This is a genomic window from Burkholderia sp. MSh2 (assembly GCF_000731655.1).
Lineage (GTDB): Bacteria > Pseudomonadota > Gammaproteobacteria > Burkholderiales > Burkholderiaceae > Burkholderia > Burkholderia paludis.
Map to the genome: position 1 here is coordinate 55,786 of NZ_JPGM01000036.1, position 48,022 is coordinate 103,807.

The 48,022-nt window shown below is 69.1% G+C and carries 35 protein-coding genes (1 of these 35 cut by a window edge); 13 read left to right on the forward strand and 22 right to left on the reverse strand.

What is annotated here, in order from left to right:
- From GQ57_RS23080 to GQ57_RS23100, 5 genes are all read right to left on the reverse strand, one after another.
- A protein-coding gene (locus tag GQ57_RS23080; RefSeq protein WP_034199111.1) for an ABC transporter substrate-binding protein crosses the window boundary here: on the reverse strand, positions 1–837 show its 5' portion. The gene continues 753 nt to the left of window position 1, outside the view; 837 of the gene's 1,590 nt are visible here — the first part of the coding sequence; the start codon lies at positions 835–837; the stop codon falls past the left edge of the window.
- A 132-nt stretch (positions 838–969) separates the two neighbouring features.
- The gene (locus GQ57_RS23085; RefSeq protein ID WP_031400492.1) at positions 970–1,308 is read right to left on the reverse strand and encodes a sugar ABC transporter ATPase; all 339 of its coding nucleotides are present in this window, start codon (positions 1,306–1,308) and stop codon (positions 970–972) included.
- Between the two features lie 243 nt (positions 1,309–1,551).
- A complete protein-coding gene (locus tag GQ57_RS23090; RefSeq protein ID WP_031400493.1) occupies positions 1,552–1,881 on the reverse strand; it encodes a hypothetical protein in 330 nt (109 codons plus the stop codon).
- 169 nt (positions 1,882–2,050) lie between these two features.
- The gene (locus GQ57_RS23095; protein ID WP_031400494.1) at positions 2,051–3,610 is read right to left on the reverse strand and encodes a DHA2 family efflux MFS transporter permease subunit; all 1,560 of its coding nucleotides are present in this window, start codon (positions 3,608–3,610) and stop codon (positions 2,051–2,053) included.
- A 379-nt stretch (positions 3,611–3,989) separates the two neighbouring features.
- Positions 3,990–4,892 carry a LysR family transcriptional regulator gene (locus GQ57_RS23100; RefSeq protein ID WP_031400495.1) on the reverse strand — a complete coding sequence of 301 codons (903 nt, stop codon included), beginning with the start codon at positions 4,890–4,892 and terminating at the stop codon, positions 3,990–3,992.
- Between the two features lie 145 nt (positions 4,893–5,037).
- On the opposite strand from GQ57_RS23100, the gene GQ57_RS23105 reads away from it, so the two are divergent.
- Complete coding sequence (locus tag GQ57_RS23105) at positions 5,038–7,095, forward strand: FUSC family protein (protein WP_034199112.1); 2,058 nt, start codon at positions 5,038–5,040, stop codon at positions 7,093–7,095.
- A gap of 22 nt (positions 7,096–7,117) precedes the next feature.
- On the opposite strand, the gene GQ57_RS23110 is transcribed toward GQ57_RS23105, so the two are convergent.
- A complete protein-coding gene (locus GQ57_RS23110) occupies positions 7,118–8,038 on the reverse strand; it encodes a bestrophin family protein (RefSeq protein ID WP_031400497.1) in 921 nt (306 codons plus the stop codon).
- A 12-nt stretch (positions 8,039–8,050) separates the two neighbouring features.
- Positions 8,051–10,375: an FdhF/YdeP family oxidoreductase gene (locus GQ57_RS23115; RefSeq protein ID WP_031400498.1), complete on the reverse strand. Its 2,325-nt coding sequence runs from the start codon at positions 10,373–10,375 to the stop codon at positions 8,051–8,053.
- A gap of 155 nt (positions 10,376–10,530) precedes the next feature.
- Here GQ57_RS23115 and GQ57_RS23120 point away from each other — a divergent pair, with 155 nt between their 5' ends.
- Positions 10,531–11,952, forward strand: a complete 1,422-nt coding sequence (locus tag GQ57_RS23120) for an aminotransferase-like domain-containing protein (protein WP_034199113.1) — start codon at positions 10,531–10,533, stop codon at positions 11,950–11,952.
- 58 nt (positions 11,953–12,010) lie between these two features.
- Here the strand turns inward: GQ57_RS23120 and GQ57_RS23125 are convergent, their stop codons facing one another.
- On the reverse strand, positions 12,011–13,252 hold the full coding sequence (locus tag GQ57_RS23125; RefSeq protein WP_031400500.1) for a mechanosensitive ion channel family protein: 1,242 nt from the start codon (positions 13,250–13,252) through the stop codon (positions 12,011–12,013).
- A gap of 492 nt (positions 13,253–13,744) precedes the next feature.
- Between GQ57_RS23125 and GQ57_RS23130 the strand changes: the two genes are divergently transcribed.
- Positions 13,745–15,463, forward strand: coding sequence for a SulP family inorganic anion transporter (locus tag GQ57_RS23130; RefSeq protein WP_031400501.1), 1,719 nt, complete (start codon positions 13,745–13,747; stop codon positions 15,461–15,463).
- A 12-nt stretch (positions 15,464–15,475) separates the two neighbouring features.
- Here the strand turns inward: GQ57_RS23130 and GQ57_RS23135 are convergent, their stop codons facing one another.
- Positions 15,476–16,351, reverse strand: coding sequence for a LysR substrate-binding domain-containing protein (locus GQ57_RS23135; RefSeq protein WP_031400502.1), 876 nt, complete (start codon positions 16,349–16,351; stop codon positions 15,476–15,478).
- A 95-nt stretch (positions 16,352–16,446) separates the two neighbouring features.
- On the opposite strand from GQ57_RS23135, the gene GQ57_RS23140 reads away from it, so the two are divergent.
- A complete protein-coding gene (locus GQ57_RS23140; protein ID WP_031400503.1) occupies positions 16,447–17,046 on the forward strand; it encodes a LysE family translocator in 600 nt (199 codons plus the stop codon).
- 36 nt (positions 17,047–17,082) lie between these two features.
- Here GQ57_RS23140 and GQ57_RS23145 read toward each other — a convergent pair whose 3' ends face one another.
- The 5 genes from GQ57_RS23145 to GQ57_RS23165 form a co-directional block, all read right to left on the reverse strand.
- The gene (locus GQ57_RS23145) at positions 17,083–18,537 is read right to left on the reverse strand and encodes a DHA2 family efflux MFS transporter permease subunit (protein ID WP_034199114.1); all 1,455 of its coding nucleotides are present in this window, start codon (positions 18,535–18,537) and stop codon (positions 17,083–17,085) included.
- On the reverse strand, positions 18,534–19,097 hold the full coding sequence (locus GQ57_RS23150) for an isochorismatase family protein (protein WP_034199115.1): 564 nt from the start codon (positions 19,095–19,097) through the stop codon (positions 18,534–18,536). Before GQ57_RS23150 ends, GQ57_RS23145 begins: the two co-directional genes overlap by 4 nt.
- Before the next feature lie 67 nt (positions 19,098–19,164).
- Complete coding sequence (locus GQ57_RS23155; protein WP_081896746.1) at positions 19,165–19,620, reverse strand: MarR family winged helix-turn-helix transcriptional regulator; 456 nt, start codon at positions 19,618–19,620, stop codon at positions 19,165–19,167.
- Positions 19,621–19,692: 72 nt separating this feature from the next.
- Positions 19,693–19,926 (reverse strand): DUF7661 family protein, encoded by a 234-nt coding sequence (locus GQ57_RS23160; protein WP_034199116.1) that lies wholly within the window; start codon positions 19,924–19,926, stop codon positions 19,693–19,695.
- 40 nt (positions 19,927–19,966) lie between these two features.
- On the reverse strand, positions 19,967–21,061 hold the full coding sequence (locus tag GQ57_RS23165; RefSeq protein WP_034199117.1) for a serine hydrolase: 1,095 nt from the start codon (positions 21,059–21,061) through the stop codon (positions 19,967–19,969).
- Between the two features lie 511 nt (positions 21,062–21,572).
- On the opposite strand from GQ57_RS23165, the gene GQ57_RS23170 reads away from it, so the two are divergent.
- Positions 21,573–23,021: a DKNYY domain-containing protein gene (locus tag GQ57_RS23170; RefSeq protein WP_152603328.1), complete on the forward strand. Its 1,449-nt coding sequence runs from the start codon at positions 21,573–21,575 to the stop codon at positions 23,019–23,021.
- A gap of 485 nt (positions 23,022–23,506) precedes the next feature.
- Here the strand turns inward: GQ57_RS23170 and GQ57_RS23180 are convergent, their stop codons facing one another.
- Complete coding sequence (locus GQ57_RS23180) at positions 23,507–23,857, reverse strand: hypothetical protein (RefSeq protein ID WP_052001438.1); 351 nt, start codon at positions 23,855–23,857, stop codon at positions 23,507–23,509.
- 51 nt (positions 23,858–23,908) lie between these two features.
- Here GQ57_RS23180 and GQ57_RS23185 point away from each other — a divergent pair, with 51 nt between their 5' ends.
- The gene (locus GQ57_RS23185; RefSeq protein WP_031400512.1) at positions 23,909–24,784 is read left to right on the forward strand and encodes a LysR family transcriptional regulator; all 876 of its coding nucleotides are present in this window, start codon (positions 23,909–23,911) and stop codon (positions 24,782–24,784) included.
- 71 nt (positions 24,785–24,855) lie between these two features.
- A complete protein-coding gene (locus GQ57_RS23190; protein WP_031400513.1) occupies positions 24,856–25,140 on the forward strand; it encodes a hypothetical protein in 285 nt (94 codons plus the stop codon).
- A 70-nt stretch (positions 25,141–25,210) separates the two neighbouring features.
- On the opposite strand, the gene GQ57_RS23195 is transcribed toward GQ57_RS23190, so the two are convergent.
- The 4 genes from GQ57_RS23195 to GQ57_RS23205 all read right to left on the reverse strand — a co-directional run bounded on the left by GQ57_RS23195 (position 25,211) and on the right by GQ57_RS23205 (position 31,173).
- Positions 25,211–25,954, reverse strand: coding sequence for a transporter (locus tag GQ57_RS23195; protein WP_034199119.1), 744 nt, complete (start codon positions 25,952–25,954; stop codon positions 25,211–25,213).
- An 87-nt stretch (positions 25,955–26,041) separates the two neighbouring features.
- Positions 26,042–28,804: a magnesium-translocating P-type ATPase gene (mgtA, locus tag GQ57_RS23200; protein WP_031400515.1), complete on the reverse strand. Its 2,763-nt coding sequence runs from the start codon at positions 28,802–28,804 to the stop codon at positions 26,042–26,044.
- 47 nt (positions 28,805–28,851) lie between these two features.
- A complete protein-coding gene (locus GQ57_RS43105) occupies positions 28,852–29,220 on the reverse strand; it encodes a hypothetical protein (protein WP_160257549.1) in 369 nt (122 codons plus the stop codon).
- A 294-nt stretch (positions 29,221–29,514) separates the two neighbouring features.
- Positions 29,515–31,173: a S8 family peptidase gene (locus tag GQ57_RS23205; protein ID WP_034199120.1), complete on the reverse strand. Its 1,659-nt coding sequence runs from the start codon at positions 31,171–31,173 to the stop codon at positions 29,515–29,517.
- A 423-nt stretch (positions 31,174–31,596) separates the two neighbouring features.
- Here GQ57_RS23205 and GQ57_RS23210 point away from each other — a divergent pair, with 423 nt between their 5' ends.
- The 3 genes from GQ57_RS23210 to GQ57_RS23220 all read left to right on the forward strand — a co-directional run bounded on the left by GQ57_RS23210 (position 31,597) and on the right by GQ57_RS23220 (position 34,734).
- Positions 31,597–32,493, forward strand: a complete 897-nt coding sequence (locus GQ57_RS23210; protein WP_052001439.1) for a glutamate/aspartate ABC transporter substrate-binding protein — start codon at positions 31,597–31,599, stop codon at positions 32,491–32,493.
- A 451-nt stretch (positions 32,494–32,944) separates the two neighbouring features.
- On the forward strand, positions 32,945–34,192 hold the full coding sequence (locus GQ57_RS23215; protein WP_034199121.1) for a multidrug effflux MFS transporter: 1,248 nt from the start codon (positions 32,945–32,947) through the stop codon (positions 34,190–34,192).
- 20 nt (positions 34,193–34,212) lie between these two features.
- Positions 34,213–34,734 (forward strand): GNAT family N-acetyltransferase, encoded by a 522-nt coding sequence (locus tag GQ57_RS23220; protein ID WP_034199134.1) that lies wholly within the window; start codon positions 34,213–34,215, stop codon positions 34,732–34,734.
- A gap of 39 nt (positions 34,735–34,773) precedes the next feature.
- On the opposite strand, the gene GQ57_RS23225 is transcribed toward GQ57_RS23220, so the two are convergent.
- From GQ57_RS23225 to GQ57_RS23235, 3 genes are all read right to left on the reverse strand, one after another.
- Positions 34,774–35,469, reverse strand: a complete 696-nt coding sequence (locus tag GQ57_RS23225) for a hypothetical protein (protein WP_034199122.1) — start codon at positions 35,467–35,469, stop codon at positions 34,774–34,776.
- A 326-nt stretch (positions 35,470–35,795) separates the two neighbouring features.
- Positions 35,796–38,033 carry a penicillin-binding protein 1C gene (pbpC, locus tag GQ57_RS23230; RefSeq protein WP_034199123.1) on the reverse strand — a complete coding sequence of 746 codons (2,238 nt, stop codon included), beginning with the start codon at positions 38,031–38,033 and terminating at the stop codon, positions 35,796–35,798.
- 10 nt (positions 38,034–38,043) lie between these two features.
- Positions 38,044–44,085: an alpha-2-macroglobulin family protein gene (locus GQ57_RS23235; protein ID WP_034199124.1), complete on the reverse strand. Its 6,042-nt coding sequence runs from the start codon at positions 44,083–44,085 to the stop codon at positions 38,044–38,046.
- Positions 44,086–44,392: 307 nt separating this feature from the next.
- Between GQ57_RS23235 and GQ57_RS23240 the strand changes: the two genes are divergently transcribed.
- Genes GQ57_RS23240 through GQ57_RS23250 form a run of 3 tightly spaced genes read left to right on the forward strand, consistent with a single transcriptional unit; the run spans position 44,393 to position 47,798 of the window.
- Entirely contained in the window at positions 44,393–44,899 is a 507-nt protein-coding gene (locus GQ57_RS23240; protein WP_031400523.1) for a sugar dehydrogenase complex small subunit, read from the forward strand.
- Positions 44,899–46,518 carry a GMC family oxidoreductase gene (locus GQ57_RS23245; protein WP_031400524.1) on the forward strand — a complete coding sequence of 540 codons (1,620 nt, stop codon included), beginning with the start codon at positions 44,899–44,901 and terminating at the stop codon, positions 46,516–46,518. The genes GQ57_RS23240 and GQ57_RS23245 overlap by 1 nt, the downstream gene beginning before the upstream one ends.
- A 2-nt stretch (positions 46,519–46,520) precedes the next feature.
- The gene (locus tag GQ57_RS23250; RefSeq protein ID WP_031400525.1) at positions 46,521–47,798 is read left to right on the forward strand and encodes a c-type cytochrome; all 1,278 of its coding nucleotides are present in this window, start codon (positions 46,521–46,523) and stop codon (positions 47,796–47,798) included.
- Positions 47,799–48,022: the final 224 nt, after the last annotated feature.

The window sequence follows — 48,022 nt, forward strand, 5'->3', positions numbered from 1 at the left end:
CGCGACCTTGATCTTGCCGGCCTTCGACAGCGCGGCGAGGCTGTCGGGGCTCAGGTTGCGCGCGGCGTCGGCGTCGCCGTTCTCCAGCAGCAGCCGTTGCGCGGACGCTTCGGGCACGTGGCGCAGCACGACGCGCTTCATCGGGTACGGCGTGCGGTATTTGTCGAAACGCTGCAGCACGATGGTCTCGTTGGGCGTCCACTTGACGAGCTGGTACGGGCCCGAGCCCGCGTCGTTGGTCCGCAGCCAGCCGCTGCCGAGATCGTTGCCCTGCTGGTGCGACAGCAGCAGCTTCCGGTCGAAGACCGACGCCGGGCAGGCGCTCAGCACGTTGAGCACGAAGCTCGGCGCGTACTTGCGGTCGGTTTCGAGCACGACGGTTTGCGGGTCGGGCGCGCGCACCTTCTGCGCCACGTTCGCTTTCGTGAGGCCGAGGTCGGCAAGCACGCCGGCCGGCCCCTTGTCGAGCAGGATGGTGCGCTGCAGCGACCACGCGACGTCGTCGGCCGTGACCGGGTTGCCGGAATGGAACGTGAGGCCGGGGCGCAGCTTGAACGTGTAGGTCACGCCGTCGGCGCCGACCGTCCACGATTGCGCGATCTGCCCGTCGAAGCGCGTCGGGTCCTTCAGGTCGACGCGCACGAGCCGTTCGTAGGTGTTCGCGACGTACTCGGACGGCACCAGTTCGTAGATCCCGCTCGGGTCGAGGGTCGTGAATTCGCCGAGTTGCGTGGCGACCACGAAAATGCCGGGCGGCGTCGCGGCGTGCGCCGGCAGCGCCGGAACCAGCGCGACGAGCGCGGCGCTGACGAACAGTCGGGACAGCAGGTGCTTCATGCAGGCTCCATCGGAAAGGAATCGTGGTGCGATTCTCTCATCGACGGGGGCCGGATGAAAATATCCGGCGTGCGCGCGGCGGTGCGCGGGAAGGCCGGGCGGGCGCCCGGCATCGGCGGGTTGCGGAGCGGATCAGATCGCGCAGCGCGCGATCGCGAAGCGCATCGCTTCCTCGGCCGGCTCGTTGCCCGAGCCGCGCACGACCTTGATGACCGAACCGTTGCCCGACGGCGTCAGCGTGACGAAGTACGAGTTCGAGCCGACGGCGATGTCGGTCACGCCGTTGTGCTGCGATTGCTCGGTGCCCGACAGGCGGCCGTCGAGGCACTCGGCGATCGCGTAGGCCGGACGTTGCGACGATACGAAGATCATCGGCGCGTCGCCGGTGGAGGCGGATGACGGATCGGACGAGGGCGCGGAACCGCAGGCGGCGAGCAGGGCGGCGGGAAGGAGCAGCAGGAATCGTTTCATGGTCGGTCGTCGGGTGTCCCGTATCGAGGCCGGGGCGCGGGGGAGGCGAAGCGCGAGGCTTCGCGACGAAACCGCCGGGTATCGGGCTGTTTTTGACGGTCGATACGCCGGGCGGCTGACGTCGGAGTATACCCGCAGCGTTTGACGCAGTCGGGGCGTTGAAACGATTCGATACAACAGGCGCCCGCCGCCGCGCGGCGGCAGCGGGCGTTCAGGGCAATGGCGACTGGGCGCGGGCCGGCGTTACTGGCCGATCTTGTTGCTGACCGCGTTTTCCTGCTGGTTCAGCACGTGCTGTTCGCTCTTGGTGATGTGGCCGTGATCCTGCGCGGCCATGTCCCGCTCTTCCTGGCGGATCTTGCGGTCGTCGCGATGCAGGCGCGCGGCCTGGGCGTGCGACATCTCGCCGTCCTTCACGTCCTGATGGATGCGGCGATTCTGGTTGGCGAGACGCTGGTTGACCTCTTCGCGGCGCGGGTGCGCCTGTTGCCACGGCGTCTCGGCGAACGCGGTGCCGGTCAGCACCGACATCAGGGTGGCGGCAATCGCGAAGTGGCGGGTAAGGGCTCGCATGGTGTGTTCTCCTGTCGTTGCGCGCCGCGGATCGTGGGCGCTTGACCAAAAAACGCGGAGCGGACACCGGCTGTTGACGTTTCTGCCCGTATCGATTGCAAGTCTTTGTTACGTCTGCGGATTGCGGCGCGGGCCCGGCGCGCGCGGCGCGGGGCCCGGCCGCCGCGGATCAGTGCGCGCCGGCCGCCGCCGCATCGGCATCGCCGCCGCCCGAGCGCTTCGGCTTCGTGATCCAGATGAGCGGAATGATCGCGATGAAGATCAGCGCCGACACGTAGAAGATGTCGTTCAGCCCCATGACGGCCGCCTGCGAATCGACCGACGAGTTGAACAGCGCGAGTGCCGAATCGGGGCTGAGGTGCAGCAGCGACCGCGTCGTGTCGACCTGCTGCGTGAAGACCGGGTTGGTGACGCTCGCCTGCTCGGTGAGCCGCACGTGATGCAGGATCGTGCGGTCGTTCCATGCGTTGCTGATCAGCGAGGTGCCCACCGCGCCGCAGAACGTCCGGCCGAAATTCGACAGGCCGGCGGCGGCCGGGATCTTTTCCGGCGGCAGCCCGGACAGGATGATCGACGTCAGCGGCACGAAGAACATCGCCATCGGAATGCCCTGCAGCAGCGTCGGCAATATGAGGTCCCAGCGCGACACGTCGGTGTAGAAGGTCGTGCGCATCATGAACACGACCGCGAAGCCGACGAACGCGAGCGTCGCGATGTAGCGCGGGTCGGTGCGCGGCAGCAGGCGACCCATGACCGGCGTGAGCAGGACCGCGAACAGCCCGAGCGGCGCGGTGGCGAGCCCCGAATCGACCGCGCGGTAGCCGAGATAGCCCTGCATCCACTGGGGCAGCAGCACGAGCGTGCCGAAGAACATCCCGTATGCGACCGAGATCGCGATCGTGCCGCCCGCGAAATTGCGCTGCGTGAAGAGTCGCAGGTCGACGATCGGGTTGGCCTCGTGAAGCTCCCACACGAGGAAGAACGCGAAGCCGATCAGCGCGACGATGCCCAGCGCGATCACGACGGGCGAATTGAACCAGTCGAGATCCTTGCCCTTGTCGAGCATGATCTGCAGCGACGCGACCCACAGCACGAGCAGCAGCAGGCCGACCTTGTCGATCGGCAGGCGGCGCGTGGCCGATTCGCGGTCGCGGAACACGATCCAGGTGACGGCGGCCGCGAAGAAGCCGACCGGGATGTTGATGTAGAAGATCCACGACCAGTTGTAGTCGTAGGTGATCCAGCCGCCGAGCGACGGCCCCGCGATCGGGCCGACGAGCGCCGTCATCGACCATAGCGCCAGCGCGCTCGACGATTTCTGTCGCGGCCATGCGCCGAGCAGCAGCGCCTGCGACAGCGGCGCGAGCGGCCCGGCGACCGCGCCCTGCAGGATCCGCGCGGCGAGCAGCGTCGGCAGGTTCGGCGCGATCCCGCACAGCCACGACGCGATCACGAACAGCAGGATCGACGTGACGAACAGGCGCACCTGGCCGAAGCGCTGCGTGAGCCAGCCCGTCAACGGAATCGACACCGCGTTCGCGGCCGCGAAGATCGTGATGACCCACGTGCCTTCGTCGACCGACACGCCGAGGTCGCCCGAGATCGTCGGGATCGCGACGTTCGCGATCGACGAGTCGAGCACGTTCATGAACATCGCGAGCGACACGGCGATCGTGCCGATCGCCAGGCGGCCGCCCGACAGCGGGGCGGGAGATGACGGAGAGGACATGGGTTTCCTGCTTGACGGATGGGGCCCGCGGCGGCTGGCGCGGGGTGCCGGTCCGCGCGCGCGAAAGCGGCGCACGCACGGACCGGCGTGCTGGACGGATGCACGCCGCGCACGGCGCGGCCCCGCATGCTGGGCCGACGCGCGCGACGTGCTGCTCGATCGGATGTGCAAAGCCCATCGCGGGCTTCGCGGGACGGCGTGCTGCCGGTCAGGAGGGCGGGACGCGCGTGACGCGCCTGCGGGCAGCGGTCAGGCGGCTGCCGTCGGGAGTGGAGTCGTTTGGCATCGCGACAGCCTAATGGCGCGGCGAGCCGCCATCAACACGGGCGCGCTCATTAATCGATTTCGCCGTTCGCAATAATCGACGGGGTCATGCCGGTCACGGCGCGGTGCGCCAGGTGGTGAACACTTCCGCGAGGAAGTCGACGAACGCGCGCACCTTGCTGTCGAGCGTCGCGCGCCGCGGGTACAGCGCGTGCAGCTCGACGTCGTCGGACCGGTGCCAGTCGGGCAGCACGATTTCGAGCTCGTTCCGTTCGAGGCGGCGGGCCGTGTAGTGCGTCGAGATCAGCGCGATGCCGCCGCCGCCGGCGGCCTGGCGCAGCACCGTCACCGATTCGTTGGTGATCAGCACGGGCCGCACCGGCACGTCGGCCACCTCGCCGGCCGTGTTGGTGAGCCGCAGCGTCTGGCTGGGCGCGTCGCGGCCGACGAGCAGCAGGTCGTGTCGCGCGAGATCCTGCGGCGTGGCGGGCCGGCCGGCGCGGTCGAGATAGGCGGGGCTCGCGGCGAGCTTCGCCTGCGACCAGCCGAGCGAGCGCGCGATGTAGCTGGAGTCGGTCAGCACGCCCGCGCGCAGCGCCACGTCGAAGCCGTGCTCGACGAGATCGAGCGGGCTGTTGTCGTAGATCAGCACGAGCAGGACCAGCGGGTAGCGCCGGCGAAACTCGGCGAGCGCCGGCTCCAGCTCGAACAGGCCGATCGAGTAGGGCACCAGCACGCGCAGCGTTCCCTCGGGCGCGACGCGCAGCGCGCGGGCCTGACGGTCCGCGTCGAGCAGGATCTCCTCGGCGCGCAGGCAGCGCTCGTAGTAGTCGCGCCCGGCCTCGGTGACGGACACGCGGCGCGTGGTGCGGTACAGCAGCTGGACGCCGAGATCGTCCTCGATCTGCCTGACCTTGCGGCTCACACGGCTGAGCGGCATGTCGAGTTGCGTGGCGGCGGCGGTGAAGCTGCCGCGTTCCACCACGCGCAGGAATATCCGGATGCTTTCGAAGTCCATACAGGTCGCTTCAGGGTTCGGTCTGCGCGCATCTTACCGTCGCTGCGCGGATCGCCGCGCGCGGCGGCGATTATCCCGCCCGGTGCAATAACGCATCCTGCCCGCGCACCTTAGCGGCGGCGGCGCGCGCCCGTATCCTCGCACGATGAAATTCGCCTTTCCCCCTTTGCCGCCGCTCGCGGCCGTGCGTACCGCGCTGCGCGACGCGCGGCCCGCGCTGCCGCCCGGCGCCGTCGGCTTCGCGTTGCGCAATACGGCCGCCTCGCTGCTCGCGCTCTACATCGCCTTCCGGATGAACCTCGACGACCCGGTATGGGCCGCCTCGACCGTATGGATCGTCGCGCAGGGCAGCCGCGGGATGGGCCTGTCGAAAAGCCAGTACCGGATCCTCGGCACCGTGATCGGCGCGGCCGTCGCGCTCGTGCTGACCGGCCTGTTCGCGCAGACGCCCGAGCTGTTCCTGCTCGCGCTCGCGGTGTGGATCGGCCTGTGCGCGGGCGTCGCGACCTTCCTGCGGAATTTCCGCGCGTATGCGGCGGTGCTGTCCGGCTACACGGCGGCGATCGTCGCGATGGACGCCGTGTCCGCGCCGCTGCACGCGTTCGACATCGCGACCGCGCGGTGCCTGTACGTGGTGGTGGGCATCCTGTGCGGCGCGACGTTCGAGACGGTGTTCGCGCCGGGCTCGCCGGTGGCGGACATGCGCACGCGGCTCGCGCGCTATGTCGATCGCGCGGTTGCCGTCACGGCGGGCGCGCTGCGGCGCGAGCCGAACGGCGGGGCCGTGCACCGGCTGTTCGCGGATGCGCTCGAACTCGACACGGCGGCCGAATATGCGGCCGCCGGCGCGCCGCCGGTGCGCAACGCGATCGGCCACCTGCGTGCGGCGGCGCTGGGCGTGCTGACCGCGCAGGCCGCGGGGCAGGCGATTCGCGAACACGCCGCGCGCGGCGGCGACGCTCCGGATCCGCTGGTGGACGAGGTGGCGCGCGCGCTCGACCGCGTCGCCGGGTTGCCCGATTCGGGTGACGCGGACGATGCGGACGACCGGGCGCGCGAGATGGCCGCGTTGCGCGCGCGGGTGGACGACGCGTTGCGCGCGACTTCCGCGGATCCGGCCGGCTCCGCTCCGTCGCGCCTGCTGACGCTCGACGCGCTGGCAGCGCTGCTCGCGGGCTTCGAGCGCGCGTTCGCGAGCCGGGCGCGACTCGACCGGCCGGAGCCGCCGCCGTTGCGCGTGCGCTATGCGTTTCACCGCGATCCGGTGCTCGCGTGGCACAACGGCCTCCGCGCGTTCCTCGCGGTGCTGGCCGCGTCGGCGATCTGGATCGTCACCGCGTGGCCGTCGGGCGGCGGCTTCGTTGCGATCGTGGCCGTGGTCTGCGCGCTGTTCTCGACCCGGCCGAACTCGGTGCGCGCCGCCGTCGGCTTCCTGAAAGGCACGGCATGCGCCGCCGCCGCGGGCGTGATCTGCAATTTCGCGCTGCTGCCCGCCGTGTCGGGGTTCGAGATGCTGGCCTACATCCTCGGCGTGTTCCTGATCGGCGCGGGCATCGCGATTCGCCATCCGCGCACGGCGGCGATGGGCAGCGCGTTTTCGATCTTCTTCTGGAATTTCACGTCGCCGAACAATGTGGCGCGCATCGGCGATGCCGCGTTTCTCAACTCGGCGCTCGCCACGCTGCTCGGCATCGCCTTCGGCGCGCTCGTGTACGCGCTCGTGTTCCCCGGCGATCCCGGCACGAGCCGGCGGCGCCTGCATCGCGCGGTGCGGCGCGATCTGGCCGGCATGGCGCGCGACCCGGGCGCGTGGTCCGCGAGCACGTGGCTGAGCTGCACGGCGGATCGCCTCGCGCGCGCGCTCGGCTTCGCGGGCAGCCTGCCGCAGACGCTGATCGAGCACGACCTGCGCGACCTGCTGGCGATCTGGGGGCTCGGCGACAGCCTGCTGTCGCTCGCCGGCCTGGCGACGCGCGAGCCGGCGGTGCGCCGGGCCGCCGCCGTGGTGCGCGGGCGGATCGCGCGGGCGGAATTCGCGCGGCTCGACCGGACCTGCGACGCGGCGGCCCGCGTGCTGCGGCGGCGCGCCGCCGCGCGTGACGGCGGCGACGCGCACGCGTTGTGGCGCGGCGCCATGCTGCTGCAGCGGATCGCGGATGCGGCCGCCGTGCATGGCGGTTTCCTGCGCGGGCACGGCGACTGAACGAGTCGGCGCGGCGCGCGCGTCAGCTGAGGCGGTAGGCCTTGCCGGGCGTCACTTCCGCCGGCAGCGGCTCGCGGTTCAGTTCGAGCAGCGAGCGCTCGATCTGCCGCGTGATCGCATCGAGCGCGAGATGGTTCGGCCCGTCGCCGAACGGTTCGGCGATCGCGTGCGCGATCGCGTCCAGCGCGATCAGCGTATAGGCGACGAACACGCTGACGAACGGCGTCGCCGCGCCGATCGAATCGACGAGACCGAACGGCAGCAGCACGCAGTACGCATAGATGGTCCGGTGCAGCAGCACGTCGTACGAGAACGGGATCGGCGTCGACGCGATGCGCTCGCAGCCGCTCACCATCGCGACGAGGTCGTCGAGGCGCGCGTCGAGCATCCACAGCCGCGTGTCGGCGAGATGGCCCGCGTCGGCGCGCGCGGCGAAGGCCTCGCGCAGCCCGTGCACGATCGCGACCGGGCGGAACCGGGATGCGACGATGCGCGCGTAGGCGCCGTCGTCGAGCAGGCCGCGCAGGTCGGCGGCCGGATCGGTGCCGCGCAGCTGATGCTTGAGCGCATAGACGAACGCGACGACCGTGCGCACGAATGCGCGTCGCGCACCGTCGTCCGGGCCGATCGCGCCGTAGGAGAGCGCCTGCGACACCAGCGTGCGCGACGCGGTCAGCACGCCGCCCCAGAGCTGCCGCGCCTCGCGGTAGCGGTCGTAGCTCGCGTTGTTGCGAAACCCCGCGAAGATCGCGAGCGTCAGCCCGATCAGCGTGAACGGCGTCGGGTTCAGCGGCACCTTCTCGCCGAGCACGCGGCCGCCGCCCCATACTGCGACGATGCTGATCGCGAGCGTCAGCACGAGCTGCGGCAGGATGGTCGGCAGCACCGAGCCGTTCCAGACGAGCAGCATCCGCAGCCAGTGCTCGCGCGGCCGAACGATCATCGTCGGGCTCCGTCAGGCGGCGATCGATGCCGGCGCGGCGGCGCGATGCAGCAGCACGGGCACCGATTTCGAGGTCGGCGTGTTGCACACGTCGCCGACGCTGTCGAGCGGCACGAGCGGGTTGGTTTCCGGGTAGTAGGCGCCGATGCAGCCGCGCGGAATGTCGTACTCGACGAGCAGGAAGCCGTCCGCGCGCCGCTCGATGCCGTCGTGCCACACGGTTTCCATGTCGACCCATTCGCCAGCCTTCAGGCCGAGCATCGCGAGATCGTCGCGGTTGATGAACACCACGCGGCGCTGGCCGAACACGCCGCGATAGCGGTCGTCGAGCCCGTAGACGGTCGTGTTGTACTGGTCGTGCGAGCGCGTCGTCATCAGCGTCATCAGCCGTTCGCCGTGCTGCGCGCGGGCGAGCTGGATCGGCGTGTCGGTCGGCAGCGCGTGCGCGAAGAAGTTGGCCTTGCCGGTCGGCGTGAGCCATTCGCGGTCGCGCGACGCCACGCGCAGGTGGAAGCCGCCGGGCTTCGCGATGCGCGCGTTGTAGTCGTAGAAGCCGTCGAAGGTCGCCTCGATCGCGTCGCGGATCTTCGCGTAGTCGTCCTTGTACGCGAGCCAGTCGATCTTGCCGCTGCCGAACAGCGCGTGGCCGATGTGCGCGACGATCGCGGGCTCCGACATCAGGTTCGGCGACGCCGGCTTGTTCATCCCGTACGACACGTGGACCATGCTCATCGAATCCTCGACCGTCACGCCTTGCGCGACGTTGTCCTGCAGGTCGATCTCGGTGCGGCCGAGCGTCGGCAGGATCAGCGCGTCGCGGCCGTGGATCAGGTGGCTGCGGTTCAGTTTCGTCGTGATGTGCACGGAGAGGTCGCAGCGGCGCATGCCTTCCCACGTGCGCGGCGTGTCGGGCGTCGCCATCGCGAAGTTGCCGCCGAGGCCGATCAGCACCTTCACGTGGCCTTCGAGCATCTCCTCGATGGTCTCGACGACGTCGTAGCCGTGATGGCGCGGCGGTTCGAAATCGAACACGCGGCCGAGCCGGTCGAGGAACGCCTGCGTCGGCTTTTCCTCGATGCCGACCGTGCGGTTGCCCTGCACGTTCGAGTGGCCGCGCACCGGGCACAGGCCGGCGCCGGGGCGGCCGATGTTGCCGCGCATCAGCATCAGGTTCGTCAGCATCTGCACGGTCGCGACCGAATGCTTGTGCTGCGTGATGCCCATGCCCCACGTCGCGATCACGCGTTCGCTGCGGGCGTAGAGCTGCGCGAGGCTGTCGATCTGCTCGTACGGCACGCCGCTCTCGGCCGTCAGCGCGGCCCAGCTCTCGTTGCGCAGATCGTCGGCGAATGCGTCGAAGCCGGCCGTGTGCTCGCCGATGAACGCGGTATCGAGCACACGCGGCGCACCGGCGGCCTGCGCGGCGTCGTCGAGTTCGAGCACGCGTTTCGCCATCCCCTTGATCAGCGCGAAATCGCCGCCGATCGTCGGCTGGATGAACGTCGACGCGATTTTCGTGCCCGACATCGTCAGCATCTCGATCGGGCTTTGCGGATCGGCGAAGCGTTCGAGGCCGCGCTCCTTCAGCGGGTTGATCGACACGATCGTCGCGCCGCGCTTCGCGCACTCGCGCAGCTCGCCCATCATCCGCGGGTGGTTGGTGGCCGGGTTCTGGCCGAAGATCAGCAGCGTGTCGGCGTGTTCGAAATCGTCGAGCGTGACGGTGCCCTTGCCGACGCCGACGGACGGCGGCAGCCCGCGGCTCGTCGCCTCGTGGCACATGTTCGAGCAGTCGGGGAAGTTGTTGGTGCCGTACAGCCGCACGAGCAGCTGGTACAGGAACGCGGCTTCGTTGCTCGCGCGGCCGGACGTGTAGAACGCGGCCTGGTTCGGGTCGGGCAGCGCACGCAGGTGACGCGCGATCAGCTCGAACGCGTCGTCCCACGCGATCGGCACGTAGCGGTCGGTCGGTGCGTCGTACACCATCGGGTCGGTGAGCCGGCCGTGCTGTTCGAGTTCGAAGTCGGTCTGTTCGAGCAGCTCGGTGACCGTGTGCGCGGCGAAGAATTCGGGCGTCACGCGCTTGCTCGTGGCTTCGGCGGCCACCGCCTTCACGCCGTTCTCGCAGAATTCGAACGTCGATGCGTGCTGGCGATCGGGCCACGCGCAGCCGGGGCAGTCGAAGCCGTCCGGCTGGTTCTGGCGCAGCAGCGTACGGTAATTGCCGCCGGCGACCTTTTCCTTGATCAGGTTGATCGTGACGGCTTTCAGCGCGCCCCAGCCGGCGGCCGGGTGAGTGTACGGTTCGATGCGCGCGGTGGCGGATTTCTTTTTCATGGTGCAGCGGGTGTCGGGGTCGATGCATGCAGAGTACGCGCCGCGCCCGGCCGGCTGTGTGTACACCTCGTCACTTCAAAAAAGAGTACAGTTGCGATCATTCCGGGCGGATATATCGCAACTGTGTTGTCGAAGGGTGATTGAAAGGGAGGCGGGTGAAGCGTTACGAACAACTGGCCGACGAGCTCCAGGCGCAGATCGAGCGCGGCGTGTACCGGCCCGGCGAGCGGATTCCGTCGGTGCGGCAGGCGAGCCGGCAGCAGCAGCTCAGCGTCACGACCGTGCTGCGCGCGTACCTGGTGCTGGAAAGCCGCGGCCTGATCGAGAGCCGGCCGCAGTCGGGCTATTTCGTGCGGGCCCGCGCGCCGGCGCCGGCCGAGGCCGAGCTGCACATGTCGGCGCCGGCCGCCGAGCCGTCGGCCGTGGACGTGAGCCGGCTCGTGCTGTCGACGCTGCGTTCGATCGCGCGCGACGACGCGGTGCCGCTCGGTTCGCCGTATCCCGACGCGTCGCAGTTCCCGGTGCAGCGTCTCGCGCGCTATGCGCAGACGATCGGCCGGCGCCGCACGCGCTGGGGCGTGATCGACGACCTGCCGCCCGGCAACCAGGAGCTGATCCGCCAGATCGCGCGGCGCTACGCGGAGCGCGGGATTGCCGTCGAGCCGGGCGAGATCGTGATGACGATCGGCGCGACCGAGGCGATCAACCTGTGCCTGCAGGCGGTCGCGCGGCCGGGCGACACGATCGCCGTGGAGTCGCCGACCTTCTACGCGATGCTGCATGCGATCGAGCGGATGGGCATGCGCGCGCTCGAAGTCGCGACGCACCCGGTCGAGGGCATCGATCTCGACGCGCTCGAACGGATCCTCGAGCGCGAGCGCATCGCCGCGTGCATGGTGATGCCGAATTTCCAGAATCCGCTGGGCTTCCAGATGTCGGACGCGCGCAAGCGCGCGCTCGTCGCGCTGCTGGCGAAGCACCGCGTGCCGGCGATCGAGAGCGACGTCTATCACGAGCTGCATTTCGGCGACGCGACGCCGAGCGCGCTGAAGTCGTTCGACCGCGACGGGCTGGTGCTGCATTGCGCGTCGTTCACGAAGAGCCTGTCGCCGCGCTACCGGATCGGCTGGGCGATGCCGGGCCGCTACCGCGACCAGGTCGAGAAGCTGAAATTCCTGAACACGCTCGCGACGCCCGCGATCGAGCAGCTCGCGATCGCCGAGTACCTGAAGCACGACGGCTACGATTTCCATCTGCGGCGCATGCGCAAGCAGTACGCGCAGCAGGCGAGCCTGATGAGCGCGATGGTGCGCCGTTTCTTCCCCGAAGGCACGCGGCTGTCGCAGCCGCAGGGCGGGTACGTGCTGTGGGTCGAGCTGCCGCCGCGGGTCGATGCGATGACGCTGTATGCGCAGGCGCTCGCGCAACGGATCACGGTCGGGCCCGGCCACATGTTTTCGGCGGGCGCCGACTACCGGAATTTCATCCGTCTCAACTACAGCTATCCGTGGTCGCGGCAGATCGAGGACGCATTGAAGACGCTCGGGCGGCTCGCGTCGGAGTGCGAGGCGCGGTGAGCGCAGGGGGCGCGGCAAGCGGTGGCCGGTCGCTGGCCGCCGGCCGCCGTCGCGCGCGTCAACCCGCGTGCGGCGCCTGCGCCCCGGCTTGCAGGGCGCCGGCCATCTGCCGCATGTCGAACCCCGACGGGTGCTGATACACGCGCAGCCCGAACTCCGGCAGCACCGCGATCAGGTGATCGAACAGGTCGGACTGGATGGTCTCGTAGTCGACCCACGACGTCGTATCGGTGAAGCAGTACAGTTCGAGCGGAATGCCTTCGGCCGTGAGCGGCAGCTGCCGCGCCATGCAGGTCATGTCGCGGCGGATGCGCGGATGGCCTTTCAGGTAATTCGCGACATACGCGCGGAACGTGCCGAGATTGGTCAGCTGGCGGCGGTTCGCCGCGCAGTCGCCGGCCGCGCCGAGCGTGCCGTTCCATTGCGCGATCGCGTCGACCTTGTCCTCGAGATAGTCCTTCAGCAGCGTCAGGCGCTCGAGCCGTTCGATTTCGTCGTTGCCGAGGAACCGCACGCTCGTCGCGTCGACGAACAGCGCGCGCTTGATCCGGCGTCCGCCCGCTTCGGTCATGCCGCGCCAGTTCTGATAGCTCTCGGTGATCAGTTTCCAGGTCGGCACCGTGATGATCGTGTGATCGAAGTTCGCGACCTTGACGGTGTTCAGCGTGATGTCGATGACCGTGCCGTCGGCGCCGGCCGACGGCATCGTGATCCAGTCGCCGATCCGCAGCATGTCGTTCGACGACAGTTGCACGCCCGCGACGAGGCCGAGCAGCGTGTCCTTGAAGATCAGCATCAGCACCGCGGACATCGCGCCGATGCCGGACAGCAGCAGGCCGATCTGCTTGCCGGTCGCATCGCCGAGCACGACGAGCGCGGCCGTGATGAACATCACGAGCTTGACGAGCTGCATCGCGCCTTTGAGCGACAGGCGCGGCTGGTCGCGATGGTGCGTGCGGTGCGCGTGCTCGAGGGCGGACAGCGTCGCGCTCACGGTCATCGTCACGAGGAACGCGATCAGCGCGAACAGGATCTTGTCGGCAACCTGCGCGACCTGATCCGGCACGCCGGGCACCGCGCCGAGCCCGAGCCTGATCACGACGAACGGGACGATGCGGTTCAGCCATTTGAACGCGCCGAATTCGAACAGCGCGTCGTCGACGCGCGTGGCGGACAGCCGCGCGAGCCGCGCAACCACGCGAAACAGCAGGAAATGGACGGCGGCGGCGATCGCGCCGGCGGCGGCGAGCAGGACGAGGAGGCCGGCGAGCGGCGTCATCCAGGATTCGTGCGGGGTCATGGGGTGGGCAGGGGCCTTCTGGTGCGTTGAATCGGCGCCGTCATGCGGCGCGCGCCCGATGAAGGGCGCATGAAAGGGACCGTGATTGTGCCATCGGGTTCCGGGCGCGTTGCCGTTCGTGCATCGCGCGGCTCCCGAGCTTGCTCACCATTGGGCAGGTTTCCTCTGTAATCGGGTGAGGCCGGGCGGGCCGGCCGCCGCACCGCCGGCCGGCGAGCGCACGGGCCGCCGGCAGCGGCGCGCGGCGGCTTGCGTGTCGGCTCGCGACCGGCGGGAGGCTGTCGCGGCGGGCCCGGGGCTTCGCGGCGCGCGAACGGCGATCCATGCAATCATGCGGACGTCGCATGCGTCGGCGGGGCGCCGGCGCGCGGCCCGTTCGCCGGCGGTGAGCGGCCGGCGATCCGTTCGCGCACTTGCCACGGGATGCCGGCCGGGGCACGATGCGCGAACGACTTCGCGAACCCCGTCATTTCGACCTCACGCACTTCACGCATGCAAGATTCCAACGAAAGCCGCCCGTCGGGCGTGCGGCTGCTGAAAGGCATCCTTCCGATCCGCCGCGCGACCGCCATCCGCGATGTATTCGCGGGCATGTCGCTCGCGTCGATGGACATCCCGCAAGTGCTCGGCTACGCGCGCATCGCCGGCATGCCGGCCGTGACGGGCCTCTACACGGTGTTCCTGCCGCTCGTCGCGTTCGCGTGCTTCGGTGCGTCGCGGCACCTGGTGGTGGCCGCCGATTCCGCGACCGCGACGATCTTCGCGAGCCGGCTTTCGTCGATGGCGCCGGCCGGCAGCGCCGAGTATGTGGCGCTGGCCGGCATGGTCGCGCTGCTGACCGCCGCGATGCTGCTGCTCGCGCGCATCTTCAAGCTCGGTTTTCTCGCCGATTTCCTGTCGCGCACGGTGCTGGTCGGCTTTCTCGCCGGCGTCGGCGTGCAGGTGTCGATCGCGATGCTCGGCGACATGCTCGGGCTGGCCGTGCCGTACCCGGCCTCGCGCAGCCTGGCGCAGCTCGACTACGTCGTCACGCATCTCGTCCACACGAACCGGCCGACGTTCGCGCTGGCGGCACTCGTCGTCGTCGCGATTCTCGCGTGCAAGCGGTTCCTGCCGCGCGTGCCGATGCCGATGATCGCGGTCGCGGGCAGCATCGCGGCGAGCAACGTGTTCGGATTCGCCGCGCACGGCATCGCGGTGCTCGGGCCGGTCGCGGGCGGGCTGCCGCCGTTGCGCTGGCCGTCCGTCACTTGGCAGCAGTGCCTCGATCTCGTGCCGGTCGCCGCGTCGTGTTTCGTGATGATCATTGCGCAGAGCGCGGCCGCCGCGCGCGTGTTCGCGCAGCAGTATGGCGAGGACGTCGATACCAATGCCGACATCCTCGGCCTCGCGGCCGCGAATGCCGCCGCGGCGGTGGGCGGCGCGTTCGTCGTCAACGGCAGCCCGACGCAGACCGCGATGGCCGACGGCGCGGGCGTGCGCAGCCAGATCGGGCATCTCGCGTTTGCGGCCGTGGTGGCGGCGGTGCTGCTGTTCTTCAGCACGACGCTGCAGTATTTGCCGCATGCGGTGTTGGCCGGCATCGTGTTCACGATCGCGCTCGGCTTGATCAACGTGCGCAGCCTCGCCGCGATCCGCAAGGAAAGCCCCGGCGAATTCACGCTTGCGCTGGTAACGGCCGTGGCCGTCGTGACGGTCGGCGTCGAGCACGGCATCCTGCTGGCCGTCGCGCTGTCGCTGATGCGGCACGTGCGCCACAGCTACCAGCCCCACACGATGGTGCTCGAACCCGTCGAAGGCAACGGCCGGTGGCAGCCGGTGCCAGCGCGGCGCGGCGCGATGACGGCGCCGGGGCTGATCGTCTACCGGTTCGGCTCCGACCTGTTCTTCGCGAACGATCACCTGTTCGCCGCCGAAGTGACCGAGCTCGTCGATGCGGCGCCGGTGCCGGCGCGCTGGTTCGTCATCGATGCGGGGGCGGTCACCGACATCGACTATTCGGCCGCGCGCACGCTGGCCGACCTCGTCAGGATGCTGCATGCACGCGGGATCGGCGTGCTGTTCGGGCGTGTCAACCGTTACCTGCGAGCGGACATGGATCGTCACCGGATCACGGAGATCGTCGGCGCATCGTGCATCTTTTCGACGTTGCACCAGGCGCTCGAGGCTGCCGGCACGACGCCCGCGCCGCAGGAGCCGGGCATGGTGTAGCGTGAGCCGGCGCTAGGCGGCCGCGCGCAGGCGCGCGAAGCCGTTGCGCAGGTGGCGGGCGAGTTCCGTCGCGGCCGGCGTGCGCTGGCCGCGCGGCAGATGAAGGTTGATCGCGAAGTTCGGCAGTGCGGGCAGGCCGCTGCCGGCCGGCAGGATGTCGAGATCGGCCGGCACGGTCGACGCGAGCCAGGTGGTCACGGCGAGGTCGGCGCGCACGGTCGCGGTAGTCGCGTCGATGCTGCCGTGCTCGAACACGGTGCGCCACGCGCGATCGCAGCCGCGCAGCGCGTCGAGCACCGTCGGGCGGAACGCGCAGGACTGCGCGACCATCGATACGGGCAGCGGCGTGTTCCGGTACGCGGTGCCGCCCTTCGCGCCGACCCAGACCAGGCGGTCGACTGCGATGCATTCGCCGCGTGACGGCCCGACTGGCGCCTCGATCAGCGCGACGTCGAGTTCGCCCTGCGCGAGCCCCCGGCGCAGCTCCGGCGACGCCGCGCACACGAGCGTGAGCGCGACCTGCGGATGCGCCTGCGCATAGGCTTTCAGGATCGGCGCGAGACAGGCGCCGACGAGATCCTGCGGCGCGCCGAGACGCACGGTGCCTTCGACCGCGCCGGCCGTCATGTCGGTCAGCAGCGCATCGTGCACGGCGAGCAGCCGGCGCGCCTGCCCGAGCAGGCGCTCGCCGTCGGCCGTGAGCAGCAGGTTGCGGTGCTCGCGGACGAACAGCGGGCCGGACAGCGTTTCGAGCCGGGCGACCTGCTGGCTGATCGCGCCTTGCGTCAGGTGCAGCGCACGGCTGGCCGCCGTCATGCTGCGATGATCGGCGACCGTGACGAAGGCGCGCAGCAGCGCGATGTCGAGGTTACGTGCCATGCGATGCATTATGAATGCTAATGGCAGGCATAAAAAGCTTTCGCTGTCGTAATGGGACGATCGCGGGTAAAACGGGGTTTCGACAACGACAACCGGGAGCTGCCGTGCCGTTCCGCGACTACCTGCCGCTGATGCTGTTCGTGATCGTGTCCACCGTGACGCCGGGCGGCGCAACGACGCTCGCGACCGCCTCGGGCGCGCATTTCGGCTATCGGCGTTCGCTGCCGATGATGGCGGGCATCGCGGTCGGCCTGGCGTCGATGGCCGCTGCCGCCGCGGCCGGGCTCGGCGGCGTGCTGCTTGCGCTGCCCGCGTTGCAGCTCGCGATGAAGGCGGCCGGTTCGGTGTACCTCGTGTGGCTGGCCGTGCGCATCGGGCGCGGCGGCAAGCCGCGGCTCGATGCCGCGGTGCACCGGCCGCAGGGGTTCATCAGCGGCGTCTGGATGCTCTGGCACAACCCGAAAGGCTGGGCGATGACGCTCGGTGCGGCCGCGTCGTTCGCCGCGCTCGCGTCCGGGCCGGCCCGGCTCGGCGCATTGCTCGGGCTGGCGTTCGGCGTGGCCGCGATGGTGTCGCTGTCGCTCTGGTGTTTCGCCGGGCTGCTGTTCGCACGCGTGTTGCGCACGGAGCGGCAGTGGCACTGGCTGAATGCCGGGCTCGGCGTGCTGCTCGTGATCTCGATCGTGCCGATGTGGCTGCCGTAGCGGGGCGGCCGCACGCGTCGTGCGGCCGCCCGAAGGTCAGCGCGAACCGGCGCGCGCGGTGCCGGCCGGCGGCCCGCCCGCACCGGCCGACCACAACGGCAGCCGCAGCGCCGTGACGAAGCTCGCCGCGTGCAGCACGCAAAGCAGGCCGAACGCCCACGCATACGCGTGCGCCTGCGTGCCGCCGCCCATCGCCGATTCGGCCTGCAGCCGCCACGCGAGGAACAGCGTGCACACGGTGGTGAAGGTCGGTCCGCCGAGACGCTGCACGATATTGAGCGACGTCGTCGCCATCGGCAGGTTGCGGCGCTCGACCGACGCGTACGCGGCCGAGATCGACGGCGCGCCGATCGCGCTCTGGCCCATGCCGCGCAGGAACAGCGCCGGCACCAGCACGTAAGGATCGTAGCCGGTCAGTGCAAGGTAAGCGAACGGCAGCGTCGCGACGAGCGCGAGCAGCGCGCCGGCGGCGGCCAGCCGGCGCACGCCGAAGCGGCTCGTCAGCGCGCCCATCGACGGATAGGTGACGAGCATGCCGAGGCCCATCGGCGCGAGCAGCCAGCCCATTTCGCCGGGCGTGCGGCCGCACGCTTGGATCAGGAACACCGGAATCAGCATCTGGCCCGCGAACAGCGCGCCGTTCGACAGGAACTGCGTCGACGCGGCTGCGGCGAACACCTTGCCGCGAAACAGCGCAAGATCGATCAGCGCATGGTCGCCCTTGCGCGTTTCGACCCGCAGGAACGCCGCGAGCAACAGCGCCGCCACGACGATCGCCGCGATGCCGGGCGCTTCGTTGATCCGCTCGATGCCGTACAGGAACAGCACGAGCCCCGGCGACAGCAGCGCGAGGCCGACGTAGTCGAGTTCGCGCGGCTGCGTGTCCTCGCGGTCGCCGGGCAGGAACCGTATGGCCAGCGCAAGCGCCAGTACGCCGACAGGCAGGTTCACCAGAAACAGCCAGCGCCACGACGTGTACTGCAGGATCGCCCCGGCGACGACGGGGCCGAGGATCGGCGCGAGCAGCACGGGCACGGCCGCATAACCGATCACGCGCGCCATCTGCTGGCCGGCAACCCGCGCGATCATCATCTGCGCCATCGGTGCGAGCAGCCCGCCGCTCACCCCTTGCAGCACGCGGAACGCGATCAACGACGGCGCCGACCACGCGAGCCCGCACAGGGCCGACGTGAGCGTGAACGCCGAGAAGCACCACAGGTACAGCGCCTTTGCGCCGATCCGGTCGACGAGCCAGCCGTTCAGCGGCAGCACCAGCGTCAGCGCGAGCAGGTAGCCGCTCGTCACCCACTGGATCGTCGCGAGGCTCGCGTGCAGGTCGGTTGCGAGGCTCGACAGCGACACGTTGACGATCGTCGCGTCGAGCTGCGACAGCAGCGAGCCCAGCACCGCGACCGCGCTGACCTTCCAGATCGCCGGATCGAGCCGGCCGGCCGCGTGATCCGGCGCCGGCCGACGGCGCGGGTCGCTCACGCGCCGCGCTGGTCGAGCAGCGCGACGATGTCCTGCGTCGTGCCCGTTTCGCCGAGGCGGGGGAACAGGCGCTCGATGCTGTTGACGTGCGCATCCGCGTTGAGGTCGGTCATCGCGTCGACGGCGAGCGTGACGTTGTAGCCGAGTTCGTGCGCCTGCCGCGCGGTCGATTCGACGCCGATGCTCGTCGCGATGCCGGTCAGCACGATTTGCGTGACGCCGGCTGCCTTCAGGTATGCGTCGAGATCCGTGCCGGTAAACGCGCCCCAGGTTTTTTTCGTCACGAGGTGGTCGCTTGACTGCCGGTTCAGTTCCGGCAGGAGTTCGGCCCAGTCGGCGGGGAGCGGCGCGGTGCGCGGCGCTTGCTCCGTGCGGCCCGGTGCGCCGCCTGCAACGTTGACGAGCACGACCGGCAGGCCGCGGGCGCGGAATGCGTCGAGCAACTCGCGGGTCTGCGCGATCACCGGTTCGACCGGGTGCGCGGTGGGGAGGGCGACGATGCCTTTCTGCAGGTCGATGACGACGAGTGCCGTGTGCGGGTCGAGACGGGTTGCGCTCATGATGGAACTCCGTGAAATGGACGAGGAAAGCCGTGCGCGCGGATGCGGTGGGGCGCGCCGGCGGGATTCATTGCTCGCCGATGCGGCGGATCAGCGGGATCGCGGCGGCGAGCGTGCCGATCTCGTCGGGATCGAGCTGCTCGATCGCGGCGCCGAGCCACCGGTGTTTCGCGGCATTGCGCTTGAGCCGCGCGTCGAGGCCGGCCGCGGTCAGCCTGAACAGGATTTGCCGGCCGTCGGTCGGATGCGGCTCGCGCTCGACCAGCCCGTCTTCCTCGAGGCTCGCGAGAATCGACTTCATCGACTGCGGCTTCATGGCTTCGGCGCGCGCGAGATCGGCGGTCGTCATCGGCCCGTGCCGTTCGAGCCGCGCGAGTGCGCTGGTCTGGGACATGCCGAGCCCTTGCGAGTCGATCTCGGAGCGGAGCCGGCGGATCAACTGGCCGACCGCGAGGGTCAGGTCGGCGGCGACGATGTCGGCGGAAACGCCGGGTTTGCGTGGCGGATTCATGCGGCGGATCATAGGACACGACAGCTAAACTTGCAAGTTTGACTGTCGAGTTGGCGCCGGATCACGGTGCGGCCGGTCGCCCGGCTACGTGCGACCGGAGGTGGCGGGGACGGCTTCGCCGCGTCTCGGCGGCGCGTTTTCGGGCAGCAGGTCGCCGAGGTATTGCGCGGGTTCGTCCGCGGCGAACGCGGACGGCACATGCAGGTTGGCCGGTCGCCGCTTGCCTTCGGCGCCGAGATCGAACCCGGCCCGGCGGCCGTTCTTCGGGACGACGGCGAGCCGCCGTCCGAATGCGTTGAAGCGGTATTCGTCCTGCATGGCAGCGCTCCCGTGGGGTGAGCGCGCCGGCCGCCGGCGCTTACCGGATCGAGCAGGACAGCCAGCGATGGATCTTGATGGCATCGCTCGAGACGCCCGCGCGGGTCGGCGCGCCGAGCAGGACGACCGTCTCGCGCCGGCCTTTCACGCGCATGCGCATCACGACGCCGTGCCCCGACTCGTTGATGAAGCCGGTCTTCTGCAGCCGGATCGGCAGGCGGCGGTAGCGGACGAGCGGATCGGAATTCACGTAGAGCAGCTCGTCGCCGCCGGGGCGCACGGTGGTCGACGTATCCGTCGAGAAATAGCGGATCAGCGGATCCTGCGCCGCCGCCCCGACGAGTTTCGCGAGATCCTCTGCCGTCGATACGTTGTGCGGCGACAGGCCGGTCGGTTCGCGGAAGCGCGTGTGGCGCATGCCGAGCCGGCGCGCTTCGCGGTTCATCGCATCGACGAACGCGGCCCGCCCGCCCGGATAGTCGCGGCTCAGTGCGGCGGCCGCGCGGTTTTCCGACGACATCAGCGCGATATGGAACATCTCGCGGCGGGACAGTTCCGAGCCGACCTGCAGGCGCGACCCGGTGAACTTGATCGTGTCGCGGTCGTGCGCGGTGACGCGCAGCACGCCGTTCAGCGGACGATCGGCGTCGCGTGCGACGACGGCCGTCATCAGCTTCGAGATCGACGCGATCGGCCTCACCGTGCGCGCATTGCGGGCCAGCAGCGGCGTGCCGGAGTCGACGTCGAGCACGTAGGCCGCACGCGAGTGCAGCGCATTGACCGCGCGCGGGCTGTAGCCGCAGCTCGCCATCAGGCGCGGTTTGCCCGCCGGGTGCGGGTGCGCGGCGGGCGTGCGTCTGGCGGCGCGATGCCGCGCGGCGGGCGCCGCGTGACGGTTGACGGCATGGTGCTTCACGTGCGGGCGGCGAGGCTTGACGGCCGGCTTGCGATGCCGGGCCGGCTGCTTCTTCACGGTTTTCTTGACGGCATTTGCCGGTGCATGCGAATGGGCGGCGCGCGGCGGCGGTTTGCGTGGCGTGGACGACGCGTGCGCCGAAACGGCGAACATCAGGATCGACAGGACGACGGGCAGGATGGTCCGGGCGAGGGGCAGGCGCGCGATGAAGCCGGTCAAGCGAAAGTCTCCTTCTCGCGCGCGGCAAGGCGACGCGAGATGCGTGGGCGGTCAGCGGGTGCGGAAAATTATACGGTCGATCGGGTGCGGATGAGGGTGGCGCGCCGTTCCGGCAGCGCAGTTTTGCGGGTTATCGCTGCGTTGTGCGGCGATTTGTGCCGATTCGCGTCGATATGTCGCGCGTGCCGGACCAACGGAAGCGCGACCGGCAAGGGCGTTGTCACGTCGAACCGGGCGGGTCCGATGGTGGCGCGGGCAACGATTGCGGGATGAATTCGCGGGCTGACCCGGCCCCGATCCAGGTATCATCGCCACCGTTGTCTCGCAGCCGCGCTTGCCTGCGCAACCCGGGACCGGACGCCCGATGACGCATGCTTCTCCGCGCTGCCTGCGGCCGGATCGGCAGCACGAGCGCCCCGGATGTTCCACCTGAAAAATTCAAAAACGGTCTGGTCGAACGGGGCTGCCTCTCTTCGACGATAGACGGTCCAGCAAAACTGAACCCATTTTTATGCACAAAAAGACTTTGCAAGCCGGTGTTCGCGTGAACCTGCGGTCGAGCGCGCGAGTGCGTCGCGCATTGGTGCTGGCACTCGCATTGCTCGGCGTCGCCGGTTCGGCGCACGCTTACACGGTGAATGTCTGTCGGGAGTACTGGTACCCGTTGGCGCGTGCCGGTAAAAGCATGGGCGCGCTGGCCGCCGAGCGCGGGGGGACGTGCGGGCATCCGGCCGTCAAGATGCTGAGCGATCAGTATGGCGTGGTGGACGGCCGCGGGTATTTCATTTCGGAATTGCACGAATACAACGATTCGTGTTCGCACGGGGGGCCGGTACCGGACTTTGCGTGTCTGCTGCCGTCGAGTCTGCGCCGTCATGAGGACAACGAGACACGACACTATTATCTGCTCACGCAACGGGGCGCGGCGCTGCGCGTCCTGGACCGGCTCCATGCAACCGACGGCCAGCAGGTGTTCGACGGCGCGGACGTGATTCCGGGCGCCGATCCCGCGACCTTCAAGACCTTCGTGCCCAAGGGGGCCAAGGCGACCGACGGGTGGGCGTACGACCGCAACCACGTCTATCTGGAGGAGCGATCGGACCCGCGGATGGTGCCCGGGCCGGTCGAGGTGGTCGGCGCTACGTTCGCCGTCAATGCCGGGCGGGTGTTTTCAATCGATGCGCTCGACGGTCCCGTTTACCGGCCGGATGTAAAAGCGCAACTGCAGCTGCTGAGCCCTCCGGCCACGCTTCAGCCGGCCCTCATCAGCGACGGCGAGCATGTCTACCTGGGCCAGAAGCCCATGGACGGCGTGCGGGCGGCAACGTTCCAGATGCTGGTGCCGGTGTGCCCGGTGCCGGGTGCGCCGGACCTGAAATGCGTCCCCGACGCCCAGCCGGACGAGTTCCGGGTCGCCCGCAGCGGACAGGATGTGCTGTATTTCCACGAGTTCGACGATATCAAGCGAATCGCCAACGTGCCCGATTTCGTTTATTTCCTGATGGAAGGCTCGTCGTATCTCGGTCTCGGTGGAAAGCAAATCTTCGATCTCGATCCGCTGCATCAGAATTTCGGCGGCAAGACGATAACGGCTGGCGTGCAGTTTTCCGGGCACTTGAGCGGCCCGGCAGCCGGCTATCTTGCCGACGAACTCGGGTTCATCAACCTGCGGAGCGGGTTGTCGAGGAACGACGGGCCATTGTGCGGTGCGCTCGCGAAGCTCGCCGCTCCGACTCCGGAGCTAGCGCACCGGTTTGGCCCGCTCAGGGCCATCGCGCCAAAGAAATTGCCGGCGGGCTATTCCGTCGGGTATGAAAACAGTCGCTATCGATATCTGTTCAAGACCGCGGTCGATACGACGCTCGACGATACGGTGGTCGATCTCGGCAACGGCAAGCGGATGCGGGCGACCTGGTGCGGGGACGACATCCAGCTACAAGGCACGAACAACCCGCAATAGTTCGGAAGGGGCGTGGCGTTGTCGTGCCGGACGGTGGGCGAACGCGGCATCCACGTGTGTTCCACGGGAGCGGAAACAGACGCGAGACGGTCATGGCCAGCGCGTTGCGCTGGCGTCGATCCGACGATCGTGCGGAGTCGCTGACGGCCAGCCGTGCCAGCCGACGGTCGGCCGCCGTGTGCGGATCGTTCGCGCCGGCGGCAGTGAGCAGTCAATCTCGATGGAGCGCGTTTCGCGGTTGAAATCGTCGATCGCGTCGAACTGCGCGGCGCCCGGTTTTCGACGATTGTCGGCGCGAGCGCGGCAGCCGGTGCGCAATCCCGCCGTTCACGGCGCTGCGCCGACCGACGTGCCGATCACAAGCCTGGCTGATTCCGCACGCCTCGCGTGCCGGCAGGATCGATATCCGCGGCGGTCGAGATCGCACGAATGGTTGGTCGCGGCCGTGGCCGTGTGTCGTACGCCGTCGCCACGGGCGGCAACCGCTACCGTGTCGATCCGCTCGATCCCTCGGGGACGGCCGGAGCCGGCCACCCTTGAGGCGGCCAGTTCCGCCGCGACACCACCGCGAAACTGATCGCGATCGAGCCGGTCGCGGCGCGCGGAGGCGTACCGTTCGCCGCGCTCATGGCATCCACCGCGTCGCCGAAGCGAAAGCGGCGGCCGCGGCCGTCGGCGCGTTCGGTCCGCTGCCGCGGGGCGCGCGGATCGGCCGTCGCGGCGGGCGCGTCGATGGCGCTCGCCGTACACGAGGGGTCGTCAGGCGGGCATTCGCATGTGGGCAGCAGGGACATGTCGGTCGATTCGAGGAAGGGCATGCGCATATTGAACGTCATCGCATTCGATCGGTAAAATGAATGTTTCGATCGCTACGATTCCTTTAAAGAATGGAATTGAAACTGCTGCGAACGTTTCTGACGGTCACCGAGCTGTGCCATTTCAGCCGCGCGGCCGATGCGCTGCACATGAGCCAGCCGGCGCTGAGCAAGCAGATCGGCGCGCTCGAGGCGAGCCTCGGCGGCAAGCTGTTCGAACGCGGCCGGCACGGCGCGGAACTGACGCCGTTCGGCGAACGCTTCCTGTCCGACGCGCAGGCGCTCGTGCGCGATGCCGACGAGATTCTCGCCCGCGCGCGGGAAGCGACGAGCGGGCAGCGCGGCCACCTGCGGCTCGGCATCTGCCTGTCCGTGCTGACGCTCGTGCCGAAGCTCGTCGCGGAATTTCGCCGCCGCAATCCGGGCATCGCCGTCACGCTGAGCGACCTGTCGTCGTCCGAGCAGACCCGCCGGTTGCGCGCCGGCAAGCTCGATGCCGGGTTCCTGCGCCTGCCGTCCGACGAAGGCTTGTCCTCGTTCAAGGTGATCGACGAAGGGCTGGCGCTCGCGGTGCCGCCGCACCTCGGCTTCAGGCGCGTGCCGGCCGATCTCGACGTGCTCAACGAAATCGGCTTCATCGCGCTGCAGCGCGCGCGCGGCCCGGGGCTCGCCGCGCAGATCGACCGGTGGTGCGTCGAACGCCGCTTCGTGCCGCACGTGACGCAGCAGGCGGAGGATGTGCAGTCGGTGCTGACGTCGGTCGCGGCCGGCGTCGGCGTGGCGTTCGTCCCGTCGCGCGCCCGGTATCTGCTGCGCGACGCGACGGTGCTGCCGCTCGGCGGCCGGGACGCGAAGTGGCGGGTCGGGCTCGCATGGCGGTCGGATCGGGACGATCCCGTCACGACGCATTTCGTGTCGTTCATGCGCGCCGCGATCAGGAGCGCATGACGGCGCGTATAGTGTCGATGAGCACCGCTCCGACGAATGCCGGCCCGGCGCCGGCTCACGAATCCCAACCGATGACATCAGAATCCGACGAATCCCCGCTCGATCCCGCGCTCGTCGCGACGCTCGCGACGCTGAACGAGGCCGCCGGCGATCCGGCCGGCAAGCGCTGGTCGCTGCCGAAGATCGCGAAGCGCGCGCAGTTGCCGATGAGCACGCTGCGTCGCGTGCTGACCCAGCTCGACACCGCTGGCCTGAGCGCGACCACGCTGAACGAGGACGGCACCGGCAGCGCGACGCTGACCGAAGAAGGGCGCGCCGTGTGCGCGCAACTGTTCGGCGCGAACGACACCCGATAAAAAACGGGCCGCTGGAAGCGGCCCGTGGTCCGTCGATTCGACCGGCGGGTCGGGACGGCGCGCCGGTGCGTTACCAGCGCACGGTCACGCCGCCCATCACCGAATGGTCGTAGGTCTGGTCGTTCAGCCCGCGCCGGTAGCCGACGTCGAGATCGAGCCACGACTTCGGCGAATAGATCGCGCCCGCGATCACGAATGCAGGGTTCGCGCCGGCGCCGCTTGCCGTGTTGCGCGACGTGCCGATGTCGGCCACGATCTGCAGCCTGTCGGTCGCCTTGTAGATCGCCGCGCCCGACACGGCCCAGATCGACGTCAGGTCGCCCTGGCGGTTCGGCTGATACGTCATGCCCGCGTTCGCGAGGAACGACAGCCGCGCGACGTCGAGCTGCGCGAGCAGCGTTGCGCCGGCGCCCGCGCGGCCGGTGCCGAGCCCGCGCCGGTCGTTGCCGGTCGGCGCCGTCAGTTTCGGCTTCAGCGCGATCGACAGCGGGCCGCGCTCGACGAAGCGCCATTTCATGCCGATCTCGACATCGCCGATCCCGGCGCCGTTCTCGTCGGTGCGCGTCTGCAGATGCGTATACGGCGCGTTCACGTAAAGATCGACGTGCTCGCCGAACCCGCGCGTGAGCGTCGCGTTCCACAGCTGGTGGCGGCCGTTTTCTTCCTGTTTCGAGGTTTCCTCGGCGTTGAATTCGAATTGCCAGTTCGCGTTGCCCTGCGTACCCGTGTCGTCGCTGACGAGCGGATGGGTGGCGAGGGCGTCGAACGGCGCGAGGAGGGCGCTCGCGGCGGCGAGCGGAAGGATTCTCTTCATCACGTTATCCGTAGTGCGTCGTGAGGGCCGGCCCGCGCGCGTGGCGCGGGCCGGCCGCCCTGTCGTCCGGCCGGAATCGGGCCGGCGTCAGAACCACTGCTTGTAGCGGCGCACGTAGATCGTCTTGACGATCTGCGCGAGCAGGATGTAGCCGGCCATCGTCGCGGCGAGCCACAGCCAGAAGGTGCCCGGCAGGTGCATGAAGCCGAGCGATTCCGCGAACGGCGAGAACGGCAGCCAGCAGCCGATCGCGATCGCGGTGAAGGTCGACAGCAGCACCGGCAGCGCGGCCGTGCTCTGCAGGAACGGGATCTTCTGCGTGCGCAGCAGGTGCACGACGAGCGTCTGCGACACCAGGCTCTCGATGAACCAGCCCGAGTTCATCACGATCTGGCCGCCCGTGCCGCCGTTCAGGTGATACATCGCGCCCGCGCCGAACACCGTCCACATCAGGATGTACGTCGTGATGTCGAACACCGACGACGTCGGCCCGACCCACAGCATGAAGCGGCCGATATTGCCGGCTTCCCACTTGCGCGGCTTCTTCAGGAACTCCGGATCCATCTTGTCCCACGGCAGCAGCATCTGCGACGTGTCGTAGATCAGGTTCAGCACGAGCAGTTGCGTCGCGAGCATCGGCTCCCACGGCAGGAACGCGCTGGCGACGAGCACCGAGAACACGTTGCCGAAGTTCGAGCTCGCGGTCATGTTCAGGTACTTCAGGATGTTGCCGAACGTCTCGCGGCCCTTGATCACGCCTTCCTCGAGCACCATCAGGCTCTTTTCGAGCAGGATGATGTCGGCGGTTTCCTTCGCGATGTCGGCGCCGCTGTCGACCGAGATGCCGACGTCGGCGTCGCGCAGCGCGGGCGCATCGTTGATGCCGTCGCCGAGGAAGCCGACGGTGTGGCCGTTCGCCTGCAGCGCCTTGACGATGCGCGCCTTCTGCAGCGGCGTCAGCTTCGCGAACACGGTCGTGTGTTCGACGACCTGCGCGAGCGCCGTGTCGTCGAGCGCTTCGATTTCCATGCCGAGCATCGGCTTGCCGGGCTCGAGGCCGACCTGGCGGCACACCTTCATCGTGACGATCGGGTTGTCGCCCGTCAGCACCTTCACAGCGACGCCGTTTTCGCGCAGCGCGGCGAGCGCCGGGGCGGCCGACTCCTTCGGCGGATCGAGGAAGGTCAGGAAGCCGCGCACGACGAGATCGCGCTCGTCGGCGGTGCGGTATTGCTGGCGCTCGTCGCCGCGCGGGATCGTGCGCGTCGCGACCACGAGCACGCGGAAGCCGTCCTCGTTGTATGCGCCGGCCTGCTCGAGCAGCCGCTTGCGCGCGACGAAATCGAGCGGACGCACGCCGTCCTCGTCCTGCACGTGCGTGGAGACGGCCAGCATTTCCTCGACCGCGCCCTTGCAGATCAGCAGGTGCGCGCCCCGGGTGTCCTCGACGACGACCGACAGGCGCCGCCGCACGAAGTCGAACGGCAGCTCGTCGATCTTCTTGTAGCCCTGCGGTTTCGCGCGTTCGCCGATCTCGTCGGCGCGTGCGACGACCGCGATGTCGATCAGGTTCTTCTGGCCGCTCTGGTGGAAGCTGTTCAGCCAGCCGAGCCGCAGGATCTCCTCGTCCTTGTGACCGGACAGGTCGAGGTGGTGCTCGAGGATGATCTTGTCCTGCGTGAGCGTGCCGGTCTTGTCGGTGCACAGCACGTCCATCGCGCCGAAGTTCTGCACCGAGTTCAGGCGCTTCACGACGACCTTGCGGCGCGCCATCGCGACCGCGCCGCGCGCGAGGTTCGCGCTGACGATCATCGGCAGCATCTCGGGCGTGAGACCCACGGCCACCGCGAGCGCGAACGTGAGCGCGCTCAGCCAGTCGCCCTTGGTCAGCCCGTTGATCATGAACACGATCGGCACCATCACGAACATGAACTTGATCAGCAGCCAGCTCACGCTCGAGACGCCGCGGTCGAAGCTCGTCTCGATGCGCTTGTGGCTCACGACGTTGCGCGCGAGCGAGCCGAAGTACGTGTCTTCGCCGGTCGCGACGACGACGGCCGTCGCCGTGCCGCTGACGACGTTGGTGCCCATGAAGCAGACGTTCTCGAGATCGAGCAGCGATGCCGACGCGTCGGTCGCCGCGCCGGCCGCGCGCGTGCCGGCGGATTTGCCGGCGACCGCGCCGAGCGTGTCGTATTTCTCGACGGGCAGCGCCTCGCCGGTCAGCACGGCCTGGCTGATGAACAGGTCGCGCGACGCCAGCAGGCGCACGTCCGCCGGGATCATGTCGCCGGCCGACAGGTGCACGATGTCGCCGGTCACGACTTCGCGCATCGGTACCTCGCGGCGCGCCGGTTCGGACGTGTCGGTCACCGAGCGCTGCACGGTGGCCGTCGTGCGGACCATCGCCTTCAGCTTCTCGGCCGCGCGCAGCGAACGGAATTCCTGCGCGAAGCGCAGCAGCGCGCTGATCGTGACCATCGTCAGCAGTATCGTCATGCCGACGTAGTCGCGATCGTCGGGCGCGGCGAAGTAGACGTCGGTGAAGAAGCTGATGGCGGCGAGCACCAGCAGTACGTAGACAAACGGGTTGTGGAACGAGAGCAGCAACTGGCGGGTCCAGTGCGGCGGCTTGTCGTGCGCGATTTCGTTCGGGCCGTAGTGCTGCAGGCGGTCGGCGGCCTGGTCGTAGGTGAGGCCGCGCGTGCTGGTGTTCAGCGACTTCAGCGTGGCCTCGAGCGGGCGGGCCGCTTCCTGCGCGGCGCGCATGATGCGCGGATCGTTCTGCTGGCCGGCGCCGGCCTTGATGAAGCCGCGCTGTTTCTTTTGGGACGGATTGTGTCGTGTCATGAGTCGCTCCTTGCGCACGAGGCGGCGGGCGGGGAGCGGCCGTGACGTTATCGACGCACGAGCGCTCCCCGCCGCGTCGCGTCAGGCGCGATCGGCTGTGGATCGGAGAATGCGGGAACGCTCGCCGGCGCGTGCGGTGCGACCGGAGGGACGATGCGCAGCGTCGCACCGGCGAGCGGTAATCGACTACTGTCGTCTGAGTTCATCTGCACTCCTGTCGGTTGCGGATAGTCGGCGCGGGCGATCGACGGCGCCGCACGCACGAAGGCGTACGGCCGGACGGCACGCGAACGGAATGCGCGCGCGGCTGGCGCTGCGCGCAACGCGAACGCACGCGCGACGGCGCGTCGCATGCGTTCGACAACATCGAAAATTCGGCGGGAGATCCGGCCGTTCAGGCCGGAAAGACGCCGCATCCTGCTTCCCGGGATGCGGCAGAAGACGAGGCTCTGCGCGTTTTCCTCAGGCAGCAGTCAAGTTGGTCAAGCACCAACTACAACTCGCATCGGTGTTCACAGAACACTCCATGTAATTAGACGGGAGCGATGGTAATGGGTCGCTGTGCGAAGCGTCAACCCTTTTGTCAGCTGTTATTTCGAGAAACGTAATCGGGTCGAGGTGCGGGCGGCGAGGCGCGGGACGGGCCGCAACAAAATGGCCGCGCGCACGCCGGATCGGCATGCGCGCGGCCGCGCGGGAGAGGGTGGCGGTTACGGGTTGGCCGATGCGACGGCGGCCCCTGCATCGAGGATGCCCGAGCCTGCCGGCATCGCGGTGCAGGACGTGCTGGCCGACAGCTTGGTCGTGCGCGTGCCGCCCTGCAGCTTCTGCTGGATCTGCGTGGGCGTGAGGTTGCTGTTGATCGACAGCATCAGCGCGGCGACCCCCGTCACCTGCGGCGTCGCGAGGCTGGTGCCGTTCGCCAGACCGTAGGTGTCCGAGCCCGGCGTCGTCGTGCCGGTGTTCGACGTCGACAGGATGTTGACGCCCGGCGCGCTCAGTGTGACGTCGGAGCCGAAGTTGCTGAACGATGCGCGCAGGCCGTTCGTGTCGGTCGCGCCGACGCTGATCACGCCGCGGCAGTTCGCGGGCTGGTCGAGCCCGGTCGACAGGCCGTCGTTGCCGGCCGCGACGACCACGGTCACGCCCTTCGCGGTCACGTCGTCGATCGCCTGCTGGAACGTCGTGCTGCACGTGCCGACGCCGCCGAGGCTCAGGTTGATGACCTTGGCGGGCGTCGGGTTGTTCGGCACGCCGCTCACCGGAATGCCGGCTGCCCAGCGCATCCCGTCCGCGATGTCGCTCGTGGTGCCGCCGCACTTGCCGAGCACGCGCACCGGCAGGATCTGGCCGAGCCACGAGATGCCGGCGATGCCGACGCCGTTGTTGGCGGTCGCACCGATCACGCCCATCACGCGCGTGCCGTGCCAGCTGCTGTTGCTCGGCTCGCTCGCGCATTGATAGTACGGGCCGCTCGCGTTGCTGAGGTCCTGCTGCGTGACCCAGTCGCCCGGATCGGTTGCATCGGGGCCGCGCGTCTCGCCGTTGTTGCTGGTGTTGACGTTGCTGATGAAGTTGTAGCCGGGCAGCAGGTTGCCGATGAGGTCGGCATGCGGACGGTAGCCGGTGTCGAGCACGGCCGTGACGACGGTCGGCGAACCCTTGGTCACGGTCCACGCCGGCGGCATGTCGATGCCGGCGGTCGGGTCGAACAGGTACCACTGCTGGCTGTAGAGCGGATCGCTCGGCGTGTCGCGAATCCGCATCGGGTGATCCGGTTCCGCGTAGTCGACGTCCGCATCGGCCGCGAACGCCTGCGCGAGCGCGGCCGCGTCGCTGGCCGCGATGCGCTGGCCGATCGACAGCACGGCGGCGCCGCTCGAGATCGTCCGCTCGACCTGCACGTTCAGCTGCGTTTGCGGGATCGTGCTCGCATAGGCGCGTGCGCTGCCGGTGGCCGGCGCCGTCCAGCGCGTCATCGAGCGCTGGATGACCGCATTGAGCCGCGTCCCGTCGTCGGTCGCGGCCATCGCACGCGTGGCCGTCAGCGTCTTCAGCTTGACGATCAGGTGATCGATCGGCGGTTCGGTCGGGGCAGCCTGCGCGGTCTGCGTGGTCTGCGCCGCCATCTGCACGGCGGCCTGCTGGGTCGCGCAGGCATTGCTGCCGGTCGTGGTGGGCGTGGGCGTCGGGGCCGGCGTCGGGGCCGGCGCCGGTGCCGCATTGGAGGAAGACGGGTTGCTGCCGTCGCCGCCGCCACCGCCGCCGCAACCGGCGAGGGGCAGGAGGGCCGCGGCGGACAACATGCCGGCGAGCATGCGCACATGTGCGGAGCGCGCCAGCGCGATATTGAAACGTTTGGTTCTCATGTTGAAACTCGATCCTCGTAGATAACCGTCGTGCCGGCGGTGGCGCCGGTCCGGCAATGCCGGACCTTGTCGTTTTTTTCTGGCGGCCGCAGCGGGGTTGCTGCGTCGCGCCATGCACTGGGTAACGGCGTGCGCGACGGCTTCTTGAGTGCGTTTCACGAGAAAAAACGGGGCGGGCGCAAACGATTACGTTGCTGCGTCGCAGCACGAACGCACGTTTGGAACGGCCGGTACGGAAGGCCGCCGCGGGGTCGTGCGCGTCCGCTCGGGCGGGGCGTCCGGCGCGGGCGGCGTTGCGCGGCACGGAAAACGTCTTTCAGCGCGCGGCCACGCTGGAAGGTTGTTTACGCATCGCCTGATGCGATGCGAATTTTTGTCGGGCGTACGATCGCGATTCGATCAACCTTTCGTCAGGAGAAAAGCATGGATCGCCGCTTCCGTTGGCTGGCTGTCGCGTTGTCCTGTGCGCTGGCGGGCGCCGCGCACGCACAGGCCCTCACCGGTACGCTGAAGAAGATCAAGGACACCGGCGTCGTGTCGCTGGGCATTCGCGAATCGTCGGTGCCGTTCTCGTATTCGGACAACCAGCAGAAGAACATCGGCTATTCGCGCGATATCGCGTCGCGCATCGTCGACCGGCTGAAGACGGAACTGAACCTGCCGAACCTCGCGGTGAAGGAGATTCCGATCACGTCGCAGAACCGGATTCCGCTGCTGCAGAACGGGACGATCGATTTCGAATGCGGATCGACGACGAACACGCTCGAACGGCAGAAACAGGCCGCGTTCTCGAACAGCATCTTTCTCTACGGCATCCGCTTCAGCACGCGCAAGGATTCCGGCGTGAAGGACTTCTCGGACCTGGCCGGCAAGACGGTCGCGACGACGGCCGGCACGTCGGACGAACGCCTGTTGCGCAAGCTCAACGAAGAGAAGGCGATGAACATGACGATCATCAGCGCGAAGGATCACGCCGAAGCGTTCATGAACGTCACGACCGGGCGCGCGGTGGCGTTCGTGATGGACGAGCCGCTGCTGTACGGCGAAATCGCGAAGGATCGCAACCCGGGCGCGTACACGGTGGCAGGCACGCCGCTCGTCCACGAAAACTATGCGTGCATGATGCGCAGGGACGATCCCGCGTTCAAGCATGTGGTCGACGACGTGATCGCAAGGATGCAGACGTCCGGTGCGGCCGAGAAGCTGTACAACCAGTGGTTCACGCAGCCGATTCCGCCCAAGGGCGTGAGTCTGAACTATCCGCTGTCGGCGGAGATGCGGCAGCTGTTCAGGAATCCGACGGATCAGGCGCAGTACTGATCCGGCGTGGCGCCGAGCGGAGTCCGGCAATGAAAGACCGTCGGCGCATGCCGGCGGTTCCGGGGCGAAAGCGGGATCGGAAAACACGCCGGACCTTGATTTCCGGCCCGCGCGCGGCCGGCGCCGTTGCGCCCGCCGCCATGTACGAACGGCATCGCATCTTCGTCGTTCGCTCAAACGTAACGGCCCGGATCAGCCGCGAACGAATCGTGCGGCTCGCGCAACGCGCCATCGGGAACGTTGACGGTGCCGGATCAAGGCGGCCCCGGCCGCCCCCCGGCCAGCCCATGTCGCCCGGGCCGCAACCGGCATTCAACCGCGTCCGTGCCAGGGACATCCGGCTGCCTGACGCGACAACAGGCACAATACGACATTCGCCACGACGCACGCATGTTCGCATTTCGAACATCGCGCGGCTGCGTCACTGCTGTCCACATCGATCCCGGTCTCCATGAACGCCACGCTTGCCCCTGCGCGCGAGTCGAACTCGCCGCGCTTTCTGCTGTTCCTGATTTGCCTGTTCGCGTCCGCCGGCCAGCTCGCGATCGACATCTACGTACCCGCGCTGCCCGACATGGCGCGTTCGTTCGCGACCACGCCGCAGGCGATCCAGTCGAGCGTGTCGGGCTACATGGCCGCCTATGCGCTCGGCCAGCTCATCTTCGGTCCGATCGCCGACGCCTACGGGCGCAAGCGCGTGCTCGCGTTCGGGCTCGTGATCTATACGATCGGCTGCCTGCTGTCGCTCGGCGCGCAGAACCTCGAGACGTTCGTGCTGGCCCGCTGCCTGCAGGGCTTCGGCATCGCGACCACCAACCTGCTCGCGAAGGCGATCATCACCGATTCGTTTTCCGGGCAGGCGCTGCTGCACGCGTTCACGTACATGTCGATCGCATGGGGGCTCGCGCCGATCGTCGCGCCGGTGATCGGCGCGCACCTGCAGGAATGGTTCGGCTGGCGCGCGTGCCTGGTGTTCCTGCTGGTGTACTCGCTGGTGATGTGGGCGCTGCTGTGGCGCTACCGGGAGACCTTGCCGAAGCCGGTGCATCTCGAGCCGCGCACGCTGGTGACGAACGCGGGCAAGGTGCTGGCGAGCCCGGTGTTCCAGAGCTGCTTCCTCGCGCAGGGGCTGTGCTACAGCATCCTGCTCGTGTTCAACATCGTCGGGCCGTTCATGGTGCAGACCACCTTGCACAAGCCGCCGACCTTCTTCGGCTATCTCGCGCTCGGGATCGGCCTCATGTACTTCCTCGGCGGCCTGTCGAACCGGCTCCACGGGCCCGGGCTGCCGAGCGCCGAGCAGCGGCTGCGCATCGGCGCGCGCACGATGGCGGGCGCGTCGGTCGCGATGCTGGTCCTGGCGCTGACCGTCGGCCTGCGCGTTTGGACGCTCGCGACGCCGGTGCTCGTGATGGGCTTCTGCGCCGGCGCGATGTACCCGACGCTGATGGCCAAGGGCAATTCGCTGTTTCCGCACATCGCCGGCCTGACGAGCGCGATCCTCGGGTGCGCGCTGCTGCTCGTGTCGTCCGCGATGATGGGCCTGGCCGGCTTCGTGTCGATCCACGTGCTGACGCCGCTCGCGGTGTTCTTCGTCGCGCTGTCGTGCATCGTCGTGTGGATGGTCGCCAAGCTGCTGCGCTACCTGTCGCAGCAGCAGGCCGCGCCCGTCGTGTGCGCGAGCGGGGAGGCCGCGTGAGCGCCGCCGCCGGCGGCGCCATGAATCCGGTCGTGCTGAACCGTGTCGCCCGTTCCGACGCCGCCGACCTGATCGCCGCCAACCGCGCGAGCCGGAACCACCATCTGCCCTGGGTCGATTCGTTCGTCGACCAGGCGGGATTCGATCAGTGGTTCTCCCGCTGCCTGACCGGGCCGAACGTCGGCCTCGTCGCGCGTGAGCGCGCGTCGGGGGCGGTGGTCGGCGTGGTGAACCTCAACGAGATCGTCGGCGGCGTGTTCCAGAGTGCGTATCTCGGCTACTACGGAATGGCGGCGTTCAGCCGCCAGGGGCTGATGACGGATGCGTTGCGCGCGGCGATCGGCGTCGCGTTCGGCGAACTCGGGCTGCATCGGCTCGAGGCCAACATCCAGCCCGGCAACCTCGCGTCGATCGCGCTGGTGCGGCGGCTCGGCTTCGCGAAAGAGGGCTTTTCGCCGCGCTATCTGCGCCTCGGCGGCGAATGGCGCGACCACGAACGGTGGGCGCTGCTGGCTGACGGCACGAGCGAGGCGGACGCCTGACGCCCGATGCGGGCCCGGTGCGTCAGCATCGCAGGCCGCTTACAGCGGGTGGGCCGCGCCTGCCTGAGTCAGAAGCGTAACGGCGACCGGGTCGGGCAATCCGTTGGAGTCGATCGCGCCGGCGTTGGCCAGCGCGACGAGATCGCTGTCGACACCCGGTTGCCCGACCGTGAACGACGTGGTCAGGAACGCCGGGGCCGCGAGCGTCAGCGAATAGCGCTGCTGCAGGTTGCCCGCCACGGCCGATTGCGCGGCCTGCACCGTGTTCGCGCTTCCCATCGCTTGCCGGTACCGCGCATTGCCCTGGAAATTGCCGATCAGCCCGGCCGTGTTCGTGCCGAGCTGGGCCGCGAGATAGACCAGCAGCAGCTCGGTCTCGGGCGTCGTATTGAACGTGCCGCCCGCGTAGGCGAGCGAATGCAGGCTCGTGCCGCCCGACGTGACGGTGATCGCGCACGGCAGCACGGCGTTGACGGTCACGCTGTAGTTGCCGCCGCCGTCCGTCAGCGTCGTCGCGGAGCCCGTCGCGCAACTGACCGTCACCTGCGCGCTCGCGAGCGCATCGCCCGTGGCGGCCGTGCCCGACAGTGCGACGGCTTGCGTGTTGTCGTTGAAGCAGACATCCACGCCGAAGCAGGCATCGCCGTTGCACGCCTGCAGCGTCGAGACGGCGGCAATGCAGAGGGCGCCCAGCGCGGGGCGGCGGAAGCGGAAGTGCTGGATACGCAGGTTCATGGTCGCTGGCCTCGTATGAAGTGGGGCAACCGGCACGCGCCGCAGCGGCGCCGTTTGCATTCTACGTCCGACATCGGGGCGGTACGACGGGATCCTGAAATGACGAAGGCCTGAGCCGGCCCGCTTTCACCGGGACGGTGCGGTGCTATGGCGGGCAGATCCGCCGGCGCGCGGCCGTCGCGATCGCGACGCGCGGCGGCGACCGGCCGCGTCCGGATTTCAGCGTCGCGAACCGGGCGGCGATCCCGGCCGAGCCTCGGCCCGATTCCTCCGTCCGGCGGCCGCCGAATGCGAGCACGGCCGGCGAACCCGGCCGCCGCGCGCGCTCAGGGCTTGCGTGCGGCCGTCTTTGCGAACGCGCCGCGCACCTCGAAGCTGATCGCATCCGCGACGTTGCCGCGCGCATCGACGAGTTCGAGGCGATGCCGCCCCGGCCACGGCATCCACGCGATGCGATCGGCGCGCCCGATCACCTTGTCGTCGAGCCGCCATGCGAACTTGGCGGTGCGCCCGGCCGAGCGCTCGAACCAGATCCGCTGGTTCTTCGGCGGAATGTCCGGATCGATCGCGAAGATCGTGCCGTCGGTCGGCGCGCCGATCGTCAGCGGCGCGCGTGCGCCGTCCTTGCCCGGGGTGACGGGCGCGGCGAGCCGGACCGTGTCGAGCGCCGTGCCCGCGACGAACCACTCGTTGCGGGACGGTTCGATATCGCGTTCGAACGTAATGCGGCGCGTCTCGACGCCGGCGGGCGGGCGCGGCGCGCGGCTCGGCTGGTCGCGGTGCAGGTAGCCGACCACCGCCGACCACACGGGCGACGCGCCGGTGACGCCCGAGACGTCCCACATCGGCGAGCCGTCCGCATTGCCCACCCACACGCCGACCGTATAGCGCGACGTGAAGCCGACGGTCCAGTTGTCGCGCATGTCCTTGCTCGTGCCGGTCTTGACTGCCGAGAAGAAGCGCGTCGCGAGCGGGTTGTCGAAACCGAACGTGCGCACGCGCGCGTTGTTGTCGGCAATGATGTCCGTGACGACGAAGCTGGCCGCCTCGCTGAACACGCGCGTGCCGGCGTCCGCCTTCGCGGGGGCCGACGCGCCGGCCGCCGGCGTCGGCGCCGGCAGGTCGACGACCTTGCGCGCGACGCCGCCGTTCGCCAGCGCGCGATAGGCGTTGGTCAGCGACAGCAGCGTGACGTCCGCGCTGCCGAGCGCGAGGCTGAAACCGTAGTAGTCGCCTTCCTGCGTGAGCGGCAGGCCGAGCGCGGTCAGCGTGCGCGCGAAGCGGTGCGGCGTGACGAGCACGAGCGTGCGCACGGCCGGGACGTTCAGCGAGCCGCCGAGCGCGCTGCGCACGCTTACCCAGCCCTTGAAATCCTTGTCGTAGTTCTGCGGGATGTACAGGCCGCCGCCGGTGGCGAGGTTGATCGGCGCGTCGTCCAGCAGCGACGCGGCCGTCAGCCGCTTCTCGTCGATCGCCTGCGCATAGAGGAACGGCTTGAGCGTCGAGCCGGCCTGGCGCGGCGCGAGCACGGCGTCGACGTCGCGCGCGCTCGACAGCGCGCCGGACGATCCGACCCACGCGCGAATCTCGCCGGTCGCGTTGTCGATCACGACGACCGCGCCATCCTGCACGTTGCGGCGGTGCGCGGGCGCGTTCAGTTCGGTCAGCGCGCGCATCAGCGTATCGCGCGCGAAGCGCTGCAGCGGCGCATCCAGCGTCGTGCGGACCTGCGCGCCGGCCGCCGGCCGGACCTCGGCCGCGATGCGGCGCGCGAAGTGCGGCGCGAGGGCGGCGCCGTCGTCGCGCGCGGCGCCGGCCGGACGCGCGGTGACGAGCTGCACGTAGCCGTCGAGCGACGCGCATGCCTGCTCGGCATGCATGTCGCGCAGGATCCGGCATGCGCGCTCGGCGATTTTCGCGGGCGAGGCATTCGGCGCGCGCACGAGCGCGGCCGCGATCGCGGCCTCGCGCGCGTCGAGCCCCGACGGCGCCTTGCCGAACAGCACCTGCGACAGGGCGGCGAGCCCGACCGTCTCGCCGCGGAACGGCACCAGGTTCAGGTAGGCCTCGAGGATCTGGTCCTTGCGCCAGCCGCGTTCGAGCAGCAACGCGTTGACCGCCTGCGTGGCCTTCTGCGGCAGCGAGCGCTGGCCCGAGCGGCGCTGCGCGTCGCCGAGCAAGCCGGCGAGCTGCATCGTGACGGTCGACGCGCCGCGCGTGCGCTCGTTCCACAGGTTGCCCCATGCGGCGCCGGCGATCCCGCGCCAGTCGACGCCGCTGTGCTCATGGAAGCGCTTGTCCTCGGACACGACGATCGCCTCGCGAAACGCGGGCGAGACGTCCGCGAGCGACACCCAGTCGCCGCGCCGTTCGGTGAGGTCGACGCGCGTGCGCTGCAGCGGGGTGCCGTCGCGGGCGAGCAGTACCCAGTCGGAGCTGCGCCAGTTGCGGCGCACTTCGTCGTAGTTCGGCAGCGCATGCGCGACAAGCGGCATGGCCAGCACGACGGCGACGACTACGCGGCCGGCGAAACGCGCCGGCCGCGGCAATACCCGATCGATCATCACGGCCTCGTTACTTGCCCGCGTCGGCCGGTTTCACGGTCATCGGCGGGTTCGGCCACAGGCCGTACACGGACGGCGCGTACAGCGCCTCGACGCGCGTGGGCGGCAGCCCGAACGTGCCGACGTTGTTCAGCCGCACCGTGTACTCGACCGAGAATTTGCCCTTCGGCAAATAGTCGTAATACGCGCGGTAGCCGTCGAAATCGCGTTCGACGAACGCGGGCCACGCGCCGTCCGGCGTTTTCTCGCCCTGCGTGGCGGCCTCGGAGTCGCGGCCGAGGCCCGAACCGAGGATCGTCGCGCCGGACGGGATCGGATCGTTGACGACGACCCACGTCATGTCGCTCTGCGCATCGATGTCGAGATGCACGCGCACGACGTCGCCGCGTGTCAGCACGCCCTTGACGGCGGGCGACATGGGGGTGACGGTCTTCGTGATCCGGTAGCCGGCCGCGAACGGCGCACGCAGCGGCACGGCCGCGAGGCTTTCGATCGTCGCCCACGGGCGGCCCGTGCCGTCCTGCGTGACGGACAGCGTGGCCGGCGCCTGCGACGCGCGCGGCCATGACAGCAGCACGCTGCGGGCGGCGGCGGCACGCGTGGCGGCGGTGGCCGACGCCGGCGTGTCGGCGGGCGCCGGCGCCTGCGACCACGAGATCGTGCGTTCGTCGCCGCCGAGCGCGACTTTCGTCGCGCCGGCAACCGGCGTGCTCTCGTAGGTGCGCGAGAAGCGCTCGACCGCCAGCAGGCCGAGTGCGTTCGACGTGGTGGTCTGCCACGCGCCCTGGCGCTGCAGGGCGAGCAGGCCGGCGGTGACGCGCGGCATCTCGTCCTTCCACGCCGGGTCGCCGGCGAATTCCAGCGCGAGACGCGCCGCGTTGGTCTCGTTGCTGGTCATCAGCCACCACAGGTCGTCGTCGCGCGCGGTGGAGAACACGAGCTGCGTGCCCTGGTACGTGAGGCGCGCCCGCAGGATCTGTTCGACCTGCGCGCGCTTCTCGTCGCGTTGCGGGATGTCCTTCACGCGCGTGAGGATCGCGTGATAGTCGATCACCGCCGACGTCGGCCACTGGTTCGGCGCGATCTCGATCGAGCCGAGCATGCGGCCCTGCGCGGCGCCGTAGCGCGACAGCGCCTCGATCGCGGCGAGCTTGCGCAGGTCGCGATCCTGGCGCGGCGCCCACGTGTTGCGCTCGATGCGGCCGTCGACGAAGCGCGCGAGCCCGGCCTCGAGCTGCGTGCGTACATCTTCCGGCAGCGCGAAGCGCGGATCGAGACGGCTGGCTTCGTCGGACACCACGAGCAGATACGACGACAGCGTCGCGCTGCCCGCGTGCGAATCGTCGGACGACGGCGGGAAGTAGCTCGCGAGCCCGTCGCTGTCGAGATAGACGGGCATGCGGGCGACCAGCGCCTGCCATTGCGCGGGGTCGCGCAGGCCGATCGCGCGCGACGTCTGCTGCTCGAGGCAGCGGTACGGATAGCGCTCGAACCAGCGCCGCACGCCCGGCAGGCCGTCGGCGAGCTTCGATTGCAGCGAGACGGCGATGCCGCCGCGCGGCGCGCCCTGCGCGTTGTTCGCGGCGCCGGCCGGCGCCGACACGGGCACCGTCAGCGTGCCGTCGACCTGCGCGAGCGTGGCCTGCTGCACGGTCACCGGCAGCGCGGGCACGACCTTCTGCGCGACCGCCAGCGCGTCGGACGCGCGCTTGCCGCCTTGCTCGGCGGCCTCGATGCGCCAGTTCAGCGCGCCGGCCGCGTCGAGCGCCTGCTCGGGCACGGTGATCGTCCATGCGACTTCGGTCGCCGTGTTGGCCGCGAGCGACACGGTTTGCGGCGCGACGTCGAGGCCGGTCACGCGCGGCGTGACGACGACCTGCATCGCGCGGTCGGTCGTGTTGCGCAGCGTCACTTGCGCCCGGAACGCGTCGCCTTCGCGCACCAGCGGCGGCAGGCCCGAGATCAGTTGCAGGTCCTGGGTGCTGCGGATCGACGTGCTGCCCGAGCCGAAGCGGTCCGGGCCGACCGCCGCGATCGCGACGATGCGGAAGCTCGTCAGCGCGTCGTTCAGCGGCACCTCGACGGTCGCGCTGCCGTTGGCGTCCAGCGTCACGCGCGGATTCCACAGCAGCAGGGTGTCGAACAGCTCGCGCGTCGGCGCGCTGCCGCCGCCGCCGCCGGCCGGCACGGCCTTGCGGCCGAAATGGCGGCGGCCGACGATTTCCATCTGCGCGGTGGCCGTCTCGACGCCGTACGCGCGCCGCCGCAACATCGCGTCGAGCAGGTCCCAGCTGTTGTTCGGCATCAGTTCGAGCAGCGCCTCGTCGACGGCCGCGACCGCGATCTGCGTGCCGGCCGGCGCGGGCTGGCCGTTCGGCAGCGTGACCTTCACGTGCGCCTGGGCCTTGCCGCGCACCGTGTAGCGCGTCGCGTCGGTCGTCACGGTCACGCCGAGGCGATGGGCGCCCGTGCCGACCTTGATCTCGCCGAGGCCGTAGCGGAACGCGGGCTTCGACAGGTCGACGAACGCGGTCGGCGCTTCATAGTGACGGCCTTCGCGCCAGAATGCGCGCGCCCATTCGATCGGCGCCTTCCAGCCCCACGTGAAGAACGAGTACCACGGCACCTCGCGGATCCGGCCGCGCAGCGCGAGCACCGAGACGTAGACGTTCGGCCCCCACGTGTCGCCGACCTTCAGGTCGACGGTCGGGTTCTTGCCGTTCAGCTCGACCACATGCGTTTCCATCACGCCGCCGCGCTCGACCGCGACCAGCGCGGTCGCGTAGCGGAACGGCATCCGCACCTGGAAGCGGGCGGTCTCGCCCGGTTCGTACGAGGTCTTTTCCGGGATCACGTCGATCCGGTCGGTGTTGTCGCCGCCGAACCAGAGCTCGTCCTCGCGCGTGACCCATACCGACGTCGACGCGTTCGACGTGTGGCCGTCGCCGTCCTTCGCGACCGCGATCAGCTGCACGTTGCCGGCCTGTTCGAGCGTCGCGTCGCAAGCCATGCGGCCCTTGTCGTCGGTCTTGCCCGAGCACAGCACGCCCAGATCGCGCGTGTCGCTCTTGTTGTCGTACGCATAGAAGCCGCCGACCATGCGCTTGCGCGACGAGGTCGTGACGTGCGCGACGCCCTTGATCTCGATCGGCACCGACGCGCGCGGCTTGCCCTGCAGGTCGACCGCCAGCGCCTGCACGGGCACGCGCTGGCCGACCGACACCCAGTGGCCGGCCTTGATGCCGGCCGCGACGGCGGCAGGCCACAGGATCGTGTCGCCGCGGATCGTCTGCACTTCGCCGTTCGGGTCGGCGAACGTCGCCTCGAGCGCGATGCGCTTCGGCGCGTCGACGTCGGGCAGGCCCTTGAGCGTGACCGAGCCGGCGCCGTTGCGGTCGAGCGTCAGCGGCAGCTTGTCGGCGATCAGCTTCGTCGCATCGGGATCGTTGTTCGACGCCGACGCGTTGTCGCCGTCCTGCGAATCGTCGTCGGCGTTGCCGTCGCCCGTGTCGGGGCGATACGGCGTGAAGCTGAAATCCTCGAAACGATCGGCGAACGGCGGCGTCGCCCACTTCATCAGCGCGGACACCTGCACGGGCAGGTTCGATGCGCCGCCGCCCGACACGTAGTCGATCTGCACCGCGAGCGGCGCCTCCTTCACGGCGACGAGCGGGCTCTTCTGCGCGTCGCGCGCGCCGATCGAACCCTTCAGCACCGGCAGGCGGAACGCCTCGACGCGGAAGCTGCCACTGTAATAAGTGGCGGTCGGCGCGTCTTCCGGGCCGCCTTCGAGTTCGACGCTGTATTCGCCGAGCTTCGCGGCGGCCGGCAGCGTGAACTGCGTGTCCGCGCTGTGGTCGGCCGCCCACGTGAGCGGCAGCTTGTACGTCTGGCCCGTGCCCAGATGGCGGATCGTCACGCGCGTCGGGTATTGCGACGGGAACGCGAGGCTCTGCAGCGTCTCGGTGCGCAGGAAATGCTTCATCGACACGGTCTCGCCCGCGCGCAGCAGCGTGCGGTCGAACACCGTGTGCGCGCGCACGGTCGGCGCGCTGTCGGTATCGGTCGGCACGTTGAAGCGCCACGACTCGATCCCGCGGTTCCAGCCCGAGCTGACGAACGCCATGTCGGGGCCCGTCTTCGGATCGTTCACGCGCGCCGACACGAAGTAGTCGTCGAAGCGTTGCTCCGAATCGGACGAATTGCATGCGCGCTTCGGCTCGAACGCGCCGTCGATCTTCAGCAGGCCCTGCGCGTCGGTCTTGCCGGAGGCGATCTCGTCGCCGTTGCAGTCCGACACGCGGATCTGCGCGTTCGGCACGGGCTTGCCCTTGTCGAGCGTCGTGACCCACACGAGGTTGTTCTCGCGGCCCTGTTTCAGGTGCACGCCGAGGTTCGTGACGAGCACGGTGGTGCGCACGTACATGCTCGACGGCTTCGCGAGCAGCGAGCGGCCGAGCGCGGGCGACGCGAGTTCGAGCACGTAGAAGCCGGGCTTCTCGATCGGCACGCCGACGACTTCGAACGGGCGCAGCGTCTTCGGGTCGGCCTGCGGCATCGTCAGCGCCTGCACGCCGGGCTGGCCCTTGAGCAGCGTCAGCGAACGCACGTCGATGAGGCGATCCTTCGGCGCGGGCGCCTGCTCGCCGGCCTGGCGCGGCACGTAGACGGCGTGCTGGCCCTTGCGCTGGAGCAGGCCGGGAATCTGGCCGTCGATCGAACCGGCCGTCATCGACCCGTTGTCGAAGCGGTCGACGGTGCGCATCCACTGGCGGATCGCGGTGTCGTCGTTGATCTTCAGGTTGGAGAACTGCGCACCCTTGGTGTTGAGGCCGTCGATATGCAGGTCGGCCTCGACGTTGCGCAGCGTGACGGGCACGAGCGCGGGCGTATCGGGTTCGGCGAAGCGCTCGACGATCCCGAACGTGCCCGACGAGAACTTCGCGAGCGGCGGCATCGGCGCGGTGCGCGTCGCGAGCGGGAACAGGTCGGCGTTGGACAGCGGGCGATCGGTCACGTCGCGCAGGTCGGACGGCAACTCGACCGTCAGGCCGGCCTGCTCGGGCAGCGGCGGGTTGAAGTTGACGGTGGTGACTTCCTCGCTCTTGTCGTCGGCCGCGAAGGTCGGCGACAGCGAACCGTCGGGGCCGCGCAGCTTGATCGCCTCGGCGTTCTTGCGCGAGATCGGCGCATTGAACGACAGCGTGAGCGGGCGCAGCGGCGTGCAGGGCGCCTTCGCGTTCTCGCGTTCGCACGAGAAGCTCGCGGCGAACGGGGCGCGCACGGCGAAATCGAAGCGCCGTTCCGTTTCGTTCGGGATGCCGCTCGGGCTCGTGACGCCCTTGCCGTAGACGAGCTGCATCTTCGCGCTCGCCGGCAGCGCCTGCGCGCACGACAGCGTCAGCACGCGCGCGGCGTCCTGCTTCAGCCCGAAATGGTCGAGCAGCGCGTTGCGCGTATCGTCGTCGGCGGCCGTGACCGGAATGCGGTTGCCGATGCCGGCGGCCTCGCACCAGATGTTCGCGAGCGCCGAGCGCGGTTCGGCCGGGCCGTTCAGCTTCAGCACGAAGACCTGGCGCTCCTCGATCTCGCGCGAGCCGGGGCGCACCGTCACCGGGAACGGGCCGCCCGTCTGGAACGTGAAGCGGCGCTGGCCGCTCGCCGCGTTGCCGGCGACCGAGCGCAGCGTGTCGTTGAGCGCGACCGAGCAGCGCACGCCGGGCGGCAGGTCGTTCTCGAAATCGTAGACCCAGGTCTTGTCGTCGAGCCAGTGACCCTGGCCGCGCGCGGCGGCGGCGTCGTTGCAGGTGACCCGGGCGGGATTCGGCGCGGCGGCCGAGCCGAACGCGACCATCGGCTCGTCGAACTTGACCACCGCCTGCCGGACCTCGGTGACGGTGCCTTGCGGCGACACGCTTACCGTGCGCGCGGCGAGCGCGTGCAGCGATACGGCCGCGGCGCCGCCGAGTGCCGCGACGGCGCCGATGCGCCAGAGCAGCCGGGTGGTGCGGCCGGTTCGATTCGCGTCGTTGTGATTGTTGTGCTGCTTCATCGCTCGATTGCCCTCGGAGGGAAGCTTTCTGTTTGATTGCCCGCGATTCTAACCGACCGCCCGTATACGAGAAACGCACCCGGCAGGATGTCATCGGCGTGCGACACCCGTGCAGATGATTCGAGGCGTTGTCGCGTCGACGACACAAAAATGCGGCGGAATGTCGATTATGTCGGATTGCGGAACATTTAATGAACTATAAAAAGATTGTTCGATCCCGCATGTGCGCGTACATTTCAGGTCCGCGCCAATGTTTGAGAAATATCAAGCGTGGTTTTCCCGAATCCGGTGTTCGAGAGAAGGAAACATGCACAACGACAACACTCCCCACTCGCGTCGCACTGGCGACGCAGCCGCAACCGGCATCACGCGGCGTCAATGGCTGCAGGGCGCACTGGCGCTGACGGCGGCGGGCCTGACGGGCTCGCTGGCGTTGCGGGCCCTCGCAGACGATCCCGGCACCGCGCCGCTCGACACGTTCATGACGCTTTCCGAAGCACTGACCGGCAAGAAGGGGCTGAGCCGCGTGCTCGGCGAACGCTTCCTGCAGGCCTTGCAGAAGGGCTCGTTCAAGACGGCCGACAGCCTGCCGCAACTCGCCGGCGCACTTGCGTCCGGCGCGCTGAATCCCGACCAGGAAGCGCTTGCGCTGAAGATCCTCGAAGCGTGGTATCTCGGCGTCGTCGACGACGTCGTGATTACGTACGAGGAAGCATTAATGTTCGGCGTCGTATCGGATACGCTCGTGATCCCTTCGTATTGCCCCAACAAACCCGGCTTCTGGGCCGAAAAACCGATCGAGAGGCAAGCCTGATGGCCGATACCGATACGCAAAAGGCCGACGTCGTCGTCGTCGGATCGGGTGTCGCGGGCGCGATCGTCGCTCACCAGCTCGCGCTGGCGGGCAAGTCGGTGATCCTGCTGGAAGCCGGGCCGCGCATGCCGCGCTGGGAAATCGTCGAGCGCTTTCGCAACCAGCCCGACAAGACCGATTTCATGGCGCCGTACCCGTCGAGCGCATGGGCGCCGCATCCGGAATACGGCCCGCCGAACGACTACCTGATCCTGAAGGGCGAGCACAAGTTCAACTCGCAGTACATCCGCGCGGTGGGCGGCACGACGTGGCACTGGGCCGCGTCGGCGTGGCGCTTCATTCCGAACGACTTCAGGATGAAGACCGTGTACGGCGTCGGCCGCGACTGGCCGATCCAGTACGACGACATCGAGCATTGGTACCAGCGCGCCGAGGAGGAACTCGGCGTGTGGGGCCCGGGCCCCGAGGAAGACCTGTACTCGCCGCGCAAGGAGCCGTACCCGATGCCGCCGCTGCCGTTGTCGTTCAACGAGCAGACGATCAAGACGGCGCTCAACGGCTACGACCCGAAGTTTCACGTGGTGACCGAGCCGGTCGCGCGCAACAGCCGCCCGTACGACGGCCGGCCGACGTGTTGCGGGAACAACAACTGCATGCCGATCTGCCCGATCGGCGCGATGTACAACGGCATCGTGCACGTCGAGAAGGCGGAGCAGGCCGGCGCGAAGCTGATCGACAGCGCGGTCGTCTACAAGCTCGAAACCGGGCCGGACAAGCGCATCACCGCCGCGATCTACAAGGACAAGACGGGCGCGGACCATCGCGTGGAAGGCAAGTACTTCGTGATCGCCGCGAACGGCATCGAGACGCCGAAGATCCTGCTGATGTCCGCGAACCGCGATTTCCCGAACGGCGTCGCGAACAGTTCCGACATGGTCGGCCGCAACCTGATGGACCATCCGGGCACCGGCGTGTCGTTCTACGCGAACGAGAAGCTGTGGCCGGGGCGCGGCCCGCAGGAGATGACGTCGCTGATCGGTTTCCGCGACGGCCCGTTCCGCGCGACCGAGGCCGCGAAGAAGATCCACCTGTCGAACATGTCGCGCATCAACCAGGAAACGCAGAAGATCTTCAAGGGCGGCAAGCTGATGAAGCCGGGCGAGCTCGATGCGCAGATTCGCGACCGCTCCGCGCGCTACGTGCAGTTCGACTGCTTCCACGAAATCCTGCCGCAACCGGAGAACCGCATCGTGCCGAGCAAGACGGCCACCGACGCGATCGGCATTCCGCGCCCCGAGATCACGTATGCGATCGACGATTACGTGAAGCGTGGCGCGGTGCACACGCGCGAGGTCTATGCGACGGCCGCGAAGGTGCTGGGCGGCACGGAAGTCGTCTTCAACGACGAGTTCGCGCCGAACAACCACATCACGGGCGCGACGATCATGGGCGCGGATGCGCGCGACTCGGTCGTCGACAAGGACTGCCGCACGTTCGACCATCCGAACCTGTTCATCTCGAGCAGCTCGACGATGCCGACCGTCGGTACGGTGAACGTGACGCTGACGATCGCGGCGCTCGCGCTGCGGATGTCGGACACGCTGAAGAAGGAAGTCTGACCGTGCGGAAATCTACTCTCACCTTCCTCGTCGCCGGCTGCCTCGCGCTGCCGGGGCTCGCACGCGCGGCCGACGCGGCCGATCCGGCGCTGGTCAAGCGCGGCGAATACCTCGCGGTCGCGGGCGACTGCATGGCGTGTCACACGGCGAAGGGCGGCAAGCCGTTCGCGGGCGGTCTCGGCATGCCGGTCCCGATGCTCGGCAAGATCTATACGAGCAACATCACGCCCGATCCCGACACGGGCATCGGCAACTGGACGCCCGAGGACTTCGAGCGCGCGGTGCGCCACGGGGTGTCGAAGAACGGCGACAACCTGTATCCGGCGATGCCGTACGTGTCGTACGCGAAGATCAACGACGACGACGTGAAGGCGCTGTATGCATACTTCATGCACGGCGTCGAACCGGTCAGGCAGGCGCCGCCGAAGAACGAGATCCCCGCGCTGCTCAGCATGCGCTGGCCGCTGAAGATCTGGAACTGGCTGTTCCTGAAGGACGGCGCGTACGAGCCGAAGCCGGCGCAGAGCGCCGAGTGGAACCGCGGCGCGTATCTCGTGCAGGGCCTCGCGCACTGCAGCACGTGCCACACGCCGCGCGGCATCGCGATGCAGGAGAAGTCGCTCGACGAGACGGGCGGCAGCTTCCTGTCGGGCTCGGTGCTCGCGGGCTGGGACGGCTACAACATCACGTCCGACCCCAACGCGGGGATCGGCGGCTGGACGCAGCAGCAACTCGTGCAGTACCTGCGCACCGGCAGCGTGCCGGGTCTCGCGCAGGCGGCCGGCCCGATGGCCGAGGCGGTGGAGCACAGCTTCTCGCAGATGACGGAAGCCGACATCGGCGCGATCGCGACGTACATCCGCACGGTGCCGGCCGTCGCCGGCGGCGACGCGAAGCAGTCGCGCTCGTCGTGGGGCAAGCCGGCCGAGGACGGCCTGAAGCTGCGCGGCGTCGCGCTTGCGTCGTCGGGCATCGATCCGGCGCGCCTGTATCTCGGCAACTGCGCGACCTGCCACCAGATGCAGGGCAAGGGGACGCCGGACGGCTATTACCCGCCGTTGTTCCACAACTCGACGGTCGGCGCGCCGAATCCGACCAACCTCGTGCAGGTGATCCTGAACGGCGTGCAGCGCAAGGCCGGCAGCGAGGACGTCGGGATGCCGGCGTTCCGTCACGAGCTGTCGGATGCGCAGATCGCCGCGCTGACGAACTACCTGACCGGGCAGTTCGGCAATCCGGCCGCGAAGGTGACCGAGCAGGACGTCGCGAAGCTGCGCTGATGCGGTGTGCGGCGCGGCAGGGCGATCGCTGACAAGAGGAGGGGCGCAGCACATCGGGCGTTCACCCGATGCCGGTTGTTGCAGGGCGGGGCGGGCGGCGGCGGCGGCCCCCCCCCCCCGGTTCGTTGGCAATCCGGTGCGCCGGGGGCGTTCCCGCGACGCGCATCGCTTTCGTTGATCGACACCATGACACCGAATCAACCGTTTTCGCGCCCCCCCGCGCG

Coding starts and splice junctions, on each gene's coding strand:
- GQ57_RS23085 (WP_031400492.1), bottom strand. CDS start 1,308: ATGAAACGATTCCTGCTGCTCCTTCCCGCCGCCCTGCTCGCCGCCTGC.
- GQ57_RS23090 (WP_031400493.1), bottom strand. CDS start 1,881: ATGCGAGCCCTTACCCGCCACTTCGCGATTGCCGCCACCCTGATGTCG.
- GQ57_RS23095 (WP_031400494.1), bottom strand. CDS start 3,610: ATGTCCTCTCCGTCATCTCCCGCCCCGCTGTCGGGCGGCCGCCTGGCG.
- GQ57_RS23100 (WP_031400495.1), bottom strand. CDS start 4,892: ATGGACTTCGAAAGCATCCGGATATTCCTGCGCGTGGTGGAACGCGGC.
- GQ57_RS23105 (WP_034199112.1), top strand. CDS start 5,038: ATGAAATTCGCCTTTCCCCCTTTGCCGCCGCTCGCGGCCGTGCGTACC.
- GQ57_RS23110 (WP_031400497.1), bottom strand. CDS start 8,038: ATGATCGTTCGGCCGCGCGAGCACTGGCTGCGGATGCTGCTCGTCTGG.
- GQ57_RS23115 (WP_031400498.1), bottom strand. CDS start 10,375: ATGAAAAAGAAATCCGCCACCGCGCGCATCGAACCGTACACTCACCCG.
- GQ57_RS23125 (WP_031400500.1), bottom strand. CDS start 13,252: ATGACCCCGCACGAATCCTGGATGACGCCGCTCGCCGGCCTCCTCGTC.
- GQ57_RS23130 (WP_031400501.1), top strand. CDS start 13,745: ATGCAAGATTCCAACGAAAGCCGCCCGTCGGGCGTGCGGCTGCTGAAA.
- GQ57_RS23135 (WP_031400502.1), bottom strand. CDS start 16,351: ATGCATCGCATGGCACGTAACCTCGACATCGCGCTGCTGCGCGCCTTC.
- GQ57_RS23150 (WP_034199115.1), bottom strand. CDS start 19,097: ATGAGCGCAACCCGTCTCGACCCGCACACGGCACTCGTCGTCATCGAC.
- GQ57_RS23155 (WP_081896746.1), bottom strand. CDS start 19,620: ATGATCCGCCGCATGAATCCGCCACGCAAACCCGGCGTTTCCGCCGAC.
- GQ57_RS23160 (WP_034199116.1), bottom strand. CDS start 19,926: ATGCAGGACGAATACCGCTTCAACGCATTCGGACGGCGGCTCGCCGTC.
- GQ57_RS23170 (WP_152603328.1), top strand. CDS start 21,573: ATGCACAAAAAGACTTTGCAAGCCGGTGTTCGCGTGAACCTGCGGTCG.
- GQ57_RS23180 (WP_052001438.1), bottom strand. CDS start 23,857: ATGACGTTCAATATGCGCATGCCCTTCCTCGAATCGACCGACATGTCC.
- GQ57_RS23185 (WP_031400512.1), top strand. CDS start 23,909: ATGGAATTGAAACTGCTGCGAACGTTTCTGACGGTCACCGAGCTGTGC.
- GQ57_RS23190 (WP_031400513.1), top strand. CDS start 24,856: ATGACATCAGAATCCGACGAATCCCCGCTCGATCCCGCGCTCGTCGCG.
- GQ57_RS23195 (WP_034199119.1), bottom strand. CDS start 25,954: ATGAAGAGAATCCTTCCGCTCGCCGCCGCGAGCGCCCTCCTCGCGCCG.
- mgtA (WP_031400515.1), bottom strand. CDS start 28,804: ATGACACGACACAATCCGTCCCAAAAGAAACAGCGCGGCTTCATCAAG.
- GQ57_RS43105 (WP_160257549.1), bottom strand. CDS start 29,220: ATGCGGCGTCTTTCCGGCCTGAACGGCCGGATCTCCCGCCGAATTTTC.
- GQ57_RS23205 (WP_034199120.1), bottom strand. CDS start 31,173: ATGAGAACCAAACGTTTCAATATCGCGCTGGCGCGCTCCGCACATGTG.
- GQ57_RS23210 (WP_052001439.1), top strand. CDS start 31,597: ATGGATCGCCGCTTCCGTTGGCTGGCTGTCGCGTTGTCCTGTGCGCTG.
- GQ57_RS23215 (WP_034199121.1), top strand. CDS start 32,945: ATGAACGCCACGCTTGCCCCTGCGCGCGAGTCGAACTCGCCGCGCTTT.
- GQ57_RS23220 (WP_034199134.1), top strand. CDS start 34,213: ATGAATCCGGTCGTGCTGAACCGTGTCGCCCGTTCCGACGCCGCCGAC.
- GQ57_RS23225 (WP_034199122.1), bottom strand. CDS start 35,469: ATGAACCTGCGTATCCAGCACTTCCGCTTCCGCCGCCCCGCGCTGGGC.
- pbpC (WP_034199123.1), bottom strand. CDS start 38,033: ATGATCGATCGGGTATTGCCGCGGCCGGCGCGTTTCGCCGGCCGCGTA.
- GQ57_RS23235 (WP_034199124.1), bottom strand. CDS start 44,085: ATGAAGCAGCACAACAATCACAACGACGCGAATCGAACCGGCCGCACC.
- GQ57_RS23240 (WP_031400523.1), top strand. CDS start 44,393: ATGCACAACGACAACACTCCCCACTCGCGTCGCACTGGCGACGCAGCC.
- GQ57_RS23245 (WP_031400524.1), top strand. CDS start 44,899: ATGGCCGATACCGATACGCAAAAGGCCGACGTCGTCGTCGTCGGATCG.